The 55955-nt window shown below is 64.9% G+C and carries 53 protein-coding genes, 1 tRNA gene, 1 other RNA gene and 1 pseudogene (1 of these 56 running past the window's edge); 37 read left to right on the top strand and 19 right to left on the bottom strand.

Features of this window, described 5'->3' with window-relative positions; all coding sequences use genetic code 11:
* The 4 genes from ACZBJS_RS29920 to ACZBJS_RS29905 all read left to right on the top strand — a co-directional run.
* Nucleotides 1–767, top strand: the 3' portion of a protein-coding gene (locus ACZBJS_RS29920) for a sugar ABC transporter substrate-binding protein (protein ID WP_057018945.1). Its footprint begins 250 nt before the window's first position; only the last 767 of its 1017 coding nucleotides appear in the window; its start codon lies off the left edge, out of view; the stop codon is at nt 765–767.
* A 76-nt stretch (nt 768–843) separates the two neighbouring features.
* Entirely contained in the window at nt 844–2967 is a 2124-nt protein-coding gene (locus ACZBJS_RS29915; RefSeq protein ID WP_028335920.1) for an ABC transporter permease, read from the top strand.
* Entirely contained in the window at nt 2964–4064 is a 1101-nt protein-coding gene (locus tag ACZBJS_RS29910) for an SMP-30/gluconolactonase/LRE family protein (protein ID WP_316398016.1), read from the top strand. Before ACZBJS_RS29915 ends, ACZBJS_RS29910 begins: the two co-directional genes overlap by 4 nt.
* Complete coding sequence (locus tag ACZBJS_RS29905) at nt 4061–5557, top strand: sugar ABC transporter ATP-binding protein (protein ID WP_316398017.1); 1497 nt, start codon at nt 4061–4063, stop codon at nt 5555–5557. The genes ACZBJS_RS29910 and ACZBJS_RS29905 overlap by 4 nt, the downstream gene beginning before the upstream one ends.
* A 78-nt stretch (nt 5558–5635) precedes the next feature.
* Here the strand turns inward: ACZBJS_RS29905 and ACZBJS_RS29900 are convergent, their stop codons facing one another.
* Genes ACZBJS_RS29900 through ACZBJS_RS29890 form a run of 3 tightly spaced genes read right to left on the bottom strand, consistent with a single transcriptional unit; the run spans nt 5636 to nt 7144 of the window.
* On the bottom strand, nt 5636–6010 hold the full coding sequence (locus ACZBJS_RS29900) for a hypothetical protein (protein ID WP_057018949.1): 375 nt from the start codon (nt 6008–6010) through the stop codon (nt 5636–5638).
* Between the two features lie 50 nt (nt 6011–6060).
* Nucleotides 6061–6348 carry a DUF5658 family protein gene (locus ACZBJS_RS29895; RefSeq protein WP_225161514.1) on the bottom strand — a complete coding sequence of 96 codons (288 nt, stop codon included), beginning with the start codon at nt 6346–6348 and terminating at the stop codon, nt 6061–6063.
* A complete protein-coding gene (locus ACZBJS_RS29890) occupies nt 6335–7144 on the bottom strand; it encodes a sterol desaturase family protein (protein WP_057018950.1) in 810 nt (269 codons plus the stop codon). The genes ACZBJS_RS29895 and ACZBJS_RS29890 overlap by 14 nt, the downstream gene beginning before the upstream one ends.
* Before the next feature lie 229 nt (nt 7145–7373).
* On the opposite strand from ACZBJS_RS29890, the pseudogene ACZBJS_RS29885 reads away from it, so the two are divergent.
* Nucleotides 7374–7694 (top strand): annotated as a pseudogene (locus ACZBJS_RS29885) (recombinase family protein); the annotation flags it as partial.
* A 259-nt stretch (nt 7695–7953) separates the two neighbouring features.
* Complete coding sequence (locus ACZBJS_RS29880; RefSeq protein ID WP_316398018.1) at nt 7954–8472, top strand: methyltransferase family protein; 519 nt, start codon at nt 7954–7956, stop codon at nt 8470–8472.
* A gap of 48 nt (nt 8473–8520) precedes the next feature.
* On the opposite strand, the gene ACZBJS_RS29875 is transcribed toward ACZBJS_RS29880, so the two are convergent.
* Nucleotides 8521–8597, bottom strand: a tRNA-Arg gene (locus ACZBJS_RS29875).
* A 152-nt stretch (nt 8598–8749) separates the two neighbouring features.
* Nucleotides 8750–10228 carry a sensor histidine kinase gene (locus ACZBJS_RS29870; RefSeq protein WP_057018967.1) on the bottom strand — a complete coding sequence of 493 codons (1479 nt, stop codon included), beginning with the start codon at nt 10226–10228 and terminating at the stop codon, nt 8750–8752.
* A 365-nt stretch (nt 10229–10593) separates the two neighbouring features.
* Here ACZBJS_RS29870 and rpmH point away from each other — a divergent pair, with 365 nt between their 5' ends.
* The 11 genes from rpmH to dapE all read left to right on the top strand — a co-directional run bounded on the left by rpmH (nt 10594) and on the right by dapE (nt 20446).
* The gene (gene rpmH, locus ACZBJS_RS29865; RefSeq protein WP_008542748.1) at nt 10594–10728 is read left to right on the top strand and encodes a 50S ribosomal protein L34; all 135 of its coding nucleotides are present in this window, start codon (nt 10594–10596) and stop codon (nt 10726–10728) included.
* 32 nt (nt 10729–10760) lie between these two features.
* The gene (gene rnpA, locus ACZBJS_RS29860) at nt 10761–11171 is read left to right on the top strand and encodes a ribonuclease P protein component (protein ID WP_057018968.1); all 411 of its coding nucleotides are present in this window, start codon (nt 10761–10763) and stop codon (nt 11169–11171) included.
* Between the two features lie 3 nt (nt 11172–11174).
* Complete coding sequence (gene yidC, locus ACZBJS_RS29855; RefSeq protein ID WP_316398623.1) at nt 11175–13070, top strand: membrane protein insertase YidC; 1896 nt, start codon at nt 11175–11177, stop codon at nt 13068–13070.
* Nucleotides 13071–13243: 173 nt separating this feature from the next.
* Entirely contained in the window at nt 13244–13897 is a 654-nt protein-coding gene (yihA, locus tag ACZBJS_RS29850) for a ribosome biogenesis GTP-binding protein YihA/YsxC (protein ID WP_316398622.1), read from the top strand.
* Entirely contained in the window at nt 13894–14262 is a 369-nt protein-coding gene (locus ACZBJS_RS29845) for a DUF423 domain-containing protein (protein ID WP_253588651.1), read from the top strand. Before yihA ends, ACZBJS_RS29845 begins: the two co-directional genes overlap by 4 nt.
* Nucleotides 14263–14485: 223 nt before the next feature.
* Nucleotides 14486–15379, top strand: a complete 894-nt coding sequence (gene argB / locus ACZBJS_RS29840) for an acetylglutamate kinase (protein ID WP_016848093.1) — start codon at nt 14486–14488, stop codon at nt 15377–15379.
* A gap of 59 nt (nt 15380–15438) precedes the next feature.
* Nucleotides 15439–16425 carry a DUF1036 domain-containing protein gene (locus tag ACZBJS_RS29835; RefSeq protein WP_316398629.1) on the top strand — a complete coding sequence of 329 codons (987 nt, stop codon included), beginning with the start codon at nt 15439–15441 and terminating at the stop codon, nt 16423–16425.
* Between the two features lie 190 nt (nt 16426–16615).
* Complete coding sequence (locus tag ACZBJS_RS29830; protein ID WP_316398621.1) at nt 16616–17311, top strand: pyrimidine 5'-nucleotidase; 696 nt, start codon at nt 16616–16618, stop codon at nt 17309–17311.
* Between the two features lie 252 nt (nt 17312–17563).
* Nucleotides 17564–18409 carry a 2,3,4,5-tetrahydropyridine-2,6-dicarboxylate N-succinyltransferase gene (gene dapD / locus ACZBJS_RS29825; protein ID WP_316398620.1) on the top strand — a complete coding sequence of 282 codons (846 nt, stop codon included), beginning with the start codon at nt 17564–17566 and terminating at the stop codon, nt 18407–18409.
* 241 nt (nt 18410–18650) lie between these two features.
* Nucleotides 18651–19262 carry a DUF805 domain-containing protein gene (locus tag ACZBJS_RS29820; protein ID WP_076834921.1) on the top strand — a complete coding sequence of 204 codons (612 nt, stop codon included), beginning with the start codon at nt 18651–18653 and terminating at the stop codon, nt 19260–19262.
* A gap of 17 nt (nt 19263–19279) precedes the next feature.
* Nucleotides 19280–20446, top strand: a complete 1167-nt coding sequence (dapE, locus tag ACZBJS_RS29815) for a succinyl-diaminopimelate desuccinylase (RefSeq protein WP_316398619.1) — start codon at nt 19280–19282, stop codon at nt 20444–20446.
* Nucleotides 20447–20660: 214 nt separating this feature from the next.
* Here the strand turns inward: dapE and truA are convergent, their stop codons facing one another.
* From truA to def, 3 genes are all read right to left on the bottom strand, one after another.
* Nucleotides 20661–21398, bottom strand: a complete 738-nt coding sequence (gene truA / locus ACZBJS_RS29810) for a tRNA pseudouridine(38-40) synthase TruA (protein ID WP_076834919.1) — start codon at nt 21396–21398, stop codon at nt 20661–20663.
* Nucleotides 21398–22333: a methionyl-tRNA formyltransferase gene (fmt, locus tag ACZBJS_RS29805; RefSeq protein WP_057018976.1), complete on the bottom strand. Its 936-nt coding sequence runs from the start codon at nt 22331–22333 to the stop codon at nt 21398–21400. Before fmt ends, truA begins: the two co-directional genes overlap by 1 nt.
* 150 nt (nt 22334–22483) lie before the next feature.
* Complete coding sequence (def, locus tag ACZBJS_RS29800) at nt 22484–23011, bottom strand: peptide deformylase (RefSeq protein ID WP_038385628.1); 528 nt, start codon at nt 23009–23011, stop codon at nt 22484–22486.
* Nucleotides 23012–23181: 170 nt separating this feature from the next.
* Between def and ACZBJS_RS29795 the strand changes: the two genes are divergently transcribed.
* Together ACZBJS_RS29795 and ACZBJS_RS29790 are read left to right on the top strand one after the other, a co-directional pair.
* Entirely contained in the window at nt 23182–24399 is a 1218-nt protein-coding gene (locus tag ACZBJS_RS29795) for a DNA recombination protein RmuC (protein WP_316398618.1), read from the top strand.
* 187 nt (nt 24400–24586) lie between these two features.
* Entirely contained in the window at nt 24587–25957 is a 1371-nt protein-coding gene (locus tag ACZBJS_RS29790; RefSeq protein ID WP_316398617.1) for an AmpG family muropeptide MFS transporter, read from the top strand.
* A 126-nt stretch (nt 25958–26083) separates the two neighbouring features.
* Here the strand turns inward: ACZBJS_RS29790 and ACZBJS_RS29785 are convergent, their stop codons facing one another.
* The 5 genes from ACZBJS_RS29785 to ffs all read right to left on the bottom strand — a co-directional run bounded on the left by ACZBJS_RS29785 (nt 26084) and on the right by ffs (nt 29687).
* Nucleotides 26084–26527, bottom strand: coding sequence for a hypothetical protein (locus tag ACZBJS_RS29785; RefSeq protein ID WP_410469811.1), 444 nt, complete (start codon nt 26525–26527; stop codon nt 26084–26086).
* A 147-nt stretch (nt 26528–26674) separates the two neighbouring features.
* Nucleotides 26675–27280, bottom strand: a complete 606-nt coding sequence (recR, locus tag ACZBJS_RS29780; RefSeq protein ID WP_316398616.1) for a recombination mediator RecR — start codon at nt 27278–27280, stop codon at nt 26675–26677.
* Entirely contained in the window at nt 27281–27601 is a 321-nt protein-coding gene (locus ACZBJS_RS29775; protein WP_028335943.1) for a YbaB/EbfC family nucleoid-associated protein, read from the bottom strand.
* 23 nt (nt 27602–27624) lie between these two features.
* Entirely contained in the window at nt 27625–29478 is a 1854-nt protein-coding gene (locus ACZBJS_RS29770) for a DNA polymerase III subunit gamma/tau (RefSeq protein ID WP_316398613.1), read from the bottom strand.
* Nucleotides 29479–29590: 112 nt separating this feature from the next.
* Nucleotides 29591–29687: signal recognition particle sRNA small type (gene ffs, locus ACZBJS_RS29765), an RNA gene on the bottom strand.
* 111 nt (nt 29688–29798) lie between these two features.
* On the opposite strand from ffs, the gene ACZBJS_RS29760 reads away from it, so the two are divergent.
* From ACZBJS_RS29760 to ACZBJS_RS29735, 6 genes are all read left to right on the top strand, one after another.
* Nucleotides 29799–30218, top strand: coding sequence for an HIT domain-containing protein (locus tag ACZBJS_RS29760; RefSeq protein ID WP_253588645.1), 420 nt, complete (start codon nt 29799–29801; stop codon nt 30216–30218).
* Nucleotides 30219–30225: 7 nt separating this feature from the next.
* On the top strand, nt 30226–31176 hold the full coding sequence (nudC, locus tag ACZBJS_RS29755; RefSeq protein ID WP_316398612.1) for an NAD(+) diphosphatase: 951 nt from the start codon (nt 30226–30228) through the stop codon (nt 31174–31176).
* A 78-nt stretch (nt 31177–31254) separates the two neighbouring features.
* Nucleotides 31255–32202, top strand: coding sequence for a sugar kinase (locus ACZBJS_RS29750; protein ID WP_038385636.1), 948 nt, complete (start codon nt 31255–31257; stop codon nt 32200–32202).
* A 76-nt stretch (nt 32203–32278) separates the two neighbouring features.
* Entirely contained in the window at nt 32279–32779 is a 501-nt protein-coding gene (locus ACZBJS_RS29745) for an Lrp/AsnC family transcriptional regulator (RefSeq protein ID WP_016848075.1), read from the top strand.
* Nucleotides 32780–32946: 167 nt separating this feature from the next.
* The gene (locus tag ACZBJS_RS29740; RefSeq protein WP_316398611.1) at nt 32947–33252 is read left to right on the top strand and encodes a hypothetical protein; all 306 of its coding nucleotides are present in this window, start codon (nt 32947–32949) and stop codon (nt 33250–33252) included.
* Nucleotides 33233–34699 carry a methyl-accepting chemotaxis protein gene (locus tag ACZBJS_RS29735; protein WP_316398610.1) on the top strand — a complete coding sequence of 489 codons (1467 nt, stop codon included), beginning with the start codon at nt 33233–33235 and terminating at the stop codon, nt 34697–34699. Before ACZBJS_RS29740 ends, ACZBJS_RS29735 begins: the two co-directional genes overlap by 20 nt.
* A 120-nt stretch (nt 34700–34819) precedes the next feature.
* Here the strand turns inward: ACZBJS_RS29735 and ACZBJS_RS29730 are convergent, their stop codons facing one another.
* Complete coding sequence (locus ACZBJS_RS29730) at nt 34820–36319, bottom strand: phosphomannomutase/phosphoglucomutase (protein WP_316398609.1); 1500 nt, start codon at nt 36317–36319, stop codon at nt 34820–34822.
* A 444-nt stretch (nt 36320–36763) separates the two neighbouring features.
* Between ACZBJS_RS29730 and ACZBJS_RS29725 the strand changes: the two genes are divergently transcribed.
* Nucleotides 36764–37468, top strand: coding sequence for a hypothetical protein (locus ACZBJS_RS29725; RefSeq protein WP_316398608.1), 705 nt, complete (start codon nt 36764–36766; stop codon nt 37466–37468).
* 515 nt (nt 37469–37983) lie between these two features.
* Here ACZBJS_RS29725 and ACZBJS_RS29720 read toward each other — a convergent pair.
* The 3 genes from ACZBJS_RS29720 to hrpB all read right to left on the bottom strand — a co-directional run bounded on the left by ACZBJS_RS29720 (nt 37984) and on the right by hrpB (nt 42824).
* Nucleotides 37984–38484, bottom strand: coding sequence for a TIGR02281 family clan AA aspartic protease (locus ACZBJS_RS29720; protein WP_316398627.1), 501 nt, complete (start codon nt 38482–38484; stop codon nt 37984–37986).
* Between the two features lie 200 nt (nt 38485–38684).
* Nucleotides 38685–40136 carry an NCS1 family nucleobase:cation symporter-1 gene (locus ACZBJS_RS29715; RefSeq protein ID WP_316398607.1) on the bottom strand — a complete coding sequence of 484 codons (1452 nt, stop codon included), beginning with the start codon at nt 40134–40136 and terminating at the stop codon, nt 38685–38687.
* Between the two features lie 219 nt (nt 40137–40355).
* Nucleotides 40356–42824 (bottom strand): ATP-dependent helicase HrpB, encoded by a 2469-nt coding sequence (gene hrpB / locus ACZBJS_RS29710; protein ID WP_316398606.1) that lies wholly within the window; start codon nt 42822–42824, stop codon nt 40356–40358.
* Nucleotides 42825–43037: 213 nt separating this feature from the next.
* Between hrpB and ACZBJS_RS29705 the strand changes: the two genes are divergently transcribed.
* From ACZBJS_RS29705 to ACZBJS_RS29665, 9 genes are all read left to right on the top strand, one after another.
* Entirely contained in the window at nt 43038–44105 is a 1068-nt protein-coding gene (locus ACZBJS_RS29705; RefSeq protein WP_316398605.1) for an acyltransferase family protein, read from the top strand.
* A 246-nt stretch (nt 44106–44351) separates the two neighbouring features.
* On the top strand, nt 44352–44963 hold the full coding sequence (locus ACZBJS_RS29700) for a sigma-70 family RNA polymerase sigma factor (protein ID WP_057018990.1): 612 nt from the start codon (nt 44352–44354) through the stop codon (nt 44961–44963).
* Nucleotides 44964–45373: 410 nt separating this feature from the next.
* Nucleotides 45374–46129 carry a cytochrome c biogenesis CcdA family protein gene (locus ACZBJS_RS29695; RefSeq protein ID WP_316398626.1) on the top strand — a complete coding sequence of 252 codons (756 nt, stop codon included), beginning with the start codon at nt 45374–45376 and terminating at the stop codon, nt 46127–46129.
* Between the two features lie 17 nt (nt 46130–46146).
* Nucleotides 46147–46725: a thioredoxin family protein gene (locus tag ACZBJS_RS29690; RefSeq protein WP_316398604.1), complete on the top strand. Its 579-nt coding sequence runs from the start codon at nt 46147–46149 to the stop codon at nt 46723–46725.
* Nucleotides 46726–46915: 190 nt separating this feature from the next.
* On the top strand, nt 46916–48322 hold the full coding sequence (locus tag ACZBJS_RS29685) for a cytochrome ubiquinol oxidase subunit I (protein ID WP_057018992.1): 1407 nt from the start codon (nt 46916–46918) through the stop codon (nt 48320–48322).
* Nucleotides 48319–49320, top strand: a complete 1002-nt coding sequence (gene cydB, locus ACZBJS_RS29680; RefSeq protein WP_057018993.1) for a cytochrome d ubiquinol oxidase subunit II — start codon at nt 48319–48321, stop codon at nt 49318–49320. Before ACZBJS_RS29685 ends, cydB begins: the two co-directional genes overlap by 4 nt.
* The gene (locus ACZBJS_RS29675; protein WP_156436394.1) at nt 49320–49448 is read left to right on the top strand and encodes a DUF2474 domain-containing protein; all 129 of its coding nucleotides are present in this window, start codon (nt 49320–49322) and stop codon (nt 49446–49448) included. The genes cydB and ACZBJS_RS29675 overlap by 1 nt, the downstream gene beginning before the upstream one ends.
* A gap of 170 nt (nt 49449–49618) precedes the next feature.
* Nucleotides 49619–50212 (top strand): L,D-transpeptidase, encoded by a 594-nt coding sequence (locus ACZBJS_RS29670; protein WP_057018994.1) that lies wholly within the window; start codon nt 49619–49621, stop codon nt 50210–50212.
* 61 nt (nt 50213–50273) lie between these two features.
* A complete protein-coding gene (locus ACZBJS_RS29665; RefSeq protein WP_141339963.1) occupies nt 50274–51311 on the top strand; it encodes an amino acid ABC transporter substrate-binding protein in 1038 nt (345 codons plus the stop codon).
* A gap of 355 nt (nt 51312–51666) precedes the next feature.
* On the opposite strand, the gene ACZBJS_RS29660 is transcribed toward ACZBJS_RS29665, so the two are convergent.
* Complete coding sequence (locus ACZBJS_RS29660; RefSeq protein ID WP_316398603.1) at nt 51667–52806, bottom strand: acyl-CoA dehydrogenase family protein; 1140 nt, start codon at nt 52804–52806, stop codon at nt 51667–51669.
* Between the two features lie 151 nt (nt 52807–52957).
* A complete protein-coding gene (locus tag ACZBJS_RS29655) occupies nt 52958–54142 on the bottom strand; it encodes an acyl-CoA dehydrogenase family protein (RefSeq protein ID WP_229191734.1) in 1185 nt (394 codons plus the stop codon).
* A 168-nt stretch (nt 54143–54310) separates the two neighbouring features.
* On the opposite strand from ACZBJS_RS29655, the gene ACZBJS_RS29650 reads away from it, so the two are divergent.
* Together ACZBJS_RS29650 and ACZBJS_RS29645 are read left to right on the top strand one after the other, a co-directional pair.
* Entirely contained in the window at nt 54311–54856 is a 546-nt protein-coding gene (locus tag ACZBJS_RS29650; protein WP_028343517.1) for a carboxymuconolactone decarboxylase family protein, read from the top strand.
* A gap of 134 nt (nt 54857–54990) precedes the next feature.
* Nucleotides 54991–55485: a VOC family protein gene (locus tag ACZBJS_RS29645; protein ID WP_316398602.1), complete on the top strand. Its 495-nt coding sequence runs from the start codon at nt 54991–54993 to the stop codon at nt 55483–55485.
* The last annotated feature ends 470 nt before the right edge of the window (nt 55486–55955 follow it).

The following is a 55955-nucleotide window of genomic DNA, read 5'->3' as shown; positions in this document are numbered from 1 at the left end:
GGAACACCAATGCCGGCGCGCAGGCAGTGACCTCGCTGATCTCGGAGAAGCCCGCCGTGATGGTGATCCACAATCCGGACGTGCAGACCTACGCCAAGTTGCTGCAGCGCGCCGAGAACGAAGGCATCTACGTCATCCAGATCAACATGGGATCGGCCTATCGCTCGTCGGCCTTTGTCGGCGCCAACTGGATCGAGATCGGCGAGCGCGACACCGAAGCCGTGGTGAAGGCCTGCCAGGGCAAGTCGAACAAGATCGCCATCGTGCAGGGCGCGCTCTCGGCGGCCGCCAGCGCCTACACGCTCAAGGGCGTCGAGAACGTGCTCGCCAAGCATCCGGAGATCAAGGTGGTCTCGAGCCAGGCGGCCGACTGGGATGCCGCGAAGGCCAAGGCGATCACCCAGACGGTGCTGAAGCAGAATCCTGATCTTTGCGGCATCGTCGGCTTCTGGGACGGCATGGACATCGGCACCGCCGCTGCGGTGAAGGAAGCCGGCCTGACCGGCAAGGTGTTCGTCGCGACCTCTGGCGGCGGCGAGCGCAAGGGCGCCTGCGAGCTGGTGAAGTCCGGCGCGTTCGATCTCAACATGAGCTACGACGTGCCCACCCAGGCCGCGCAGATGGCCGGCACGATCAAATGGCTGCTGTCGTCGGGCGCCAAGGCCGGCTCGATCAAGGGGTCGGAATACACGACGCTGATTCCGATCACCAAAGAGAACGCGGACAGCCAGACCGCGTGCTGGAATCTCAGTGACCTGAAAAAATAGTCGAACCATTCCCGCTCGACGTCCCGGGCGATCTCACCCGGGACGTCGATTTTCCCAAATCGAACGCCTTGCTGGAATGCCGATGCGCGACACCCTGACGAGCCTGCGTTACCGCTACTGGCCGGATCATCTCCTCGGCGAGATCCTGTCCAAGCGTTGGACCGAGACCGCAATACCGGTGATCCTGCTTTTGATCGTCGGCTTCGCGCTCAGCCGTTCCATCGATCACTTCCTGTCGCCGTCGAGCCTTGCCGACACCGCGCGGCAGGCCGGCGAAATCGGCTTTATCGGCCTCGGCATGGCGCTGGTCGTCATCGTCGGCGGCATCGATCTGTCGGTCGGCTCGATCTTCGCGCTGACGGATTTCTGCGCGCTCTATCTGCTCGACGTGCTGAACTGGCCGGTGCCCGCGGTGGTCGTCGCCACCCTCGTCTGCGGTGCACTGCTCGGCGCCGTCAATGGCGTCCTGATCGGCTACTTAAGGCTGCGCGCCTTCATCACCACGCTGATCACCCTGATCATCTACCGCTCGGCGTTCGATCTGTTGATCCAACGCTACTCCAATTCGATCGCCGCGGCCTTCCCCGACATCCCGTCCTGGAATTTCATCGGCGGTGGCGACGTGTTCGGCATTCCGAGCGTCGCAATCGTCTACATCGCGATCGCCATCTTCGGCCATATCTTCATGACCCGGCTGCGCCCGGGCTGGCACATCACCGCGATCGGCGGCTCGCGCCGTTCCGCCTACAATTCCGGCATTCCGGTCCGCCGCACCATCGCGCTCTGCTATGTCGCAAGCGGCGTGCTGACAAGCATCGCCGCGCTGTTCTTCGCGGCCCGGCTCGGCACCGTCGGCGGCGATATCGGCGTCGGCCTCGAGGTGATCGTGCTGACCGCGACCGTGCTCGGCGGCATCACGCTCGGCGGCGGCAAGGGCTCGGTCGCAAAATCGCTTGTCGGCGTGCTGATCGTGCTCTTGATCACCAACGGCCTGACCACGCTCAATGCGCGTGGCGGCATCAACCGCATGGCGCTGGCGGGCATCCTGCTGGTCGCAGCGATGGTCGACATCCGCTGGCAGAAGAACCGCACCCGCATCATCAGCAAGGTCTATGTCGCGCCGACCTATCATGCGCTGCCGCCGCCGCCGGCCACCGAGATCGGCCAGGGCGGCCCGTTCGAGCAGAACGACAAGCTGCGCGACGTCGAATTGATCGGCCTCGGCCGCATCGAGGCGCCGGAGGACGTGATCCTCGATCGCAACAACAATCTCTACGCCGGCTCGCGCCATGGCGACATCATCCGCTTCCATGCGCCCGATTATCAGCGCATGGAGGTGTTCGCCCATATCGGCGGTCAGCCGCTCGGCATGGCGTTCGACCGGCAGGACAATCTCTATGTCTGCATCGGCGGCATGGGCCTTTACCGCATCACGCCCGACGGCACCGTGGAGAAGGCGACCGACGAGACCAACCGCAGCATGCATTCGGTGAACGACGACAGCCGGCTGCGGCTGGCCGACGACCTCGACATCACCGACGACGGCCTGATCTTCTTCTCGGAAGCCACCGTGCGCTACGAGATGGACGAATGGCCGATCGACGGCCTCGAGGCGCGCGGCAACGGCCGCATCATTTGCTACGACACCAAGACCGGCGCCACGCATACGGCGCTGCGCGGCCTCAAATTCCCCAACGGCATCTGCGTCGCCAGCGACGGCCAGTCGATCCTGTTCGCCGAGACCTTCGGCTGCTCGATCAAGCGGCTGTGGTTCGCGGGGCCGAAGAAGGGCCAGGTCGAGGTGGTGATGGACAATTTGCCGGGCTATCCCGACAACATCAATCTCGCCTCCGACGGCAATTACTGGCTGGCGCTGGTCGGCATGCGCAGCCCCTCGCTCGACCTTGCCTGGAAGATGCCGGGCTTCCGCCGCCGCATGGCCAAGCGCGTCCCGGTCGACGAATGGCTGTTCCCGAACATCAACACCGGCTGCGTCGTCAAGTTCAACGAGCAGGGCAAGATTCTCGAATCGTTCTGGGACCTGCGCGGCGAGAACCACCCGATGATCACCTCGATGCGCGAGCACCGCGGCTATCTCTATCTCGGCGGCATCATGAACAACCGGATTGGCCGCTACAAGCTGGAGAACGCGGACCCGAACTTCGTGCAGTATGACAAGCGCTGGGGGAAGCTGTCGTGATCGCGGCCGCCAGGGAATTCGCCAACCGCTTTCTCGGCCGCGGCGAGGCCACCATCACCGTACCTTCGTTCGACGGCGCGCTGAAGCCGAACCAGAAACTGGAATCTGCAACCACCTTGCTGGAATGCGAGGCGCTAGAGGATCTCGCAACCGACGGCCGAAACCTCTATGTCGCCGACGGCCGGCGTCTGCTGCGCCTCGACGGCGGCGGCGCGGCCGAGCTGCGCAGCTTCGAGCAGCCGATTTCGGCGCTCTGCGCGCTCACCACCGGCGGCGGCATCGCGGTCGCGCTCGGCGGCCGCGAGGTGCGGCTCTACGCCGACCCCTCGTCGGGCGAGCCGAGCGTGACGTTCAGCGACGCCGCCTTCAACGCGATCAACGCGCTGACGCAGGCCGGCGACGGCACCCTGATCGCAACCGACGGCTCGGCGACCTGCGGCATCGATGATTGGGCGCGCGACCTGATGGAGCTGAACCGAAGCGGCCGCGTGTTCCGGCTCGACCCCAGGACCAGATCAGTGCAGCTGCTGGCGTCGAAGCTCGGCTACGCCTTCGGCGCCTGCGCACGCGGCGACGGCGTGCTGGTCAGCGAGAGCTGGCGGCATCGCCTCGTCCTCGTCTCGAACGGACGGCCGCTGCAGGTCGTGCTCGGCCATTTGCCCGTCTATCCGTCGCGGCTGTCGAAGGCCGCGGGCGGCGGCTATTGGCTCACCGCATTCACCGCACGCACCCAGCTGATCGAGTTCGTGCTGCGCGAGCCGGCCTACCGGCGCCGCATGATGGCCGAGATCGACCCGGCCTATTGGGTGGCGCCGCGGCTGCGCTCGGGGTTCTCGTTCAAGGAACCGATGCAGGGCGCCCACATCAAGACGATGGGCGTCATCAAGCCGTGGGCGCCGCCGCGCTCCTACGGCCTCGTCATCCGGCTGAGCGAGGACGGCAAGCCAAAGTATTCGCTGCACAGCCGGGTCGACGGCATCAATCACGGCATCGTCGCGGCGCTCGAGCTGGGCGGTGACCTTGTGCTGATCGCCAAGGGACCGGGCCGCGTGCTGAAACTGCCCCTCGCCGGGCTCGCCGAGGAGACAGGCTCATGAGCGACACCGTGTTGTCCCTGCGCAAGGCCACCAAGCTTTACGCGGGCGTGCCCGCCATCGAGGGCGTCGACTTTGATCTGCGCCGCGGCGAGATTCACGCGCTGGTCGGCGAGAACGGCGCCGGCAAGTCGACGCTGACCAAGGTGATGGCCGGCGTCGTGACCTTGACGTCCGGCGGCATGAGTGTCGATGGCACGGAGGTCGCGCCGCGCACGCCGCTGGAGGCGCGCAATCTCGGCATCGCCATGGTGTTCCAGGAGAACAGCCTGGTGCCGACCATGACGGTCGCGCAAAACCTGTTTCTCGGGCAGGAGAAATTCTACAACCGGCTGCGCGGCATCTACATCGCCGCCCAGCAATTCCTGCAATCGCTGAATTTCGACGTGACGCCGACCGCCACCGTGAGCGGGCTCGGCGCCGCCAAGAAGCAGATGGTGGAGATCGCGCGCGCGGTTCTGCACAAGGCCAAGGTCATCATCTTCGACGAGCCGACCGCGTCGCTGACGCCGGAAGAGAAGAAATATTTCTTCGACCTGGTCCGTGACCTCAAGAAGCGCGGCGTCTCGATCATCTTCATCTCGCACGCGCTGGAAGAGGCGCTACTGCTCGCCGACCGCATCACCGTGCTGCGCGACGGCAAGCATGTCATCACCGACGACACGGCGAAATTCGATCGCGCGGCGATCGTGCAGGCGATGGTCGGCCGCGATCTCTCCAACACGCTGTATGGCGCGCGGAAGACCAGCGTCCGGCCGGCCGGTGCGCGCGTGCTCACGGTGCAGAACCTCAAGATGGCGCCGATGGTGAAGAACAATTCGCTGTCGGTGTTTGGCGGGCAGATCACCGGCGTGTTCGGCCTGGTCGGCGCGGGCCGCACCGAGACCTTCAAGATCGTCTCCGGCGTGTTGAAGCGCGACTTCTTCCACGGCGGCGAAATCATGCTGCACGACAAGCCGGTGCGCTACCGGGTTCCGGCGCCGGCGGTCAAGGCCGGCATCGCCTATGTGACCGAGGATCGCAAGGTCGAGGGCTTCTTCGAAACCGCCTCGATCGCCCGCAACATCTATCTCGGCCTGCTTTCGAAGTTTCCCGGGGGCCGCATGATGTTGTCGCGGCGCGAGACCAATTCGGTCGGCAAGACCTGGACTCAGCGCCTCAAGGTTCGCGCCATCGGCGACGAGGCCAAGGTGGTCGAGCTGTCAGGCGGCAACCAGCAGAAGGTGGTGATCGCCAAATCGCTGGTGCAGGAGCCCGAGCTGATCATCTTCGACGAACCGACCCGTGGTGTCGACGTCGGCGCCATCGTCGAGATCCACGAGCTGATCAACCAGCTCGCCGACGAAGGCAAGGCGGTGGTGGTGATCTCGTCCTATCTGCCCGAGATCATGGCGCTATCCGACCGCATCCTGGTCTCGCGCCAGGGCAAGGTGGTCGAGGAATTCTCCGCGCTCGAAGCCACCGAGGAGAAAATCATGTACGCGGCGATTCATTGATGCCTGAAACGCGATGCGATTTTGGTTGAAGCGTCAGGTGCGGCGCGGGAAGCCGCCTGCCGCGATCCTGGTCGAACGCTACTTCGGTCCGACGGTTCCGGTCACCTTCAGTCTCGCCGATCTCACCCAACCCGAGACGTCGTTGCCCGTCCCCGGATTGAGATACATCACCGACGACCAGCCATCCCTGGTTTGCGCATACGCGATCAGTGCGTCATTCGGAATGACGAACACGCCGCGGATCGGACAGTGCAGATTCGGTGCGGAGTAGAATTGCAGCCGTCCCGTGCCCGTCACCACATTGGCCAGCGGCGGCGACAGCATCGGGACGCGGCTGGTGCCGGTCTGCGGCTCCTTGCAGTTCGACGGCGTCTGCGCGTGCACGGTCGCCCCCGGAGCACCCAGGATCAGGGCACAGCAGACCATGCAGGCGACAACGAACCTGTCCGACATCGCTGATCCTCTTGACGTCGCCGATTGCGGCAACCGGCGAAGGGATTGATTCAGTTCGTGCCCGCGATGATGACGAGATTGTTCAGGACAGGCGTGGAGCAGAACGCGACGACGAGAGCGATGTTGTAAACGTTGTTGCTCCGCCAAAGCAGCCACGTGACCACGAACGTCAAGCCAAGCTTGGGCACCAGCCACCAGACGCCGAACCATGTCTGCGCCAGATGCATGAACGGGTTCAACTCACCCAATCCGAGACTCAGGATCACATTCGTCGACTCAAGGTCGGCGTAACCCAGCAGCAGCGCGAGGAGCACCAAAAGACCCTTAACCCAATTCATTCCGAGACTCCCGATGCCAGTAATGCCGAAGATGCCGGATTGGCCAGATCACACTATTGATGATGTCCACGCGCTCGGCAGGCACGAGGCCCGTTGCAGGATATTCGTCCGGCTTCGGTATCCAGGCCGTGCCGAACAGAATGTCGAGAAACGGAAAGCAGGCAGCGAAGTTTTTGTCCCTGTGCTCGGGAAGGACCGAATGATGGATCCGGTGCCATTGCGGATTGTTGATCCATGTCACATACCGACCGAGCGGAATGCGGACGTTGAGATGGGCACACGCATCGGGCATGAAGAAGATAAATCCCACCGCGATCACCATGTCCGGCGGGATGCGGAACAGGATCGCCATGATCGGAAGAAAGGCGTCGGACAACACCCGCTCCAGCCAGAAATGCCGGCCGCCGGTAATGAACGTGACGCCGTTCGCGCTGTGATGGAAGGAGTGCATCGCCCATAGAAAGGGGATCGCATGTTGGAGGCGATGATACGTGTACTTGTAGAGATCGAATGCAACCACGATGATTGCGAGTGACACGTACCACCAGTAACCGTCGGTCGGCAGCTTGATCCAACCGAGACCGGTATAGCTCGCAATCTTGCCCGCGGTGATCGCCGCGATCGGAGCGAGCATGGACGACAACCCGAGGCTCACGATCACCGCGAGCCAATCATCACGAAACTCGGCGTAGGGAACGTCCGCAATCGGCCATCTTTTTTCCAGGATGCGGCTGGTGTAGACGATGCCCAGAAACACGGCCGCATAAAATACGGCGTTTGCGATGTCACTCTGCATGAGGGATGACTCGCCGGTTCAAAAGGACAGACAATAAGAATAAAAACATTTCTGTGCCTATAGGCTAAAAAAGCTTATTTTTTCTCAACGCTCCGGCGGGGGCAAGCAGGGTTTTTACGGGGCGGCCCTCGTCTTCGGCCCGATTCTGGCCCGCGCGGGCGCATTTTTCCGGGCCGGTCTCCGATCCGGTGCGGCGATAGCCCGCTGAAGCGAACCCCGCGCCCGCCCGCAGGACATTGTGCGCACCGTGAAGGCGCGTGGTGCATCCCTGAGGGGCTATACAGAGCAACCCATCGACACCAGCACAGCAGCGGGCAAGCGCTTCCTGGACATGCTCGGTGTGTTCACCGAGTTCGAGACCAACCTCCGCAAAGAGCGGCAGCTTGAGAGTATCGCGGAGGCCAAGGCACGCGGGGTCTACCAAGACCACAAAGCGTCCATCGACACCGCCAAAGTGAAGGCGCTTAAGGCTGAAGGCATGGGAGCGTCCGCTATCGCGAAGGCGCTCAAGATTGGCCGCGCGTCGGTTTACCGGGCTCTTGAGGATTGAGGAGGGAAGCCAATGACACCCACAGCGCCCTCCAACTGTGACCACGGGCTGTGTGAGTGCAGTGGAACGCAATCGATCCAGAAGTGTCTGGGGATGCTCTACTGAAGACGAGCACGCATCAGCTGCCCGAACCAATGGGAGCTTGCGTGAATGGCGCGCCGTGGCCGATGAAGATGGGCACTACGTGTTCGCCGTGGCGCTATGATGCAACGGTTCAATTTTGCCGACCGCCTTGCGACAGGACGGAAAGGAGGTGCCCATGCCGAAAACGATCGCGGTATTGGGCTCTGCCCTCTTCTTTGCGGTTGCGCCCAGCTCGGTGGCGGGGCTCGTTCCCTGGTGGATTACGCGTTGGGAGTTTCGGCCGCCCTTCTTCGATCTCGACGCGACGCGCGCCGTCGGGATCCTGTTGATCGTCGCCGGTCTACCCGGGCTTGTCGACTCGTTTGCACGCTTTGCGCTGCAAGGATTGGGCACGCCGGCGCCGGTCGCACCGACGCAGAACCTCGTGGTGACGGGTCTCTATCGCTATGTGCGCAATCCTATTTACGTTGCCCTTGTCGCCGTCATTCTGGGCCAAGCGGTCTTGTTCGGCGACCAGCGCCTTCTTGGGTACGGTGCGTTGGTGTGGCTCGCCTTCCACGCGTTTGTCGTGGGGTACGAGGAGCCGGCGCTCGTTCGTATGTTCGGAACGGAGTACGAGGATTTCCGGGCCAATGTCCCGCGCTGGATTCCGCGGCTCACGGCCTGGCGAGCCGCACTCCGGAATCATTCGTGACGCGGGCGCCACCGCGGGAAGGGCGTGGTACCGCGCCCTGTCGTAAAATGGCGCGCCCGGAACGATTCGAACGTCCGACCCTCAGATTCGTAGTCTGATGCTCTATCCAGCTGAGCTACGGGCGCATTTTCGCGGGTGGGCTTGAGCCCGCATGGTCCCGGGAGGCCCGGAACGTCGCGAAAGAGCGCTCTAGCTACAGGCTCCGGGTCCGGTTGGCAAGGTCTGGAAACGCCAATTTCGGCCGCAGTTTTGGCCGCCCCGGAATACCGGAACGGCCTCAGGCCCTCGCCCGCTCGCTGCGGACCGACAGCAGTTCCACCGGACGATCCGGGATCGAAATCCGGAAGGTGGCGCCGATCGTGCCCTCGACCAGGTGGATGTGGCCGCCGTGGGCCCGGATCAGCTCGGCGGCAATGGCAAGGCCGAGTCCGCTGCCGCCGGGGCGGCCGGAGGTCTGGAATGCCTCGAACAGATGCTCGCGCGCCTTGGTCGGGACGCCCGGACCGGTGTCGGAGACCTCGATGATCGCAACCGTCCCCTCGCGGCGGCCGGTGATGCGGATCTGCTGCGCGCCGCCGTCACCTGCGGGCCGGGTTTCCAGCGCCTGCGCCGCGTTGCGCACCAGATTGAGCAGCACGCGGAACAGCTGGTCCGGGTCGGCGTCGATGGTCAGGCCGCGCTCGATCGCGCTGATCCAGGTGATCGAGACATCGGTGGCAAGCCCGGCCGACTCCCGCACCTCGGCAACCGCGGGCTCCACCATGATGACGCGGCGATCAGGCGCCGCCTCCTGCGCGCGGCCATAAGACAGTGTCGACTGGCAGAAGGCGATGGCGCGCTCCAGCGAGCGCAACAATTTCGGCGCAAAGCGTTGCACCCGCGGGTCGGGCACGCTGGCGAGCTGGTCCGACAGCAATTGCGAGGACGCCAGCAGATTGCGCAGATCATGGTTGATCTTGGAGACGGCGAGCCCGAGCGCGGCAAGCCGGCTCTTCTGATGCAGCATCGAGACGAGGTCGCGCTGCATGTCGGACAGCTCGCGCTCGGCAACGCCGATCTCGTCGCCGCGCTGGCTCGGCACGATGATTCGCGCCGAACTCTCCGGATTCTCATGGAAGCCGACCAGGCTCGCGGTCAGCCGCCGCATCGGGCGCACGAACAGATAATGCAGCGCCAGATAGACCAGACCGGCGGTCAGGCCGGCGATCAACAATGCAACGACCAAAACGTTGCGCGAGAAGCGGTACATCGCCTGCCGCAGCGGCTTCTCGTCGATCACGACCTCGATGAATTGCGCCTGGCCCGGCGCGGGTCCGACCACGCGGATGGTCTGGTCACCGTGCTCCAGCATGATCTCGAAGGCATCGACGATCGCCGACCATACCGTCATGGTCCGCATGTCGACGTCATGGTCGATCGCCGCCGGCAAATCGGCGCTGGCGAGCAGCCGGCGCTGCTGTCCCAATTTGATGGCGACGGCACGGGCGCCGATGCTGGTCAGGATCTGTCGCGCCAGCGAATCCGGCACCAGGCCGGACGGGGCGGCATCGAGCACCAGCGCCGCGGTATTGGCGGCGGCCAGGCGGTCATTGAGCCGGTTCATCCGGAAGTTGGCGATGGCCGGGACGTAGATCAGGAGCCCGGCGATCATCACCAGGGGAATCGTCAGCAGCAAAAGCTTGCCCGACAGCCCGAGCCGGGGGGACGGCTTGGGCCGCTGCTTCTGCGCGGTCGCCTGATCGTCAGTTAGAGCCACAAGATAAGGCCTTGTTTGGCTTAGGGGTCAGAAGATGCGGCCCCGCCCCCAAGCCGGTCAAATTACGGATCGCTAATGTGGACGGTTCCCCGAACGCCCCAAAGCGTCTCCATACCGTCAAATACCTCGCGAAATCAGATATATTCGCCCCAATTACGACGTTTCGAAGAACCCTTTTTGCGACGGCCTGTGACATTGACGAAAACAGGGCGCTCCCTTATAAGCCGCGCCAACTGTCCGCGATGGCCCGGTTCTTGACCCGGGGGCGGCTCTTTGGGGCCGTCAACGGCTCGTTTGGGCCCGCCAGCATCACCGGACTCCATCTCAATACAACGGCAAATTGCCCGGTCAGCGGAGAATTACCCGTGAAGCGGACTTATCAACCCAGCAAACTGGTGCGCAAGCGCCGTCACGGCTTCCGCGCCCGTCTCGCCACGGCCGGCGGCCGCAAGGTCCTCGCTGCGCGCCGCGCGCGTGGCCGCAAGCGCCTGAGCGCCTGAGCCCGGACGTCTCCTCTCCGGAGATACCCATTATGGATCGGCTGAGGCAGCGGGCGGATTTCCTCGCCGTTGCCAATGGCGCACGGGCGAATACCACAGCTTTTGTGCTGCAGGGCCGCCGCCGCGACGATCAGGGCCCGATCCGCGTCGGCTATACCGTCACCAAGAAGAACGGCACCGCGACCGAGCGCAACCGCATCCGCCGCCGGCTTCGCGAAGTGATGAGACAGGTCGACGCCGTATTCATGCGGCCGCACCATGATTATGTGCTAGTGGGCCGTCGTGACGCGCTGACCCGCGACTTTGCGACCATGCTTGACGACCTGCGGTCGGCGCTGCGCCGCCTCGACCGGCCTGCGCCCAACACGGGTAATAACAAGACGGGTACCAACAAGGCGGGTAACAAGAGCGCGCCCAATCCGAATGGAATGACGAGACCCTAAGAGATGTCCGACAACCGCAACACGATCCTTGCCGTCATTCTGTCCGGCCTCGTCCTGATCGCCTGGCAATATTTCTACAATGTGCCGCAGATGGAGAAGCAGCGCGAGGCGCAGCGCCAGGCGGAGTTGCAGAAGCCGGCGCCGCAGGCGACTCCGGGTGCTGCTCCCGGCACCGCTCCGGGTACCTCGGCGACTCCCTCTCCGGCTCCCGGCGCGCCTGCTGCTGACGCTCCGGTCGCGAGCCGCGAGACGGTGCTTGCCTCCGGCCCGCGCATCAAGATCGAGACCCCGCGCGTCACCGGCAGCATCGCGCTGAAGGGCGCCCGGATCGACGACCTGGCGCTGGTTCAGTTCCGCGAGACGGTCGATCCCAAATCGCCGGCCGTCGTGCTGCTTTCCCCGTCGGGCACGGCCGAGCCTTATTACGCCGAGTTCCTGTGGCTGACCGCCAACGGCTCATCGGTGAAGACGCCGAACGCCGAAACCGTCTGGCAGCAGGAGGGATCGAACAGCCTGTCGCCGAGCACCCCGGTGATTCTGAAATACGAGAACGGCCAGGGCCTGACCTTCCGCCGCACCATCTCGATCGACGATCGCTACCTCTTCAGCATCAGGGACGAGGTCATCAATCAAGGCAGCGCGCCGGTGACGCTGTATCCGTTCGGTCTGATCTCGCGCGGCGGCAAGCCGCCGGTCTCCGGCTACGCGATTCTGCATGAAGGCCCGATCGGCTATCTCGGCGAACACGGCCTGCAGGAATTCAGCTACAAGAACATCGACGAGGCCAAGACCTCAACCGGCGGAAATTCGCGCGGCATCGTGTTCACGAAGGTCACCGACGGCTGGCTCGGCATCACCGACAAATACTGGGCCACGGCACTACTGCCGGAGACCACCGCAACGCTCGAAAGCGCCCGCTTCACGACCGGCGACAAGCGCTACCAGACCGACTACATGCTCGGCGCACAGACCATTCCGATCGGCGGCACCGGCGTTGCCAACGGGCGGCTGTTCGCCGGCGCGAAGGAGGCCGCCACGGTCGGCCTCAACTTCCCGCTGGTCGGCTTCGGCGGCTACAACAAGCAGCTCGGCCTCAACCATTTCGATCTCCTGATCGACTGGGGCCATTTCTACTTCATCACCAAGCCGATGTTCCTGGCGCTCGACTGGTTCTATCGCCTGGTCGGCAATTTCGGCATCGCAATCCTCTTGGTGACCGTGATCGTGAAGCTGTTGTTCTTCCCGCTCGCCAACAAGTCCTACGCCTCGATGGCGAAGATGAAGTCCGTGCAGCCGCAGCTGCAGGCGCTGAAGGAACGTTATCCTGATGACCGCGTGAAGCAGCAGCAGGAGATGATGGAGATCTACAAGAAGGAGAAGATCAACCCGATCGCGGGCTGTCTTCCCGTCGCCTTGCAGATCCCGGTGTTCTTCTCGCTCTACAAGGTGCTGTTCATCACCATCGAAATGCGGCACGCGCCGTTCTTCGGCTGGATCAAGGACCTCTCGGCGCCTGATCCGACCAATCTGTTCACGCTGTTCGGCCTGATTCCGTTCGATCCGATCGCGCTGCTCGGACCGCATTTCGGCGCCTATCTGGTGATGGGTATCTGGCCGATCATCATGGGCATCACGATGTGGGTCCAGATGAAGCTCAATCCGGCGCCGCCGGATCCGACCCAGAAGATGATCTTCGACTGGATGCCGCTGATCTTCACCTTCATGCTGGCCGGCTTCCCGGCGGGTCTCGTGATCTACTGGGCCTGGAACAACCTGCTGTCGGTGCTGCAGCAGAGCTACATCATGCGGCGCAACGGCGTGAAGGTGGAGCTGTTCGACAATCTGAAGTCGACGTTTCAAAAAAAAAGCGTGACGACTGAGACAAAGAAGGCGACGTAGCTTCCAGCAACGGCGCTTCGTCACCACGTCATGCCCGGCCTTGTGCCGGGCATCGACATATTGGAGGACGGCCAGAACCGAGGCTCTGGACGTTGACCTGGATGGCCGGGTCGTCCTACGCCAAGGACCCGCCTTGGGCCTTTGTCTGGCCGCGACGAGATGGAATCCTTCGCATGAGCACCGAAGCCGATGCGGCGCTAATTGAGCAAGGCCGGAAACTGTTCGCCGGCGACTGGCGCTTCATCTGGGCCTCGCCCTCGATCGAGACGCTGCCGCCGATGGCCGGCCTCGAGGTCGCCTTTGCCGGCCGCTCCAATGTCGGCAAGTCGACCCTGATCAACGCGCTGACCGGCCGCAGCAACCTGGCTCGCACCTCGCACACGCCCGGGCGCACCCAGGAGCTGATCTTCTTCGAGGGGCCGGAGAAGGCGGGCTTCCGCCTGGTCGACATGCCCGGCTACGGCTACGCCTCGGCACCCAAGACCAAGGTGGCGTCGTGGACGGCGCTGATCCACAAATTCCTGCTCGGGCGCGCGACACTGGCGCGGGTCTACGTGCTGATCGACGCGCGCCACGGCATCAAGGACGTCGATCTCGACGTGCTGAAGACGCTGGACAAGTCCGCGGTGAGCTATCAGGTCGTGCTGACCAAGGCCGATCAGGTGAAGGCCGGCGAACTCAAGACCGTCATCGCCGACACGTCAGCAACGCTCGCAAAACATCCCGCCGCCTTCCCCGAAGTGCTGGTGACCTCGTCGCGCACCGGCGACGGCATGCCGGAGCTGCGTGCCGCCATGGTGCGCCTGATCGAGGAACGGCGCCGATGAGCGGCGCATCCCGCTTCCTGATCGGCCTTGCCGCCATCATGGGCGCTTGCGGCGTGGTGCTGGCGGCGGCTGCAGCCCATCTGCCTGACGCCACGCGGCTGGCGGCGGCATCCTCGATGCTGCTGTTCCATGCACCCGCCGTCGTCGCGACCATCGCGGTCGCGGATCGCGCGATCATCCATGCGAAGCTCGCAGTCGTGGCGGCGGCCGGCTTCGTCATCGCGGCGTCATTGTTCGCGGGCGACCTCGTGCTGCGCCAATATGCCGGCCATGGATTGTTTCCGATGGCTGCGCCGACCGGCGGAACGCTCTTGATCCTGAGCTGGCTGGTACTGGCGGTCGCGGCGGTGTGGCCGAAGCGGTGATGACCGCCATACTTCCTTCTCCCCTTGTGGGAGAAGGTGGCGCGGATGCAATCCGCGCCGGATGAGGGGTCTCTATCCGCGGAGACAGACCCTCACCCGGCTTCGATGCCGTCGCATCGAAGCCACCCTCTCCCACAAAGGGAGAGGGTCAAGACCGCTTTGCGCCCTGCCCGCCAATCAGATAGAACCGCGCCACCCCTCCGCTGACGACGAGACCAGCCCCATGACCGACCAGCACATCAGCCCGCTCGATCAGGCCCGCATCCTGTCCGAGGCGCTGCCGCACATGCAGGAATATGACGAGGAAACCATCGTCATCAAATATGGCGGCCATGCCATGGGCGCCGAGGACACCGCGAAGGCGTTCGCGCGCGACATCGTGCTGCTCGAGCAGACCGCGATCAATCCGGTGGTCGTGCATGGCGGTGGGCCGCAGATCGCGACCATGCTGAAGCGCCTCGGCATCCAGTCGGAATTCGCCGCGGGCCTGCGCATCACCGACGCCGCGACCATCGAGATCGTCGAGATGGTACTGGCGGGCTCGGTCAACAAGCAGATCGTCGGCTACATCAACGAGGCGGGCGGCAAGGCCGTAGGCCTCTCCGGCAAGGACGGCAACATGGTGAAGGCGTCGAAGACGACGCGCACCATGGTCGATCCGGATTCCAACATCGAGAAGGCCATCGATCTCGGCTTCGTCGGCGATCCCGAAAAGGTCGACCTCACGCTGCTCAATCAGCTGATCGGCTATGAGCTGATCCCGGTGCTGGCGCCGCTGGCGACCTCGCAGGACGGCCAGACCCTGAACATCAACGCCGACACCTTCGCCGGCGCAATCGCGGGCGCGCTGAAGGCCAAGCGCCTGCTGCTGCTGACCGACGTGCCGGGCGTGCTCGACAAGTCCAAGAAGCTGATTCCGGACCTGTCGATCAAGGAAGCCCGCAAGCTGATCGCCGACGGCACGATTTCCGGCGGCATGATCCCGAAGGTCGAGACCTGCATTTACGCGCTCGAACAGGGCGTGCAGGGCGTCGTGATCATCGACGGCAAGACGCAGCACGCGGTGCTGCTCGAGCTCTTCACCAACCAGGGCACCGGCACGCTGATCCACAAGTAATGGCAGACGCGGGACACACGGCGAGGATTCCTCGCCGGTCGCTGCCGGCGCGGCTCGCGATGGCGCTGCCCGCCGCGCTGGTGTCGTTCCTGTTCTCGTCGGCGCCGGCGCATGCCGATCTCAAGCTCTGCAACCGCATGAGCTATGTGATCGAGGCCGCGATCGGCATCGACGACAAGGCCGCGACCGCGACACGCGGCTGGTTCCGCATCGATCCCGCGACCTGCCGGGTCGTGGTGCAGGGCGCGCTCACCGCCGACCGCGTGCTGCTCAATGCGCGGGCGCTCGGCGTCTACGGCGCCTCGCCGATCCCGCAGAACGGCACCGACACGCTCTGCGTGGCGCAGGACAATTTCGTGATCGCCGCCGCGCGACAATGCCGTTCCGGCCAGATGCCCGCGCAATTCACCCAGATCACGCCGACCAAGACCGACGACGGCCATCTGGTCGCCTATCTCGCCGAAGACAGCGAATATGACGACGAGCAGGCGCGCCTCGCCGGCATCCAGCGCCTCTTGGTGATCGCGGGCTACGATGCCGCGCCGATCGACGGCGTCGACGGGCCGAAGACCCAGAGTGCGCTGGCGGCATTCCTCAGGAGTCGCGGGCTCGCCAGCGACATCGTGCAGTCGCCGAATTTCTTCGCCACCATGATCGATGCCGTGCAGAAGCCGTCGCCATCGGGGCTGACCTGGTGCAACGACACGCCGCACAAGGTGATGGCCGCGGTTGCAACCGACGACGGCAAGGTGGTGACCAGCCGCGGCTGGTATCGCATCGACCCCGGCAAGTGCCTGCATCCGGACGTGTCAGGCACGCCGAAGCAGATCTATTCGTTTGCTGAAGCGGTCGACAACGACAACCGGGCCATCCGCATCAAGGACAAGCCGCTGAACTGGGGCGGCGGGGTCCAGCTCTGCACCCGCGAAAGCAAGTTCGAGATCAACGAACAGGGCGACTGCAGCACCCGCGGCCTCGCCGCACTCGGCTTCACCACCGTCGACATGACCAGCGGCGGCAAGACGCTGCGCTTTGCGATGCCGTGATGAAGATAATGAGGCCGCAAACATCGATGTCGTCCTGGCGAAGGCCAGGACCCATTACCACAAGACTGCGTTTGGCGAAGAACGACGAGCACCGTGCCACATTGATAGATTCCGCGGTATGGGTCCTGGCTTTCGCCAGGACGACGGCGGAGGGCGGAACGACGTTCACGCTGACAAGTGGAGAGCCACAATGAATACTCCCCGCAGCTTCAGCCATGTCGAGACCTGGGTGTTCGACCTCGACAACACGCTGTACCCGCATCACGTCAACCTGTGGCAGCAGGTCGATGCGCGGATCGGCGAGTTCGTCAGCAACTGGCTGAAGATCTCTGCCGAGGAAGCACGGCGGCTGCAGAAGGACTACTACCTGCGCTACGGCACCACGATGCGCGGTATGATGACCGAGCACAGCGTGCAGGCCGACGACTATCTCGCCTATGTGCACAAGATCGACCACTCGCCGCTGCAGCCGAATCCGGCGATGGGAGCCGCGATCGCAAAACTGCCGGGGCGCAAGCTGATCCTGACCAACGGCTCGGTCGACCATGTCGATGCGGTGCTGGGCCGGCTCGGCATCGGCAACCATTTCGACGGCGTGTTCGACATCATCGCCGCCGATCTCGAGCCGAAGCCGGCACCGCAGACCTACCAGAAGTTCCTCAGGCTCCACGACGTCGATCCGGCGAAGGCTGCGATGTTCGAGGACCTCGCGCGCAACCTCGTGGTGCCGCATGAGCTCGGCATGACCACCGTGCTGGTCGTGCCCGACGGCAGCCAGGAGGTGGTGCGCGAGACCTGGGAGCTCGAAGGCCGCGACGCCGACCATGTCGACCATGTCACTGATGATCTCACCGGCTTCCTGCAGCGGCTGAACGGAAAGCCCTGACCTCTCCCCACGTCGTCCCGGCGAAAGCCGGACCCATAACCACCAATCTCTGTGTGGCTACGCGCCGTGGCACCAGCGTGCCGCAACACGGGCATTTGTGGTTATGGGTCCCGGCTCGCGCTTCGCTTGGCCGGGACGACGGAAGAGAGACCACTCGGCGACGGAGGAGTTTGCCTTGACTCCGCGGCCCCAAATTCCGAAAAAGCCCCGCAAAATCCCGTCATAATCCCCGATACGCCAAGGATTGTCCCGATGTCGCTGTCCGCCCTCGAAACCACCGTCAACACCGCGTTCGACGCCCGCGAAGGCATTTCGACCTCGACCAAGGGCGAGGTCCGCGAGGCGGTCGACCACGCGCTGGAGCTGCTCGACAAGGGCGAGGCCCGTGTCGCCGAGCGCGAAACGAGCGGCAAGTGGAAGGTCAATCAGTGGCTGAAGAAGGCCGTGCTGCTGTCGTTCCGCCTCAACGACATGGGTCAGATCGCGGGTGGCCCGGGCAAGGCATCGTGGTGGGACAAGGTGCCGTCGAAGTTCGAGGGCTGGGGCGAGAACCGTTTCCGCGACGCCGGCTTCCGCGCCGTGCCGGGCGCGATCGTGCGCCGCTCGGCCTTCATCGCCCGCAACGTCGTGCTGATGCCCTCCTTCGTCAATCTCGGCGCCTATGTCGATGAAGCCACCATGATCGACAGCTGGTCGACGGTCGGCTCCTGCGCCCAGATCGGCAAGCGCGTGCACATCTCCGGCGGCGTCGGCATCGGCGGCGTGCTCGAGCCGCTGCAGGCCGAGCCCGTGATCGTCGAGGACGACTGCTTCATCGGCGCGCGCTCGGAGGTCGCCGAGGGCGTGATCGTGCGCAAGGGCGCGGTGCTGTCGATGGGCGTGTTCCTCGGCGCCTCGACCAAGATCGTCGACCGCGAGACCGGCGAAATCTTCGTCGGCGAGGTCCCGGAATATGCCGTCGTGGTGCCCGGCACCCTGCCGGCCAAGCCGCTGAAGAACGGCCAGCCGGGACCTGCCACCGCCTGCGCCGTGATCGTCAAGCGGGTCGACGAGCGCACCCGCGCCAAGACCAGCATCAACGAGCTGCTGCGGGATTGATCGCTTTTTCGCCGCGAGATCAGTCCATCACCGTCACCCTGAGGAGCCTGCGAAGCAGGCGTCTCGAAGGGTCGACGGCCACCAGCGGGGCCGTGCATCCTTCGAGGCTCGCCCAGCGGCGCAATTGCGCCGCAAGGCTCGCACCTCAGGACGACGGGTCTGGACTGATCGAACCAATTTCGATCCGACGCCGACATATCTCCGGGCCGCGAAGAATTGCCGCAGCCCGGAGCTTATTTTCATGGACTGGGCCAATTACCTGTTCGGCTTCAAGGGCCGCGTCAACCGGGCCAAATTCTGGCTCGCAGGGCTGATCATCGTCTGCTGGATGATGTTCCTGGCTTTACTGGCGGTCTCGGCCGGCCTCGGCGGCAAGAACGGGTTCAGCTTCAATGTCGACGACATCTTCCGGGCCTTCGACCCCGACAGCTACAAATCGCTGAGCTGGGCCGGATTGCCGGCATTGCTGGTCAAGGCCTGCGGAACGTTCTTGTTCGTTTGGGTCTATGTCGCGGTCTCGATCAAGCGCCTGCACGACCGCGACAAGAGCGGCTGGTGGATGGTCCCGTTCTTCGCGATCCCGGGTCTCATGAGCCAGTTCTCGGACCGGCTCTCCGATGAATCCTATTGGGTGACGGCCGCGGGCCTGATCGTCTTCGTGCTTTACGTCTGGGGCTTCGTCGAGCTCGCCTTTCTGCGCGGCACCAGCTACCCCAATCGCTACGGCCCCAATCCGCTTGGGAAAACCCATGTGCGGCAAGGCCGCGACAGCGGGTCGCGCTCCGCGCGCGGCTGGGATCAGCAGAGCGAGATCGATATCGTGCCGCACAAAGCTGGTCCACCCGCCGTGTGACGTGTTAAGCGAGGCGCATGAGTGATGCCGTCTCGATTACCCGCGATCTCGTTCGCTGCCCCTCCGTCACCCCGGCCGACGCCGGCGCGCTTGGCGTGCTCGAAAACCTGCTGAAAGCCGCAGGCTTCGAAGTCCACCGCGTGACGTTCTCCGAGCCCGGCACCGCCGATATCGACAACCTCTATGCGCGCATCGGCACCTCGGCGCCGCATATCACCTTCGCTGGCCACACCGACGTGGTGCCGCCCGGCGATGAAGCGGCGTGGACGCTCGGCGCGTTCTCCGGCGAGGTGAAGGACGGTTATCTCTATGGCCGCGGCGCCGTCGACATGAAGGGCGGCATCGCCTGCAGCGTCGCCGCGGTGCTGCAATATCTGCAGGACCGTGGCGGCAAGCCACAAGAGAATGGCAACGGCTCGATCTCCTTCCTGATCACCGGCGACGAGGAAGACGTCTCGATCAACGGCACCGTCAAGCTGTTGAAATGGTGCGCTGAGCGTGGCGAGACATTCGATCATTGCGTGCTCGGCGAGCCCTCGAATGTCGAAGTGCTGGGCGACATGATCAAGATCGGCCGGCGCGGCTCGCAGTCCGGCACGCTGGTGGTCGACGGCGTGCAGGGCCATGTCGCCTATCCGCACCGCGCCTCCAACCCGGTGCCTGATATCTCGCGGCTGATCGTGGCGCTGAGTGACGAGCCGCTCGATCACGGCAGCGCGCAGTTCCAGGCCAGCAACCTCGAATTCACCACCGTCGATGTCGGCAACACCGCGAGCAACGTGATCCCCGGCCAGGCACGGGCGAAATTCAACATCCGCTACAACGACAACCACACCCAGGAGAGCCTGCGGCAGATGGTCGATGAGCGGCTGGCGAAAGCCTGCGGCAACCGGATCCGCGCCCATATCGATTGGCAACCGTCGAACTCGAACGTGTTCGTCACCCAGCCCGGCCCGTTCACCGACCTCGCGGTCGCCGCGATCGAGGAGATCACCGGCCGCAGGCCGGAGCTATCGACCTCCGGCGGCACCTCGGACGCGCGCTTCATCTCGAGCTATTGCCCGGTGATCGAGTTCGGCCTGGTCGGTCAGACCATGCACCAGGTCGACGAGCGCACGCCGGTGGCCGATCTGGAGAAGCTGACGCGGATCTATCGGGGCGTGTTGGAGCGGTATTTCGGGTAGGCCAGCCGCCCGGCTGGACAAAAACATCGAAAACAACCCCATGCACAGTAGGGATTGGGGCCGCTAGTATCCACTCGCACTAGATCTAGTATCCACTCGCACCAGATACAGCCTGTAGGATGGGTAGAGCGCAGCGAAACGCATTACCTCGAATCGCGGCGCACATGATGGGTTTCGCCTCGCTCTACCCATCCTACAAGATCATTCACACCGCCTAGTAATCCACCCGCATCAGGTAGAGCCCGTCCGGCGGCGCCACGGGGCCGCAGGCGGCGCGGTTGCGGGCGGCGAGCGCACCGGCAAGATCGTCGGCGCTCCAGCGACCCTCGCCGACCCAGACCAGCGAGCCCACCATCGAACGCACCTGGCTGTGCAGGAACGAGCGCGCCGACGTCACGATGTTGACGGCGGCGCCGTCACGGGTGACATCGAGCTGATCGAGCGTCTTCTCCGGCGATTTGGCCTGGCACTCGGTGTCGCGGAAGGTGGTGAAGTCGTGCTTGCCGAGCAGGCGCTGCGCGGCGGCGTGCATCGCGTCAGCATCGAGCGCGCGCGGCACGCGCCAGACGCGGCCGATGTCGAGCGCGAGGTTCGCGCGCGTGTTGGTGATGCGATAGAGATAGTGCCGCCTGGTCGCGGAGAACCGCGCCTCGAAATCGTCGGGCACGATGTCAGCCGCGAGCACGCCGATCGGATTGGGCCGCAGATGCGCATTCAGCCCGTCGCGAAAGCGGCCGGGCGGAAAATGCTTGGCGATGTCGCAATGCGCGACCTGGCCGCGCGCATGCACTCCGGCATCGGTACGCCCTGCGCCATGGACGCGCACGTCCTCGCCGCAGATCGCCTTGACCGCCGCCTCCAGCGCGCCCTGCACGGTCGGCGCGGTGTCCTGGATCTGCCAGCCGGAGAACGGCGTGCCGTCATACTCGATGGTGAGCTTGTAGCGGGGCATCAGCCGAGCCGCGCAGGCGGCTTCAGCGGCGTGCCGCGCAAGAAGTCCGCCGCCTTCATCGGCGCCTTGCCGGCGCGCTGCAGTTCGAGGATCCGGATCGCGCCGTCGCCGCAGGCGATCGCGAAATTGTCGTCGAGCACATCGCCCGGTGCGCCCGAGCCTTTCGCCTGCTCGCAGCGCAGGATCTTCAGCCGCACCGGCTCGCCTTCGCCGGTGAGCTCGCACCAGGCGCCGGGAAACGGCGAGAGCCCGTGAATGTGCCGCAGCACCGCATGCGCCGGCTGCTTCCAGTCGATCCGCGCCTCGGCCTTCTCGATCTTGGCCGCATAGGTGACGCCGTCCGCGCTCTGCTTCGTCAGCTGCAAGCCGCCGCGCCCGAGCGCCGCCATCGCGCGCACCATCAGGTCGGCACCGAGCGGCGCCAGCGCGTCGTGCAGATCGGATGCCGTCATGCTGTCCGATATCGGCAACCGCTCGGCCATCGCGACGTCCCCGGTGTCGAGGCCGACATCCATCTTCATCACCATCACGCCGCTCGCGGCATCGCCAGCCATGATGGCACGGTTGATCGGCGCGGCGCCGCGCCAGCGCGGCAGCAGCGAGGCATGCAGGTTGAAGCAGCCGAGCCTGGGCGCGTCGAGAATGGCCTGCGGCAGGATCATGCCATAGGCGACGACGACGGCGGCGTCTGCGTCATGCGCGCGAAACTCCTCGAGTGCTTCCGGCGTTTTGAGGGTCTTCGGCGTCAGCACGGGAATGCCGAGGCGGCGCGCCTCCTGCTCGACCGGCGTCGGCTGCAGCTGCAGGCCGCGTCGCCCGCCCGGCTTCGGCCCGCGGGTGTAGACCGCCACGACCTCATGGCCATGGGCCACGAGCTCCAGCAGCGTCGGCACCGCGAAATCGGGCGTGCCCATGAAGATCAGGCGGAGAGGCATTAGACAGGCTCGGTAGCAGTTGGAGTGCTTAAGCGCGAAGCGCGTCTTCGCACAAGAAGCCCCGGGCATCCACGTTTTCGGCGACAGCGAAGCAAGACGTGGATGGCCGGGTCAAGCCCGGCCATGACGCGTCCGGGAAAGCGACCGCGCCTACTCCGCCGCGCGCTTGGCGGCCTTCTCGAATTTCTTGAACACGCGGTCGCGCTTCAGTTTCGACAGATAATCCACGAACAGCACGCCGTTGAGATGATCGATTTCGTGCTGGATGCAGGTGGCGTAGAGCCCTTCCGCATCCTCCTCATGCACCGTGCCGTCGAGATCGGTGAATCGCACGCGCACCCGCGCCGGCCGCTCGACCTCCTCGTAATATTCGGGTATCGACAGGCAGCCCTCTTCGTACACCGACAGTTCTTCCGAACGCGCAATGATCTCCGGATTGATGAAGACGCGCGGCTTCGCCGTGGTCTCGCCGTTCTCGTCGCGCTTGGCGAGATCCATGGTGATCAGCCGCAGCGGCTGCGCGACCTGAATCGCCGCGAGCCCAATGCCGGGCGCGTCATACATGGTCTCGAGCATGTCGTCGGCCAGCTTGCGGATCTCCGGCGTCACCTTCTCGATCGGTTTCGACACCAGCCGCAACTGCTTGTCCGGCAGGATGATAATTTCTCTTAATGCCATGGCGGCGATTTAAGCTGCTGACTTCATGGGGTCAATGCGCTCAGGAACCCGTTAGGACAACGTTAACCACGTTTCTTCACTCCGCATTAACCCGGAAAATCAGGGATGCATTTGCCATAACCGTTCCCTCTTCGTTCGCGCCGGGCCGCGAATCGGCTACAACTGCCGGCATGAACGAGATTCTCCTCACGATTGGCGACCTTCCCGTCCGTGTCTCCGACGCCTTGATCGGCCTTGGGGCGCTGGCGCTGATCCTGCTGTTCGCCATTGCGGTGGTGATCGCACGCGCCAGCCGGCGCGGCGCGGAACTCGCAATGGCCCAGGCCATCCGCGCCGAAGAGCTGGAGGAGCGCCTCGCCGACATGCTGCGGGCCCAGAGCGAATCCTCCGGGCGGGTCGATGCCAAGGTTGATACTATGGCGCAGGCGCTGGCCGGCCGCCAGGCCGAGATGGCCCGGGCCGTCAACGAGCGGCTCGATTCGGTGACCCACCGGGTCGGCCAGTCGATGGAGCAATCGACCCGCAACACGATGGATTCGCTGCGCGTGCTGCATGAGCGGCTCGGCATCATCGACCACGCGCACAAGAACCTCAACGAGCTCACCACCCAGGTGACGACGCTGCGCGACGTGCTCGCCAACAAGCAATCGCGCGGCGCCTTCGGCCAGGCGCGGATGGAGGCGATCGTCCAGGACGGCATGCCGAAGGGCTCGTTCGAGTTCCAGTACACGCTGACGTCGGGCAAGCGGCCGGACTGCGTGGTGTTTCTGCCCGACCAGCGCCCGCTCTGCATCGACGCGAAATTCCCGCTCGAGGCCATGACCGCGCTGCACGATGCGCGCAGCGACGAGGAGCGCAAATTCGCCAGCCAGCGGCTGCGCGCCGACGTGCTGAAGCATGTCAGCGACATCGCGGAGAAGTACCTGATCCCTGGCGAGACCCAGGACACCGCGCTGATGTTCGTGCCGTCGGAATCGGTCTATGCCGAGATCCATGACGGCTTCGACGACGTGATCCAGAAGGCCTATCGCGCGCGCGTCGTGCTGGTATCGCCCTCGCTCTTGATGCTGGCGATCCAGGTGATGCAGCAGATCCTGAAGGACGCCCGCATCCGCGACGCCGCCGACCAGATCCGCAACGAGGTGATGCATCTCGGCGACGACCTCGGCCGCCTGCGCGATCGCGTGCTCAAGCTGCAGACCCATTTCGGCCAGGTGAACGAGGACGTCAGGCAGATCCTGATCTCCGCCGACAAGATCGAGAAACGCGCCGGCCGGATCGAGGAACTCGACTTCAGCAAGTCCGAGACCCCGATCGAGGTCCCCCGCTTCGTCAAGCCCGCCCCCGACCTGTTCCCCGCCCCGCGCAAGCTGCAGGCAGGGGAGTAGCCACCTCGCCCCGCTTGCGGGGAGAGGTCGAAATTCGCGCATCGCGCGAATTTCGGGTGAGGGGGAGCTTCCGCACATTGCACCCGTCATAATTCGCTGAGAAAGCCCCTCACCCCAACCCTCTCCCCGCGAAAGAGCGGGGAGAGGGAGCCAAGGCAGCTGCGGTCGAATCTGCTAACAGAGGGACATGACCGCGCCCGAAGTGACCGCGACCCAATCGGAAAAGAATCCCCCCGCCGCCACCTCCTGGCGCGACAGTTTTGCGGTGTATCTGCAGCCGCGGGTGCTGATCGTGCTGCTGCTGGGCTTCTCCTCGGGGCTGCCGCTGGCACTGTCGGGCTCGACGCTGCAGGTCTGGATGAAGGAGGCCGGGGTCGATCTCGGCACCATCGGGCTGCTGGCGCTGATCGGCACGCCCTACACGCTGAAATTCCTCTGGGCGCCGCTGGTCGACGCGCTGCATGTTCCGCTGTTCACGCAGATGTTCGGCCGCCGCCGCGGCTGGCTGCTGTTCTCGCAGCTGCTGCTGATCGCGGCGATCCTGGTGCTGGCGTTGGCCGATCCGGCGCGATCGCCGTGGTTCGCGGCCTTCGCCGCGCTGCTGGTCGCAACCGCATCGTCGACGCAGGACATCGTGGTCGATGCCTTCCGCGTCGAAAGCCTGCCTGAAAGCGAGCAGGCCGCCGGCATGGCGTCCTATGTCGCGGCCTACCGCGTCGGCATGCTGGTCTCGACCGCAGGCGCGCTGTTCATCGTCAGCGGCTTCGAGTCCGCTGGCCTCGTGCGCCTGTCGGCCTGGATGTGGGGCTATGTGGTGATGGCCGCGCTGGTCGTGATCGGCATCGTCACCGCGCTTGCGGCGACCGAGCCGACGCAATCGAAGGGCGCGGAGGCGGCGACGCATGCGCAGAACCCGGCCGAACGCGTGCTACATGCCGCGCTCGGCGCGTTCTCCGAGTTCCTCAGCCGCAAGGACGCCTTCGCGGCGCTCGCCTTTGTGGTGCTGTTCAAGTTCACCGACGCGTTTTCAGGCACCATGACCGCGCCGTTCGTGATCGACATCGGCTTTTCCAAGGTCGATTACGCGGCGATCGTGAAAGGCGTCGGCCTTGCCGCGACCCTGATCGGCGGCTTTGCCGGCGGCTTCGTGGCGCGGCGCTATTCGCTCGCGACTAGCCTCTGGATCGGCGGCGTGCTGCAGGCGGTCGCCAATCTCTCATTCTCCTGGCTCGCCCATGTCGGCGTCGATCAATGGGCGCTCGCGCTTGCGATCACCGCGGAGAATTTCACCAGCGCGATCGGCACCGTGATCTTCGTCGCCTATTTGTCGGCGCTGTGCCGCAATCCGCTGCACACCGCGACCCAGTACGCGCTGCTCACGGCGCTCGCCGCGGTCGGCCGCACCTATCTGTCGTCAGGCGCCGGTTATGTCGCCAAGGCCGTCGGCTGGCAGATGTTCTTCGTGATCTGCGTGCTGGTCGCGATCCCGAGCCTGATCCTGCTCGCCTGGCTGCAGCGGCGCGGGCATTTCGACGAGCTGGGGCCGGTCAGGGTCTAGCTCCCCTGTCATCACCCGGCTTGACCGGGAGATCCAGTATTCCAGAGGCGTTCGTGATTCGGTGGAGAAGCCGCGGCGTACTGGATCGCCCGGTCTAGCCGGGCGATGGCACCGAAGTTGGGGTGACTACTTCGCCACCACGCTCCACTTGGTGACGATGGCTTCGCTCATCTCGCCGGCATCCTTGGCGCAGGCGACTTCGTCGACCTTCACCGAGATTTCCTTGCCGGAGAGGCTTTTGAGCTGCGCGGCCTGGGCGTCGTCGGTCGGAATCAGCTGGAAGGTTTCCGGCCCGGTCTCGAGATTGCACAGACCGTTCGGCGGCGGCAGCCGGCGCGGCTCGCTGGTGATCTGGTAGGTCGCGACGCGCTTGCCGCGGTTCTTGGCGTCACGCACCTTCATGACGCCGAGCTCTCCCGACAGCACGTCGCCGGCGTGGATCATCTTGCCGGGCTTCTGCGGGGCGTCGGCCTGCTGCGCGAGCGCGCAAGGCGCGGCGAACGTTGCCGTCAGAAGCGCAAAGCCCAAACGTACGCCGAACAAGCGTACGCCGAATCGGTGTGCCGTCATTGTCAGTGGTTCCGTATCTTGATTCGTCAGAGCGTGAATGACCGTCCCCGAATCGGCATCCACCCTACCATTTTGTTTCGGTGCGATCTTTTCGGATTGTGACCGATCGCTTGGCGCCTGACGCGCGCTCGGCGCCAGCATCGCGCGCTAGAACAGCGTCCGCTGCCGCATGGCTGCAGATAGCGTACCTTCATCGAGGTAATCAAGCTCTCCGCCGACCGGCACGCCATGCGCCAGCCGCGTCACCCGCACATTGGCCTCCGACAACAGGTCGGTGATGTAATGCGCGGTGGTCTGGCCATCGACGGTCGCATTGAGCGCCAAAATGATCTCGCTGACCTCGGGCGCATGCGCACGCGCCACCAGCTGATCGATGGTGAGATCCTGTGGACCGACGCCGTCGAGCGGCGACAGCGTCGCGCCGAGCACGTGATAGCGGCCATTGGTCGCATTGGCGCGTTCCAGCGCCCAGAGGTCGGCGACGTCCGCGACCACGACGATGATCGAGGGATCGCGGCGCGGATCCGTGCACACGGTGCAGGGGTTTTGTGTATCGATGTTTCCGCAGGTCTTGCAGACCTGGATCTTGTCGATCGCGACCTGCAGCGTCGCGGTCAGCGGCGTCATCAGGGCTTCGCGCTTCTTGATCAGATGCAGCGCCGCGCGCCGCGCCGAACGGGGCCCGAGCCCGGGCAGCCGCGCTAGCAACTGGATCAGGCGTTCAATCTCGGGGCCGGCAACGCTTGCAGCCATTTAAGTCGGACCAAATCCCGGCGGCAGGCCGAGCCCGCCGGTGAGCGCCATCATCTTCTCCTGCATCGCGGTCTCGGCCTTGCGGCGTGCATCGCCATGCGCGGTGACCAGGAGATCCTCGAGCACCTCGCGTTCCTCCGGCTTCATCAGCGACGGATCGATCTTGATGCCCTTCACTTCCATCTTGGCGGTCATGCGCACCGTGACCAGGCCGCCGCCGGAGATGCCTTCGACCTCGACATTGCCGAGCTGTTCCTGCATCTCCTGCATCTTGGATTGCAGCTGCGCTGCCTGCTTCATCATGCCGAGAAAATCAGCCATGCGTGCGTCCCTATAGCCAAATATCAATCGTCGTCGCTGTCGGAAGTTTCAATCGGGTCTTCGCCTGACGCATCCGAAACCGGAACCTCGGCGGCAAGGCGGCGAACCTCGACCACCTTGGTGCCGGGGAAGCGCGCCAGCACCTCCTGCACGCGCGGATCGGCCTCGGCGGCGCGCTGGTGCTCGCTGCGCGCCAGTTCGTTCTGCGAGCGCACCGTGGGCTGGCCGGCCTCGTTGGAGATGATCACGGTCCAGCGCCGCCCGGTCCATAGTTCGAGCTTGCGCGACAGATCGGTGACCAGCGCGCGCTGCGCCTTCGGCTCGAGGGCGATCTCGAGTTGGCCGTCCTCGATGCGCACCAGCCGCACATCGGCTTCCAGCGCACTCTTCATCATGATGTCGCGCTTCTCGCCGGCGAGCGCGATCAGTTGCGGAAAGCTTGATATCCGCAGCGCCGGCGCGGCATCGGCGACCGGCGCTGCCATCTGCGGACGCGCGGCGAGATCGCCGCGCGGCGCGGCCTGCGGCGTGCGCACCGGCGCCGACGGCATGGCCGACATCGCCGAGCTCGGTGCGCCGCGTGACGGTGACGACGCGGCGGAACCCGACGCCGCGGGCGCCGCGCCGCCGCCATTCTGCTCGATCATCCGGATCACCTCGTCCGGCGTCGGCAGATCGGCGACATAGGCGATCCGCACCAGCACCATCTCGGCCGCGGCGGCCGGGCGCGTCGCGGTCTGCACCTCGGCGATGCCCTTGAGCAGCATCTGCCACATCCGCGACAGCACCCGCATCGACAGCTTGGCGGCGAACTCGCGCGCCCGCACCCGCTCGGTCTCGCCGAACGCAACATTGTCGGCCGTCCCCGGCACGAACTTCACGCGGGTGACGAAATTGACGAACTCGGCAAGGTCAGACAGCACCACGACCGGATCGGCGCCGACGTCATATTGCGCGCGGAATTCGGCGAAGGCGGCGGCGATATCGCCGCGCGCCAGCTGTTCGAACAGATCGATCACGCGGGTGCGGTCGGCGAGGCCGAGCATCTGCCTGACCGCGTCGGCCTTCACGTCGCCCGCGGCATGCGCGATCGCCTGGTCGAACAGCGACAGCGAATCGCGCACCGATCCCTCGGCCGCCCGCGCGATGATGCCGAGCGCCTCGGGCTCGACCTCGACACCTTCCTTGGCCGCGATGTTGCCGAGATGCTTCATCAGCACGTCGGCTTCGACGCGGCGCAGGTCGAAGCGCTGGCAGCGCGACAGCACCGTAATCGGAACCTTGCGGATTTCGGTGGTGGCGAACACGAACTTGGCGTGCTCCGGCGGCTCCTCCAGCGTCTTCAGGAAGGCGTTGAAGGCCGCCGTCGACAGCATGTGGACTTCGTCGATGATGTAGACCTTGTAGCGTGCGCTGGCCGGCGCGTAGCGCACGCTGTCATTGATCTGGCGGACATCGTCGACGCCGGTGTGGGAGGCGGCGTCCATCTCCAGCACGTCCATGTGCCGGCTTTCCATGATCGCCTGGCAGTGGATGCCAAGGTCCGGCATGTGGATGGTCGGCCCCTGCACCGAGCCGTCCGGCTTGGCGTAGTTCAAGGCGCGGGCGAGGATGCGCGCGGTGGTGGTCTTGCCGACCCCGCGGACGCCGGTGAGGATCCAGGCCTGCGGAATTCGCCCGGTCTCGAACGCGTTCGAGACGGTGCGCACCATGGCCTCCTGGCCGATCAGGTCCTCGAAGCTGGTGGGGCGGTATTTGCGGGCAAGAACGCGGTAGGGTTTTGCGGCGTCCGGCGCGCCACCGAGATCGAAACCGCCGTCAAGGGTGCCTTTGCCTGCGCCGTCGGACGGATGGGAGGGGTCGCCAGCGTCATTCATGCATCGATCCGCAACTTGGGAATTGTCTCTTCAGCCGGCGTGCGGATAGGAGCCAAAATCGAGCGCCGGGCGCGGAGACCGCCATTCCAGCGCGATTCGCTCGGAAAAACAGGTAGGAGACTGACGAGCGACCCGATCCGGACCTCGTTAGGGCTGCTTCCTTCCGGACCTGACCCGGTTGGCGAGTGGCTCGTCCACCGCCAATCTCCCGGTCCCTATTTGGGGCCAAAACCGCCGGAAAGCAAGCGGCCTGACCCGGCTTTGTAAGGCTGGCTTTGCGGGGCTTGTCTGGGAACACGGAAAGGCATTATTTGCCCCCCATGCCCGCCTCCAATTGGTCGCTGCATTCGCAGCTCAAGAAAGACACCATCGACATCGGCGACCTGCCGCTGTGCAAGGTGCTCGTCATCAAGGATGCGCATTATCCGTGGCTGCTGCTGGTGCCGCGGCGCGACGGCGCGGTCGAGATCATCGACCTCGACGAGGTCGCGCAAGCGCAGCTGATGACGGAAATCACCCGCGTCTCGCGGGCCCTGAAAGAGGTCACCAAGTGCGACAAGCTGAATGTCGCCGCGCTCGGCAACCTCGTCCCGCAGCTGCACGTCCACATCATCGCGCGCCGCACCAGCGACGCTGCATGGCCGCGTCCCGTTTGGGGCGTGATGCCGCCGCTGGCGCATGACGCCGAGGAAGTGCAGAATTTCATCAGCGCGCTTCGCCGCAAGATCTGGTTGGGTTGAACATTCAATGTCTGCATTCGATTCATTTCCGCTCGGCCAGCCGGCCTTCGTCACCCACGTGCTGGACCGCGCCGCGCATCTGCGCACCAACGACGAGAAGCTGTTCGCGCTGGAAGGCCACCGCGAGGCTAGAGCCTATGTGATCTATCGCGACTCGCTGGTCGTGAAGCAGGAGGACGGCAGCGCCCGCGCGCTGCTGTCGCTGGAGGAAGCCCGCAGCTACGGCGCCAATCCCGGCACGATCTTCCTGGGGCTGCGCAACGCCGCGCCGATCTTCGGCATGGGGATCGCGCCGCAGGCGGCCGAGAAGCTGGTCGGACGCGCCGACGTCGCGATCACCGAATTGCGCGGCATGGCGATGCAGGGCGTGGTGCCGCCCGAGCAGCTCTCGGCCATCGCGATGGCGAAATCGATGGTGACCTGGCATCAGCGCCACGGCTTCTGTCCGAACTGCGGCACCCGCACCGCGATGAAGGACGGCGGCTGGAAGCGCGAATGCCCGAGCTGCAAGGCCGAGCACTTTCCGCGCACCGACCCGGTGGTGATCATGCTGGTCACGTATGGCGACAAGGTGCTGCTGGGACGGCAGAAGCAGTTCATGCCCGGCATGTATTCCTGCCTCGCCGGGTTCGTGGAGGCCGCCGAGACCATCGAGGACGCCGTGCGGCGCGAGATTTTCGAGGAGTCCGGCATCCGCTGCACCGACGTCAATTACTACATGACGCAGCCCTGGCCCTATCCGTCATCGCTGATGATCGGCTGCACCGCGCGCGCGACCAACGAGGACATCGTGGTCGACCGCACCGAGCTGGAAGATGCGCGCTGGTTCGACCATGCCGAGGCGTCGCTGATGCTGAAGCGCCAGCATCCCGAAGGGCTCGCCGGCCCGCATCCGTTCGCGATTGCCCATCATCTGCTCGGCCGCTGGGTGCATCACCAGAACCCGTTGGACAAATAGCGGGAACCGGACATCGTTCTGCCGATTAAAGCTGGACACAGTTCTGGCAGTAACGGAACCATTGCGACGGATCCCCGCATGAATTTTCAGAACGGCGCCCCGAAAGTCCCGCCCCGCATCCTCTGCATCGGCCTGCCGGTGCGCGACCTGACCTTTCGCGTCAGCGTTCCGGCGCGCGGCTCCAAGGAGAACGCGACGCATTTCGACGAGATCTGCGGCGGCAATGCGCTGAACGCCGCCATCGGCATCGTCCGCTTGGGCGGGCGCGCTTCGATCTGCGGACCGATGGGCGATTCGCAGGAGACCTCGAGCCGCTACATCTTCGACAAGCTCGCCCAGGAAGGCATCGAGACCAATCATCTGATCCACATGCCGAACCTCGTCACCCCGATCTCGGCGATCATGATCGACGACAGCGGCGAGCGCACCATCGTCACCTTCCGCGATCCGGAGCTCTGGAAGGTCAAGCTGCCGCCGACCGAACTCTTGCTGGAGGATTGCGCGGCGATCCTGACCGAGAGCCGCTGCGCGCCGTTCTGCACCGAGCTTTGCGCCGAGGCGGTCAAGCGCGGTATCCCCGTGGTGGTCGACGTCGACCGCGCGATGTCGATGCGGGAGGGGCTGCTCACCGCCTCCTCCCACCTGGTGTTCTCCAGCGAGCCGCTGCAGGAGACCGCCGACGTCACCGACGACGGCCAGGCGCTGCACAAGCTCGCCAAGCTCACCCCCTCCTTCCTGGCCGGCACCCGCGGGCCGATGGGCACGATCTGGCTCAACGAGAACGGCGAGCTCGAGGAAACCCCGGCCTTCCCGGTCCATACCGTCGACACGCTCGGGGCCGGCGACGTGTTCCACGGGGCCTTCGCCCTCGCCATCACCGAGAAACAGCCGCTACGGGACGCGCTCCGCTTCGCCTCGGCCGCTGCAGCGCTGAAATGCACCCGCTTCGGGGGTGCTTATGCCGCACCGCAACGTACTGAAGTTGAAGAGTTTTTGGGTCAGCACGCCGACGCCAAGCCAGCCTGAGCCGCCACGAATCGCTTGATTTGGAAGATTCTTCTCTATATGAGGGATATTGAACCTCCATATGGAACTTTCTTCTATGACCGATGTCGCCATTCAGCTTCATGACAACAGCCGCCGCCTCGATGCGATCGATCGCAAGATTCTAACCGTGCTGCAGGAGGATGCGTCGCTCTCCGTCGCCGAGATCGGCGACCGGGTCGGCCTGTCGTCGACGCCGTGCTGGAAGCGCATCCAGCGGCTGGAGGCCGACGGCGTGATCCTGCGCCGCGTGGCGCTGGTCGACCAGAACAAGATCGGCCTCGGGATTTCGGTGTTCGTCTCGGTCGAGAGCGCCGACCATTCGGAAGCCTGGCTGCGCAAATTCGCCGACGCCGTCAGCGCCATGCCCGAGGTGATGGAGTTCTACCGGATGGCCGGCGACGTCGACTACATGCTGCGCGTCGTGGTCGCGGACATGCAGGCCTACGACGTCTTCTACAAGAAGCTGATCAGTGCCGTGCCGCTGAAGAACGTCACCTCGCGCTTCGCGATGGAGAAGATCAAGTCGGTGACGGCGCTGCCGGTGCCCGCGGCGTAAGCGCCGCCGCACAACCCCACACGAGACGTCGATACGCTCCCAGGTAGTTCGCCTGTTCGGCATTTACCTGAAGTTAGCGCCGGCAGCGGTATCCTGCTGCGATGGAGCCGGGGGAGATCATCCCAGCGAGACGACGGCCTGCTTGGCTGGGCGCGGCCGCATTGCTGATGGCGAGCTGGATCGCGGTCGCAACGCTGTCGCTAAAGGTGCGTGCGGGCAGCGACGTGGTGGCCGTGGCCTTTCCGCCATGGTGGCGCGCCGAGCGCGCGCTGCTGGCCGCCGCAGCCGCCAATGCGTCGATCGTTCGGATGACCGCGATCCCGGCCCTGCTGGTGGTGCGGCCTGACCGCAATGGAGGGCTGGGCCGGCTGTACGAGGCCGGCGCCTTGCTGACCATGGATCCGCAGGCGATCGCCGGCTGCTTCGGGGCGGATGACGATCTGGGGGTTGGGGATGACCTTCGAAGGCGATGAAATGGCCGCGCTGCGCGAGACGACGAGCAAGATCCTGCTCGTGGTGCTGTGGCTGCACGTTCCGATCGCGATCATCGTCGGCATCACGCTGCACACCGACTGGCTGATGCCGGCTGGCTTCATGGTCGCGATGGCGCTGGCCGCGACATTGTCGTGGCGCGTATCGGGGAATGGCGTTTCAACCCGCCTGATCGTTGCCGTGGCCCTGATGGCCGGCGTGTCGATGCTGGTCTACCAGTTCGCCGGCCACCGCTGGCAGGTCGACATGCACATGTATTTCTTCGCCGCGCTGGCGTGCCTCGTCGCCTATTGTGACTATCGGCCGATCGTCGCCGGCACTTTGGCGGTTGCCCTGCACCACCTGACGCTGAATTTCATCCTGCCGGCCGCGATCTATCCCGGCGGCGCCGATTTCGGTCGCGTCGTTCTCCACGCCGTGATCCTGCTGATCGAGGCCGGCGTGCTGATCTGGCTCGCGCACACGCTTGCCGAACTGTTCAGGACGTCGGCGCTGAAGGCGGCGGAGGCCGAGGCCGCCGGTGCCGCCGAGGCGCGCGCCAACGCCGAGCGCATCGAGGCCGAACGCGCCAAGCACGATCGCGATGCCGCGCGGCGCGAGCTCGCCGCCGGCTTCGAGCGCAAGATCGGCGAGGTCGTCGAGGCCGTCGCGGTGGCGGCCGGCGCGATGCAGGACCTGTCGGCAACGATGAACGGCAGCAACGCGGAAACCATCCGCCAGGCCACCGCCGCCGCCTCCGCATCGACGCTGGCCTCGAGCAATGTGGAAACCGTCGCGTCCGCGACCGAGGAGCTGACGGCCTCGATCAGCAACATCGCCGAGCAGGTGACGCGCTCGGCGCGGATCGCCGCCAAGGCCGCCGACGAGGCACGCCGCACCAACAGCGTCGTCGAAGGCCTTGCCGCCGGCACGCAGAAGATCGGCGAGGTGGTGACGTTGATCCAGAGCATCGCCAGCCAGACCAATCTGCTCGCCCTGAACGCCACCATCGAAGCGGCGCGCGCCGGCGAGCATGGCCGCGGTTTCGCCGTGGTCGCAAGCGAGGTCAAGGCACTGGCCAACCAGACCGCCAAGGCGACCGAGGAGATCTCGGCCCAGATCCAGGATATCCAGAGCGCGACCGGCGCGGCCGTCAGCGCGATCGGGACCATCGGGTCCACGATCGCGGAGATCGACCACGTCTCCGGCGAGATCGCGGCCGCCGTCGATCAGCAGGGCGCGGCGACCCGCGAGATCTCCAGCAATCTGCAGCAGGCCGCCGATCGCACGCGGGATGTCAACAAGGGCATCCTGAACGTCAACCGCGCCTCCGAACAGGCCGGCAGCGCGACCGCACAACTGCTCGATGCGGCCAACGGCCTGTCGTCGCAATCGGAGTGGCTGAAGACCGAGCTGGACCGCTTCCTGGCCTCGCTGCGGGCGGCGTGAAGCTGCGGACACCGACCGTCGCACGCTGGCTTGACCCGCGTGCCCATCGATTTTCAAGAAAGCTTTTCCGAGATGGATTGCCGGGTCAAGCCCGGCAATGACGACCCAGGAGCACCCAGCTCAAATCTTCTGATTATACTCGCCGACCTCGGGATGCGTGCGCAGCACGGCATCCATCGCCTCGAACATGTCGTGCATGCGCCGCTCGCTGACCGGGCTTTCCACCACGACCACGAGCTCCGGCTTGTTCGAGGACGCGCGCACCAGGCCCCAGCTGCCGTCGTCGACCGTGACGCGCACGCCATTGACGGTGACGAGGTCGCGGATGTTCTGGCCCGCGACCTTCCCGCCCTGCTGCTGCAACGCCTCGAAGTGCTTCACGACAGCGTCGACGACGCCGTACTTCGCCTCGTCGGCGCAATGCGGCGACATCGTCGGCGACGACCAGGTCTTCGGCAGCGCGTCCTTCAGGTCGGCCATCGACTTGCCGGGGGCGCGGTCGAGCATTTCGCAGATCGCGATCGCCGACACCAGGCCGTCGTCATAACCGCGGCCGAACGGCTTGTTGAAGAAGAAGTGGCCCGACTTCTCGAAGCCGGCGAGCGCGCCCAGCTCATTGGTGCGCCGCTTCATGTAGGAATGGCCGGTCTTCCAGTAGACCGTCTTCGCGCCCTGCTTCCGCAAGACGGGATCGGTCACGAACAGCCCGGTCGACTTCACGTCGACGACGAACTGCGCGTTGGCGTTGATCGCCGACATGTCGCGCGCCAGCATGACGCCGACCTTGTCGGCAAAGATCTCCTCGCCGGTGTTGTCGACCACGCCGCAGCGGTCGCCGTCGCCGTCGAAGCCGAGGCCGACATCGGCCTTGTGCGCCAGCACCGCATCGCGGATCGCGTGCAGCATCTCCATGTCTTCGGGGTTCGGATTGTATTTCGGGAAGGTGTGATCGAGCTCGGTGTCGAGCGGGATCACATCGCAACCGATCGCCTCCAGCACCTGCGGCGCGAACGCGCCCGCGGTGCCGTTGCCGCAGGCCGCGACGACCTTCAGCCTGCGCTTCAGCTTCGGCCGGCTGGTGAGGTCGGCGATGTAGCGCGCCGGATAATTCTCGTGGAATTGATAGGAGCCGCCGGCCGTGTTGTTGAATTCGGCGTTGAGCACGATTGCCTTCAGCCGCGACATCTCGTCAGGACCGAAGGTGAGCGGACGGTTGGCGCCCATCTTGACGCCGGTCCAGCCATTGTCGTTGTGCGAGGCGGTGACCATGGCGACGCAGGGCACGTCGAGATCGAACTGCGCGAAATAGGCCATCGGCGTCACCGCGAGCCCGATGTCATGCACCTTGCAGCCCGCCGCCATCAGCCCCGAGATCAGCGCGTATTTGATCGAGGCGGAATAGCCGCGGAAATCGTGACCGGTGACGATCTCCTGGCGGATGCCGAGCTCCGCGATCAGCGCGCCGAGCCCCATGCCCAGCGCCTGCACGCCCATCAGGTTGATTTCCTTGTTGAACAGCCAGCGCGCGTCGTACTCGCGAAACCCGGTCGGCTTCACCATCGGCTCGGATTCGAAGGCATAGGTGTTCGGAACCAGCGCGGATTTCGGCTTGGGAAACATGGTTCGGCCTTATGGTCGTATGCAGAAAAACATCGTCGCAGCCTTTAGCGAATGCGCGGGCCGGGCGAAAGCAGAGACTGGGGCTGGTGGCTAATAATTGCGCCAGATTTGGCGTCGGCCAATACTTGCACGCCGGCGCAATACGCCGCGCTGTTGCGCCCTACGCGCTGCTTGACCGCTAATCGCTCCGACCCAGCAGCGCGCCGAAATCGGCCACCGCAGCGAGCCGAACTGGCTGACGGCCAAGGCCGCCCCCGCCGACAGGCGGGCGTCCGGCGAAGACGATTTGCAAGCCGAACCGGAAGCGACACTTCCGCGCCATTGCGCAAGCCATCCTTCGAGCACTTGGCTTCAAACATCTAAAGCCAACCCAGCCCTCTCCGCGAGGTGCGGTCACGCGCGGGCTCCCCCGAAGGTGTCCGCAATATCTGTAGGTGATTGATGATGCCTGATTACTCTCTGGTGCCGGTGGACCATCAGCCGGATTTCGATGACTACTCGCTCGTTCCCGTTGACCACGACCCGTTCGCCGCGGATGGCGTAACTCAACAGGCGCAGATTCAGCAGCCGCCGACATCGACTCAACTAACGCAGCCACAGCCGCAAACCCAGCCGCAACAGCCTGCGACAGCAGCCGGTCAGCCCGGCGTCAACGGGCCGGCGACTGGCAACAGCCCCAGCGGATCGGGTGGCGTCGCTGGCATCAAGCGCTTTGGCGGCGCCGAAGGTGGCGACTTTCCGAGCCGCAATGCGGGGATCGGTTTCGAGAGCGCGGAGCGCGCATGGGACGCTGCCCGTAAGGAAATGATAGACCTTGGTGCCCAATATTACCCGGAAGAGACCAAGAGCAGGGGTTTTATCACGGAACTGGGCGTGGAAATTCATAAGCGCGGCGGACTATATTACTACGATCAGATAGCGCGCGGATTCCAAGACGGAGCGCTGGGCGGTGGTGTGGGGTTTGGCGACAGCGGTGCGGTGGCACGTCGGCACATGCACTGGGATGATCAGCACGAGATTGATGGAGATCTAGACAATGCGAAGGCTTATTCGCAGAAAACTCCGGATTATCGAGCGTGGGTTGGATCTTGGGATGGGAGCTATCTGTATTGGCTTCACGGCAAGCCAATCGGGGTCGAGAATGCCTGATTGGAATCGATACAAATATTGAGTCATGCCGATGAAAATGTTCGTGCTCGCCGGAGCCTTATGCCTTCTGCTCGCCAATTCAACGGTATGCAAGGCAAACTCGGGCCCCTGGTGTAAGCTGGATGTCGTGACTTTGGCTTTCAAAAATCAACAAAGCGGGATCTTGCGAAGATCGAACTTCGCACCCTCAAGGCAGTTTGCGACCGAAACCCGGAAAAGAAAGGGTTTGGGGTAGGCTTGGAACGGTCGATGCGCATTGAACACAATGGGCAATGGATTGATGTGCCGAAAGATGTCGACGACCCGCCCGGCTATATCAGAGAGTGCAGTAGGGATTTACAGTGAGGACGCCGGGAGATCGGCGCGACGCTCTGCGAAAGCGCCTAAGGTCTGACGTTGCCCGCGAACGTCTGGCGCAAATGCCGCGCCGTCGCGAGGATCGACTCGATTGCCCTCTCATTCCCAAAATGTGAACAAGCAGCGCCCTGAATTCCCTCGCAGTGCGAAAGTGCGGCCTATTGCTCCAGCAACAATTTACCGTTGGCATATTCGAAGCGCTTCAGCTTCGACAGGAAGGACAGGCCGAGCAGGTTTTCCGACAGCGCCTCGTCGGGCAGCACCAGGGCATCGACGTCGCGCACGGTGAGGCCGCCGATCTCGATCATGGCGATGCGGGCGCGCGCGGCCTTGATGGTGCCGTTGGCAGTGGTGACGCGCGAGGTGTAATCGCCCGGCACCGGACGCAGGCCGAAGCGTGCCGCGGACGTTTCGTTCAGGGCTACCACCGAGGCGCCAGTGTCGACCATGAAGTTGATGCGCTGGCCGTCGATCCGGCCGTCGGTCGCGAAATGACCGCGAGGATCGGGCGCAATACTGAGCGTGCGGGCGCTGGCCTGCGCCACCGTGACGGCTGGGGCCATGATCTGCTTTGTGGTGGTCGCGGCGGCGGGCGACATCTTGCTGGCCATCTGAGCCATGAAGGTGCCCAGCCCGATCAGGATGGCCGCGAAAATCATCAGGTTACGCATGACACCATACTCGGAAAACCGAACACGCAATTTCACCACGCCGCCCGCCCCGCCGCGAGCGAGGGCGGCGGCACGAGCCTGCCATTTTGGCGAAAAGGATGAGCGAAGGGTTAATGCGAGCCCCAAGGGGCGGCCGAATGACGTCGGTCGCCCGCGAGGGCCGCAATTTCCGGCCCTCAGGCCGTCTCTCAGGCCGTCCTGGCGACCGGGCTCGGCATCGCAACGCGCAGCGCGTAATAGACCGCGCCCGCGATCCCGACACCGAAGAACCAGCCATAGACCGCCCACCACGCCGGCAGGATCGAGGTGAAGTTCGGCAGCACCGACGAGAACAGCGCGCCGATGCCGGCGGCGATCAGCGCGCTGACGTTCCAGCCGTTCTGAAAGCGATATTCGCCGTTCTCCTGATACAGCGCCGGCACGTTCACGCGGCCTTTGGCGATCAGGTAATAGTCGACCATCATGACGCCGAAGATCGGTCCCATCGTCGCGCCGATCAGCCCGACGAACGAGGCGGCGCTGCCCTCCCAGGGCGCGAACGGATACAGCGCCAGCGCGATCAGCGCCGCGATGTAGCCGCCCTTCTTGAAGTCGATATGCCGCGGAAACACGTTCGAGAAATCGAACGCCGGCGAGACGAAATTGGCGACGACGTTGATGCCGAGCGTCGCCACCGCGAAGGTGACCGCCGCGAGCAGCGCCAGGAACCAGCTGTCGAACTTCGCCGAAATCTGGTCGGGATGCAGCAGCACCTCGTGATAGACGTTGAACGCCGCGATCGTGGTGACGCCGGCGACCAGCGAGAACAGGACCAGGTTGACCGGCAGGCCCCAGATGTTGCCCTTGCGCAGCGCGGCTGCATCGGGCGCATAGCGCGAGAAGTCGCAGAAGTTGAGATAGAGCGCGGCGAAATAGGTGATCCAGGTCGCGGCGACGGCGCACAGCGCCGGGAACGAGCCGGGCACGCCGGGTACGCCAGCCTCCTTGGTCTTCTCCAGCAGCACGTCCTGCGGGATCGGCGCGGTGAGCGAGATCCCGCCGGCCGCGATGCACAGATAGATCGCAAGGATCAGCATCATCAACCACACCGCAGGTCCCGCCCAGTCCTGGAAGCGCCGCACCGTTTCCATGCCGCGCTGGATGATCAGGAGCTGCAGCGCCCAGATCACGACGAAGCAGATCACCTCGAGCGTGGAATGGCCGAGCATATGGCTGGACTGGTGGAACGCCTTGAAGCTGTCGATGCGCGTCAGCAGCGCAACGATCGCGCCCGAGGCCGCCGCAGTCTGCGCGCCGTACCAGAAGCAGGCGACGATCGCGCGCACCAGCGCCGGAATGTTGGCGCCCCAGACCCCGAACGAGGCCCGCGCCAGCACCGGATAGGGCACGCCGGTTCTCACGCCGGCATTGCCGATCAGGCTCATCAGCACGAAGATCACCAGCGACCCGACGCCGATCGCGAGGATGAAATTGACGAAGCTGCCGCAGAGCAGGAACAGGCTGGCGGCGAGATAATAGCCCCACAGGCTGTGCACATCCGAGGTCCAGACGTTGAAGATGCTGAAGGCACCCCAGTTGCGTTCCTTGGCCGGCGCCAGGTCTTCGTTGTACAGCGACGGCGATGCGTTCTTGATCTCCACGGTGACCTCCCCAAACTGCGAGCCCGTGATCCCATCCCAGCGTGCAAATCTAACCACCGTTTGCGGACGCTCGCCAGCGTTACGTCCCGGATGGTGCGGGTCTATGCCCGTCATTGCGAGCGAAGCGAAGCAATCCATCGTGCGGCATGCGCGGAACGATGGATTGCTTCGTCGCTATCGCTCCTCGCAATGACGGCGATGCATGAGATTCGCGACCCGTCACGTGCCGCGCGGTTTCACGCGCCTGGTCGGCATCGCGCTGGCGGGATCTTCCGGCCAGGGATGGCGCGGATAGCGGCCGCGCAGGTCGGAACGCACCGCAGCGTAACTGCCGCGCCAGAAGCCGGGCAGATCGCGCGTCACCTGCACCGGCCGCTGTGCCGGCGACAGCAGTTCCAGCACCAGCGGCACCGCGCCCTTGGCGATCGAGGGATGGGTGTTGAGCCCGAACAGCTCCTGCAGCCGCACCGCGATGGTCGGGCCCTGCTCGGCCTCGTAATCGATCGCGAGCTGCGTTCCGGTCGGCGCCTCGAAATGCGTCGGCGCCTCGCGATCGAGCCGCGCGCGCAATTCCCACGGCAGCAACGCCATCAGCGCGTCCGACAGGTCGCCGGCGGACAGGTCCTTCAGCGCGGTCTTGTCGTAGAGCGCCGGCACCAGCCAGTCGTCGGCACGCGCGGCGAGCGCGGTGTCGGACAGATCGGGCCAGCTCTCGTCCTCGGCCTTGCGCAGGAACACGACACGGTCGCGCCATTGCTTGGAGTGCTTCGACCACGGCAACCGGTCGAGCCCGGCCGCGATGAGCCCGTCGGCGAAGACGCGCGCGGTCTCGGCCGAGGGCGACAGCGACATCGGTGCTTCCGACAGCGTGATCGCGTGCAGCGAACGCCGGCGCCGCGCGCGCAGCGCCATCGCGCCGCGGTCGAACGTCACCTCTTCCACGTTCTCGATCTGGTCGGCGAAACGCTGCTCGATCTCCTCCTGGGTGATCGGCGCCGCCAGCAGGATGCGGCCGCTCGCGGCCGTGCCGGTCAGTTCGGCGACCGCGATATAAGGCAGCCGCGCCAGCGCCGCGGTCTGCTCGACGGCGGCGCCGCGGCCGTTGGCCAGCACGAAGCTGCCATTGCCGCGGTTCCGGGCGACCCGATCCGGGAATGCGAAGGCCAGCATGACGCCGGTGGAGAGATCCTTCGCTTCGCCGACAGCCGACTTCACCTGCGCGGCCCAGCGCGCCGCCATGCTGCGGGCGCTCGATGCGCGCTGCGAACGGTCGCGGCGGAACTGGTCGAGCCTGACGTCGAGATCGACACTGTCGCCGCCGAGCCCGCGCTCGGTCAGAACCGCGGCGATCTCGGCCGCCTCCTCGCCCATACCGAAGCGGGCGGAATCCACGATCATGCGCGCCAGCCGCGGCGGCAGCGCCAGCGCGCGCAGGCTCTGCCCTTCCTCTGTAATGCGGCCATCACCGTCGAGCGCCCCGAGCTCCGACAGCAGCGATCTGGCTTCCTTCAGCGCCGGTCCCGGCGGTGGATCGAGGAAGGCAAGGCCCGCGGGATCGCTGACGCCCCATTGCGCGAGGTCGAGCACCAGCGAGGACAGATCGGCGGAGAGGATTTCGGGCGCGGTGTAGGCCGGCAGCGACGCGGTCTGCGGCTCGTCCCAGAGCCGGTAGCAGACGCCGGGCTCGATGCGGCCGGCGCGGCCGCGCCGCTGATCCACCGCGGCGCGCGACGCCCGCACGGTCTCGAGCCGCGTCAATGCAATGTCTGGCTCGTAGCGCGGCACCCGCGCAAGGCCAGAGTCCACCACAATGCGGACGCCCTCGATGGTCAGCGAGGTCTCGGCGATCGAGGTCGCCAGCACCACCTTGCGGGTGCCCTTCGGCGCCGGCGCGATGGCGCGATCCTGCACGCTGGCATCGAGCGCGCCGAACAGCGGCACGATCTCGACAGAGGCGTCGTGCACACGCTCAGTGAGGAAGGTCTGGGTGCGGCGGATCTCGGCGGCGCCCGGCAGGAAGGCAAGCACCGAGCCGGCATCGGCACGCAGCGCGGTCGCGATCGTCTCGGCCATCTGCCGCTCCAGCGGCGCGTTGACCTTGCGGCCGACGTAACGGGTCTCGACCGGAAAGGCGCGCCCCTCGCTTTCGACCACCGGCGCGTCGCCGAGCAGTTTTCCGACGCGTGCACCGTCGAGCGTTGCCGACATCACGAGGATCCGCAGATCCTCGCGCAGGCCGGTCTGCGCGTCGCGCGCCAGCGCCAGCCCGAGATCGGCATCGAGCGAGCGCTCATGGAATTCGTCGAACAGCACCGCGGCGATGCCGTTGAGCTCGGGATCGTCGAGGATCCGGCGCGAGAAGATGCCTTCGGTGACGACCTCGATCCGCGTCGCGCGCGACACTTTCGAGCCGAAGCGCACGCGATAGCCGACGGTCTCGCCGGCACGCTCGCCGAGCGTCTTCGCCATCCGCTCCGCGCTGGCGCGCGCGGCGATGCGGCGCGGCTCCAGCACGATGATCTTCTTGCCCCTCGCCCAGGGTGCATCGAGCAACGCCAACGGCACGCGCGTGGTCTTGCCGGCACCCGGCGGCGCCACCAGCACCGCGGCGTTGTGGCCCACGAGCGTGCGATCGAGCTCATCGAGCACGGCGTCGATCGGCAGCGGACTATCGAATTGGCGCGGCAAGGATTCTCATCATCGCAGCGGCGCTCGGGCCGGGCTGCGTCCCATGGTTAACAAACGGTCTCTTCTCTTGGATTCCACGGCCTCTTAGACCATTCGCCGGCTACGGGAAACCCGCGGAAAGGTCCGGTTTGGTGGCACACCATTTGTATCAATAAAGGAGAAAGCAACCGATCGGGCCGATGGTAGGCCCGATCACGCCGGAACGAGACAAAGATGACCACGAACGGCACAGCCGCTGCGACAGATCGTTCCGCCCCAGGCGCGAGCGGACGCGTCGACTGGGTCGACTACGCCAAGGGCATCTGCATCATCATGGTCGTGATGATGCATTCGGTGCTGGGGGTCGAGAAGGCCGCCGACCAGACCGGCTTCATGCACTACGTCGTGATGTTCGCGAAGCCGTTCCGGATGCCGGACTTCTTCCTGATCTCGGGCCTGTTCCTGTCGGTCGTGATCGATCGCGACTGGCGCACCTATCTCGACCGCAAGGTGATGCACTTCGCCTATTTCTACGTGCTCTGGGTGACGATCCAGTTCGGCTTCAAGGCGCCGTCGCTGGCCGCCGAGACCGGTTGGGCCCAGGTTGGACTGCAATACCTCGAATCCTTCATCGAGCCGTTCGGCACGCTGTGGTTCATCTATCTGCTGCCGATCTTCTTCGTCGTCACCAAGCTCGCGCGCAACGTCCACCCGCTCGTGATCTGGCTGATCGCGGCAGCGCTGGAGACCGCGCATGTCGCGACCGGCTGGACCGTGATCGACGAGTTCTGCTCCCGCTTCGTCTACTTCTACACCGGCTATGTCCTCGCCGATTACGTGTTCGCGCTCTCGGACCGCGCGCGGGCACGGCCTGCGCTTGCCCTGCTCGGGCTTGGGCTCTGGGCGCTGATCAATGGCGGCCTGGTTGCGCTCGAGGTGAGCGAATGGCCGGTCGTCTCGCTGGCACTCGGCTTTGCCGGCGCCTGCGCGATCATCGTGACCGGCACGCTGCTGGCGCGCGCGCACTGGCTTGGCTTCCTGCGCTTCTGCGGCGAGCATTCGATCGTGATCTATCTCGCCTTCTTCCTGCCGATGGCGGCGTCACGCACCCTTCTGCTGCGCTTCGGCGTCATCCACGACATCGGCCTGATCTCGCTGATCGTGACCGCGGTCGGCGTCGCCGGCTCGCTCGTGATCTGGCGGCTGGCGCTGGCGGCGCGGGCCAATTTCCTGTTCGAACGGCCCGATGCGTTCTGGATTGCCCCGAAAAAGGCGGCGCCCTCGCTGCAGGCGGCCGAATAAGCCCCGACAGTGCCAGAAGTCATAACAGCCGGATTCGTTCCGACGGCAGGAATCCGGCCGTTCGAATTTTCCTCGCATTGAAATTATTGGCTTTTTGGTCCCGAATGTTTCGTCGTCGGGCCGGCGACGAAACAATTCTCCCGTTCACGAAACCATTTTCCGCTTTTCGCGCAGACATCCGGAAACGGGCCGTAACTAACAATTCTCCCAACGAACCGCCGCCCAACGGCGAACTGGGAGCCTGTCATGCCGAACGTCATCGCCATCAACTCTGCAGCCACGAAGCATATCGACGCTGCTCGCGCGACCTCGGATGAAACGCTGCTCGCGCGTATCGCCAAGAATAACCGCACCTCGATGCACACGCTCTATTCCCGTCATAACGTCCGGGTTTACCGCTTCGTGCTCCGCATGGTGCGCGACACCACGATGGCCGAGGACCTGGTGAGCCAGGTGTTCCTGGACGTCTGGCGCACCGCGGCCCAATTCGAGGGCCGCTCGCAGGTCTCGACCTGGCTGCTCTCGATCGCCCGCTTCAAGGCGCTGACCGCGCTGCGCCAGCGCAAGCATGAGGACATCGACCAGGACGACGTGCTGGAGATCGCCGACGGCGCCGACACGCCGGAAACCTCGCTCGATCGCGCCACCACCAGCGAGATCCTCCGCGCCTGCGTGGCCAAGCTGTCGCCGGCTCACCGCGAGATCATCAATCTGGTCTACTACCATGAGAAGTCGGTCGAGGAGGCCGGGCAGATCATCGGGATCCCGCAGAGCACGGTGAAGACCCGCATGTTCTATGCCCGCAAGCAGCTCGCCGACCTCCTGCGGGGTGCCGGCGTGGATAGCGTCGCCGCATAAAAGACTGCAAATTCAATATCTTAAAGGGAAATCACGCGACCCGGGCAATTGTCCAAGAAGCCGAAAAATTCAGGCGACGAAACAATTGAAACAATCGACGACATCACCCGGAAAAACGCGACCTCTATACCTATATCCAACGACGCAACCCCAACCCCAATTCACTGAACCGGTTTCGATACCTCTTCGTTCTAACCTCCCAAGTAGCCTCCAACGACCCGGCCGGGATGCCCCCAGCCGGGTCGCTCTGTATTTGGCGCGACGTCGTGAAGCCGAGTGCGCCTCGCCTCACACAGACGTGACGCGGCCCGCGACCGGTCCGCCGTAACGGCCAAACCGTCCTTGCGAAGAACATCAGGCGTACCCGGCACGGCCCTCTGGCGCGCCGGGACTCTGATGGACGGATGACGATGCTCAGCCTTGCCCTTGCCCTGCTTGCCGGTGTCGCCACCGTCGCCGCCCCTTGCACCCTGCCGATGCTGCCGATCCTGCTCGGGGTATCGATAGGCCAGACCGGCAAGGCGCGGCCCGCGATGATCGCGCTCGGTTTCGTGATGTCATTCTCTGCGGTGGCATTGCTGCTGAGCGCGATCACGCGCGCCTTCGATTTCGATCCGAACGTGCTGCGGACCGGCGCGGCCGTGCTGCTCGCGGGCTTCGGCCTCCTGATGATCTGGCCGGCGCCGTTCGAATGGCTGTCGATCCGGCTCACCGGCGCTACCAAAGCGTTTTCGAGCGAAGTGGATACCGGTTCGCGTCAAGAAAGCGCGTCTAAACAAGGGGGCAGCCTCGGTCAGGCCGCGCCGTCGCACAGCCTGTTCGGTGGCTTCGTGCTCGGCTCTACGCTCGGCCTGGTGTGGACGCCGTGCGCCGGCCCCGTGCTCGGCTCGATCCTGACCATCGTCGCGACCTCGAAGGACACCGCGTGGGCGAGCCTGCAGCTCGTCACCTACGCGATCGGCGCCGCGATCCCGATGCTTGCGATTGCCTATGGCGGACAGGCCGTCACCACGCGCGCTCGCAGCATGGCGCGGATCGCGCCGCGCCTGCAGCAGGGCTTCGGCGTCGTGATCGTCGCATTCGCCGCGCTGTCCTACCTGCAATACGACACGCTGATCGTGGCGTGGCTGACCCAGTTCTATCCCAACGGCCAGATCGGCCTGTAAGCCCAAAGGAGATATCGATGTCCCTGCGCTTGATTGCCGTATCCGCTCTGGTTACGGGCCTTGGCCTCGGCGGCGCCGTCATTCCCGGCCTCTGCACCGAGTCAGACGCGCCGGCACAGCCGGTGCCGCCGGCGATCGCCATGACAACCGGACAGAGCCAGACCGCGCCCGAAATCGTCGGCATCAGCAACTGGTTCAATTCGCAGCCACTGAAGCTCGCCGACCTGCGCGGCAAGGTCGTGCTGGTGGATTTCTGGACCTATGGCTGCGTCAACTGCGTCAACACGCTGCCGCACGTCACCCAGCTCTATTCGAAGTACCGGGATCGCGGCCTCGTCGTGATCGGGGTCCACACGCCGGAATTCCCGTTCGAGCATTCGGCCTCCAACGTGCAGGCGGCGCTGAAGCGGCACGGCATCCTCTATCCGGTGGCGCAGGACAACAATTCGCAGACCTGGAACGCCTACCGCAACCAGTATTGGCCGGCGCAATACGTGATCGACCAGAACGGCAAGATCGTGTTCCAGCACGCCGGCGAGGGACAGTACGACGAGATCGACCGCACCGTCGCGCGGCTGCTCAACGCCAACAGCTAAAGCCTGATGAAATCAGGTTGAGCTGGAACGGCGTCGAAAGCTCACCTCTCCCCGACGGGGAGAGGTGAACCGGGACCGCACCAAGCCGATCCAGCCAAAACTCAACCCGCTCCAGTCGGACAATCCGCCCTCTTTGTCGTCACAGCTGACGTGGTAAGGTCCACGCCAGGTCGACGACGGATGGTGCGTAATGTTCGAAGGCTGGGATGCGGTCGTACTCGCCCGCGCGCAATTCGCTTTCACGATGTCGTTCCACATCGTGTTTCCCGCATTCTCGATCGGGCTTGCGAGCTATCTCGCGGTGCTGGAAGCGCTGTGGCTTGCCACCAGGCGCGAGGTCTACATCAACCTGTTCAATTACTGGCTGAAGATCTTCGCGGTCGCGTTCGGCATGGGCGTGGTCTCGGGCATCGTGATGTCCTACCAGTTCGGCACCAACTGGTCGTCCTTTGCCGACAAGACCGGGCCGGTGATCGGCCCGATGATGGCCTATGAGGTGCTGACCGCATTCTTCCTGGAAGCCGGCTTCCTCGGCGTGATGCTGTTCGGGCTCGAGCGCGTCGGCCCCAGGCTGCACTTCGTGGCGACGTTGATGGTCGCGATCGGCACGCTGATCTCGGCGTTCTGGATTCTGTCGGCCAATTCCTGGATGCAGACGCCGACCGGCCACGCCGTCAACGCCGACGGCCAGTTCGTCGCCGCCGACTGGCTCAAGGTGATCTTCAATCCGTCGTTCCCCTATCGCCTCGTGCACATGGTGCTGGCGGCGTACCTTACCACCTCGCTCGTGGTCGGCGCGGTCGGCGCCTGGCATCTGCTGCGCGACCAGCATCTGGCGGGAGCGCGCGTGATGTTCTCGATGGCGATGTGGATGGCCACCCTCGTGGCGCCGATCCAGATCCTCGCCGGCGACCAGCACGGCCTCAACACGCTGGAGCACCAGCCCGCCAAGGTGATGGCGATGGAAGGGCATTACCAGAGCCACAAGGACGGCGCGCCGCTGATCCTGTTCGGCTGGCCCGACCAGCGTGAAGCGAAGGTCAAGTATGCGATCGAGGTGCCGAAACTGTCGTCGCTGATCCTGAAGCATTCGCTCGACGCGCCGCTGGCCGGCCTCGACACCGTGCCGCGCGAGAACTGGCCGCCGGTGCCAATCACCTTCTGGTCGTTCCGCATCATGGTCGGCCTCGGCTTCCTGATCATGGGGCTCGGCCTGCTCAGCCTTTTGATGCGCTGGCGGGGGATGATGTACCAGTCGTCGCTGCTGCATCGCTTCGCCGTGCTGATGGGCCCCGCCGGCTTCATCGCGGTGCTCGCGGGCTGGATCACCACGGAGACCGGGCGGCAACCGTTCACGGTCTACGGGCTGCTGCGGACCGCCGATTCGGCGTCGCCGCTGGCGGCGCCCGCGGTGGGCTCGTCGCTGATCGCCTTCATCATCGTCTATTTCGCCGTGTTCACCGCGGGCGTGATCTACATCCTGCGGCTGATGGCGCAGCCGCCGCATCCCGGCGAGCAAGGCCCGACGAAGGATCTTCCGGCCCGCGCGGCCGGCATCACGCCGGCGGCGGGCGCAGCCGTGGAGGGCGCGCGATGATCGATCTCGCCACGATCTGGGCCTTCATCATCGCCTTTGCCGTGTTCGTCTATGTCGTGATGGACGGCTTCGATCTCGGCCTCGGCATCCTGTTTCCGCTGTTTCCGCAAAAGACCGACCGCGACGTCATCATGAACACGGTGGCGCCGGTGTGGGACGGCAACGAGACCTGGCTGGTGCTCGGCGGCGGCGGCATGATGGCGGCGTTTCCGCTGGCCTATGCGGTGCTGATGCCGGCGCTCTACACGCCGATGATCGCGATGCTGCTCGGCCTCGTGTTCCGCGGCGTCGCCTTCGAATTCCGCTGGCGGACCCAGAAGGCGCGCAACAAATGGGATATCGCTTTCGCCGGCGGCTCGCTGCTTGCGACACTGGCGCAGGGGATCGCGCTCGGCGCCATCCTGCAGGGCATCCATGTCGAGGGCCGCCAATACGCCGGCGGCTGGTGGGATTGGCTGACGCCGTTCAGCGTCCTGACCGGCGTCGCGCTGGTGATCGGCTACGCGCTGCTCGGCGCGACCTGGCTGGTGATGAAGACCGAGGGCGAGCTGCGCGACCGCGCCTATCATCTGAGCTGGATGTTGTTGGTCGCGATGCTGGGCGCAATCGGCGCCGTCAGCATCGCGACGCCTTTCCTCAGCGTGCAGTACACCCAGCGCTGGTTCGCCTGGCCCAACATCATCCTCACCGCGCCGGTGCCGATCGCGGTCGCCGCCGTCACCGCACTGCTGCTGCGCGCGCTGAGCAACAAGAACGACCACCAGCCGTTCTTCCTGACGCTCGGGCTGTTCGCGCTGTCCTATGCCGGACTCGGCATCAGCATGTATCCGTACATCGTGCCGCAGAGCATCACGATCTGGCAGGCGGCGGCACCGACCAACAGCCAGGTCTTCATGCTGGTCGGCGTCTCGATCCTGGTGCCGCTGATCCTCGGCTACACCGCCTGGGCCTATTGGGTGTTCCGCGGCAAGGTGCGCCCCGGCCACGGATACCACTGATGCCCGAGGGCTCGAATCAGCGGCCGCTCGGCCAGCGCCTGCTGTGGTTCGCAGCGCTGTGGCTCGGCGGCGTCGGCACCGTGGCGCTGATCTCGTTCGCCTTGCGACTCTGGATCGCGCCGAAATGAGGCGGCCCGCGCAACGTGCCGCGACAATCAATGACAAAAAACAGAAGCATTACAGGGATATACCTGTGGTGCGGCCCTAAGCTTGCCATCAAGCTGCCGCTGAGATTTGATGCTGCCTGATTTGCGGGTGGAGCAACCATTTGGCCGCGTGCCAACGAGGAGAGCTTTCAATGACGAAGTTTCGTCACCTGGTCTGGATGTTGATCGCGACGGGCGCGCTCGTGCTGTCGACGTCGCAGGGTTTCGCCCAAAACCGCCCGGACGCCGACGAGCCCGGCCTTGTTGCTGACGACGGCTACGAGCTCGACCCGGAATGGCAGAAGCAGGTCGTATATTACCGGACCAGTGAGGCGCCGGGCACCATCATCGTCGCGACCGCCGAGCGCCATCTTTATTTGGTGCAGGGTAATGGCCGCGCGCTCCGCTACGGTATCGGCGTCGGCCGCGAAGGCTTTCAATGGCAGGGCCTGGTGAGCATCACCCGCAAGGCCGAGTGGCCGGACTGGGTGCCGCCGCCGGAAATGATCGCGCGCCAGCCCTATCTGCCGCGCTTCATGGCGGGCGGCCCGGGCAATCCGCTCGGCGCACGCGCGATGTATCTCGGCACCACGGTCTACCGCATCCACGGCACCAACCGGCCCGACACCATCGGCACCGCCGTTTCCTCCGGCTGCTTCCGCCTGGTCAACAACGACGTCGCCGATCTCTACAACCGCGTTCCGGTCGGCACCAAGGTGATCATCCGGCAGAAGCCCGAACTCTGATCTCTACCCGCCTTCGATATCCGCCCCGCCTTTCCCCCCGATCCTTCGCGAGAGAGAACCCATGCGTACATTTCGAGGCGGCCTGACGATCGGGCTCGCGATCGCCGCACTGGTTGCGGCCGCCGCCATCACCTATGAGCGTTACGACACCCGCACGCTGAAGCGCACCGTCCGTCGCGGCGACGTGCTGTGCGGCGTCAACAAGGGCCTGCCGGGCTTCTCGATCCCGGACGACAAGGGTAACTGGACCGGCTTCGACGTCGACTTCTGCCGCGCGGTCGCGTCGGCGATCTTCGACGACCCGTCGAAGGCGAAGTTCGTTCCGCTCGACGCCAGCGAGCGTTTCAAGGAGCTGCAGAACCGCAAGGTCGACATCCTCTCGCGCAACTCCACCTGGAGCATGTCGCGCGAGACCAATTACGACCTTTATTTCCCCGCGGTCGCCTATTATGACGGCCAGGGCTTCATGCTGCCACGCTCGCGCAACATCGATTCCGCGCTCGACCTGAACGGCAGCAAGGTCTGCGTGCAGGCCAACACCACGACGCAGCTCAATCTCGCCGACTATTTCCGTGCCAACAACATGAAGTACACGGAGATGAAGTTCGACAAGCTGGACGACGTCGTGAACGCCTACAACTCCGGCCAGTGCGATACGCTAACATCGGACGCCTCGCAGCTCTATGCGCTGCGGCTCAACCTCGCCAAGCCGAGCGACCACACGATCCTCGCCGACATCATCTCCAAGGAGCCGCTGGCGCCGGTGGTGCGCTTGCGCGACGACGACTGGATGATGATCGTGAAGTGGACGCTGTACGCCATGATCAACGCCGAAGAGCTCGGCATCACCTCGAAGAACATCGACGAGGCGCTGAAGTCGAAGAAGCCGGAGGTGATGCGGCTGGTCGGCACCGAGGGCAGCTATGGCGAGGATCTCGGTCTGACCAAGGACTGGGCGGTGCGCATCATCCGCCATGTCGGCAATTACGGCGAGGTCTACGACCGCAACGTCGGCGCCGACTCCAAGCTGAAGATCCCGCGCGGCATGAACCAGCTCTGGAACGCCGGCGGCGTCCAGTACGCGCCGCCGATCCGGTAGACTCTCCATCGTCATTGCGAGGAGGTCGCGACAAAATTGCAAAGCAATTTTGCGCTGAAGCGACGAAGCAATCCATTTCGCCACAAGTGGAGAGATGGATTGCTTCGCTTCGCTCGCAATGACGAGCCTATGCCAAGCCGCCCTCACCGCTGTCATCACCCGCGCGAAAGCGGGTGATCCAGTACGCCGCGGCTTCTCGGCTCAAGCGCCGACGTCTCTGGAATACTGGAACGCCCGGTCCCGTCTACGCCAAGGCTTCGACGAGGCTTTCGCTTTCAGGCGCGCCGAAGCTTGAGCGAAGGCGGCGAGCCGGGCGATGACAGCGTGTTGCGTAGCGACAATGACGCGGCGAAGATCAATACCCCTTGCCGCTCGCCAGCTGGTCGGTGTGGAAGTTGCTGTCGCCGAACAGCTCCTGGCAGACGCGGGCGCGCTTCATGAAGAAGCCGATGTCGAACTGGTCGGTCATGCCCATGCCGCCATGCATCTGCACGCCCTCCTGCACGGCCAGCGTCGCAGTGGTGCCGGCGCGGGCCTTTGCCACCGCGACCGCGGTGGCCGCCTTGTCGATGTCCGTGTCGAGCGCCTGCAGCGCCTTCAACACGGCGGCGCGCGTAATCTCGATATCGATGTAGAGCTGCGCGGCACGGTGCTGCAGCGCCTGGAATTCGCCGATCGCTTTGCCGAACTGCTTGCGCTCCTTCAGATAGGCCACGGTGCGGCCGAACACCTCGTCGGAGAGGCCGACCATTTCGGACGCCACCGCGCCGCGGCCGATATTGAGCACGCCCTCGAGCAGCCCAAAGCCCTGATCGACTTCGCCGAGCACGCTGTCGGCGTTGACCTCGACATTGTCGAACACGATGCGCGCCGCGTTGTGCGAATCGACCATCGCGGTGCGCTCGACCGCGAGCCCCTTCGCCTTTGGATCGACCAGGAACAGCGTCAGCCCGTTCCTGTCGCCGGCGCTGCCCGCGCTGCGCGCGGCGACAATCAGGAGGTCGGCGGTGTGGCCGTCGACTACGAAGGCCTTGTCGCCCGACAGCTTGAAGCCGTTGCCGGAGCGCGTGGCCTGCAACTTGGTCTGCAACGGGCGATGCTTGGCGCCCTCATCGATCGCGAGCGCCGCCAGCAGCGAGCCGTCGGCGATCTTCGGCAGATGCTGCGCCTTCTGCGCCTCGCTGCCGCCGCGCGACAGCGCCGAGGCGGCGAGCACCGAGGTCGCGAGGAACGGCGACGGCATCAAGGTGCGGCCGATCTCCTCCATGACGATGCCGGCCTCGACGCAGCCGAGCCCGCTGCCGCCGAACTGGTCCGGCACCAGCAGGCCGGAGAAGCCCATCTCCGCAAATGTCTTCCAGAGATCGCGCGAGAAGCCGGTGGCATCCTTGGCATCGCGCAAGGACCGCAGATGCGCCACCGGCGCCTTGTCGCTGATGAGGCCGCGCGCACTGTCGCGCAGCATGGATTGTTCTTCGGTGAGGACGAGGGCCATAGGAAATCCGATCTAACGTTCTAAGCAACGGTCTGAGTTCGTCATTCCGGGGCGATGCGACAGCATCGAACCCGGAATCTCGAGGTTCGCGATGCGCAATCGCGCATCAGGGTTCGCCGCTTCGCGACGCCCCGGAACGACGGTGCAGCGATCACGCGCCCGGCAAATCGAGGATGCGCTTGGCGACGATGCCGAGCATCACCTCCGAGGTGCCGCCCTCGATCGAATTGGCCTTGGTGCGCAGCCAGGCGCGCGGGCGGGCGCCGCCTTTGGAGCGGTCGCTCTCCCATTCCAGCGCATCGATGCCGCCGGCCGACATCAGGATCTCATAGCGGCGCTTGTTGAGCTCGGTGCCGTAATATTTCATCGCCGAGGAGAACGCCGGATGCGATTGCCCGGCCTTGGCGAGATCGACCGCGCGCTCGGCGGCGGCAGCGAGCGCGGCCTCGTCGACCTCGAAGCTCGCGATCTGGCTGCGCAGCTGCGCGTCATCGAGCTTGCCCTGCGCGTCCGCACCGACCGAGTCGGCGGCGATCTGGCCGAGCGGACGACCGACGCCGCGCTCGCCCATGCCGGAGATCATCGCGCGCTCGTGCTGCAGCAGATATTTCGCGACATCCCAGCCGCGATTGACTGATCCGACGACATGCGACTTCGGCACGCGAACATTGTCAAAGAAGGTTTCGCAGAACGGCGAATAGCCCGAGATCAGGAGGATCGGCTTGGTCGACACGCCCTTCGAGGTCATGTCGAACAGGATGAAGCTGATGCCGTCATGCTTCTTCGCCGCGGGATCGGTGCGCACCAGGCAGAAGATCCAGTCGGCGTAGTTGGCGTAGGACGTCCAGATCTTCTGGCCGTTGATGATGTAATCGTCGCCGTCGCCGACCGCGCGGGTCTGCAGCGAGGCGAGGTCGGAGCCGGCATTCGGCTCGGAATAGCCCTGGCACCAGCGGATCAGGCCCGCGGTGATCTTCGGCAGATGCTCCTTCTTCTGCTCCTCGGTGCCGTATTTCAGCAGCGCCGGTCCCAGCATGGAGATGCCGAACGAGGTCAGCGGCTGACGCGCGCCGATCGCAGCCATCTCCTGGCGCACGATCTTGGCCTCCTCGCCGTCGAGGCCTCCGCCGCCATATTCCTTCGGCCAATGCGGCACGGTCCAGCCCTTGTCGCGCATCCGCTCGAACCAGACGCGCTGCGCCTCGGACGAGAATTTCGTGTTGCGGCCACCCCAGAAGGTGTCGCCATCCGAGGTCATCGGCTTGCGCATCTCCGGCGGGCAATTCTGCTCCAGCCAGGCGCGGGTCTCCGCGCGGAATTTCTCGAGGTCAGCCATGGTGCGTTTCCAGTCAAATTCGACGAATTGGATTCGACCTTAGACCTACGCAGCCGCCGAATTCAATATGCCTCGCGGCCGCGCCATGCTCTGGCGTCGCTACTCACCTCGCGCGATCGGGTGTATCGCCGAGATGGGGTAACGCTTGAAAAACAAAAGGAAACGGACATGCGGCTGAAGCTGCTTTCGCCTAGCGAAATGAACGCCGCCCAGAAAGAAACCTACGACGAGTCGATCGCCGGCAAGCGCGGTGCGCCACCCGCGCCGATGATGGCCTGGCTGAACAGCCCGGAGATGGCACGGCATGCCACGCGGCTCGGCGAGGTGCTGCGCTTCGACACGATCTTTCCCCCAAAGCTGTCGGAGATCGCGATCCTCGTCACCGCGCGGCACTGGACCGCGCATTACGAGTGGTATGCCCACAAGCGCCTGGCGCTGAAGGGCGGCCTCGACCCGAAGATCATCGAGGACATTCGCGTGCGCCGGACGCCAAGCTTCGACGATCCCAAGGCCAGGGTGATCTACGACGTCGCCAAGGCGCTGCACGAAGGTCACGGCCTGCCGAAGGCACTGTATGACGAGGCGGTCGAGGTGCTGAGCCAGCGCGGCCTGGTCGAGGTGATCGGCCTCTGCGGCTACTACACGATGGTGTCGATGACGCTGAACACGTTCGAGTTCCAGCTGCCCGGCGGCGAGTTGTCGGAGCTCTGCTAGGCCCGGCGACCGTGGCGCCTTTCGGAAACGCTGCGTTTCCGGATCGATCGCTCCGGCGTCGGCAAATCCAGACTATATCAGGCGGCGAAACCTCGCCCCTGATAGCGGGGCATTGACGTCAACGGAGTCCGCTCATGCCAGAGAATCCCCCCATCATCGCGGGCACCCGGATCGGGCATGTTCACCTCAAGGTGGCCGATCTCGACCGGGCGCTCGGCTTCTATTGCGGTGTGCTCGGCTTCGAGTTGCAGCAGCGCATGGGCACGGACGCGGCCTTCATCTCGGCCGGGGGTTATCACCACCACATCGGCCTCAACACCTGGGAGAGCAAGGGCGGCCATCCGCCGCCGCCGGGCACCACGGGCCTGTTCCACACCGCCATCCTCTATCCCACCCGCCCGGCGCTCGCCGACGCGCTGCACCGGGTGCTGTCGGCCGGCATCGAGCTCGACGGCGCCAGCGACCACGGCGTCAGCCAGGCGCTGTACCTGCGCGATCCCGACGAGAACGGCGTCGAGCTCTATTGGGATCGCCCCGAGGCCGAATGGCCGCGCAGCGCGGACGGCAAACTCGCGATGTTCACGCGACGGCTGGACCTGGACGACCTGCTGAAACAGCGTGCGACGTAATTCCGCAAGGCGATAATTTCGTAGCCCGGATGAAGCGCAGCGAAATCCGGGGTTCGCTCCATGAGGCAATACTGCTCCCGGATTACGCTTCGCTCCATCCGGGCTACGAGTGCTTTCCCCTTCCCCCTGAAAGGGGGAAGGTCGGGATGGGGGTTAGCCGCGGGCTCTGCTGCAAGTGGAGAGAGCAGATCCCCACCCGCTTTGCTCTGCGAGCAAAGCGACCTCCCCTTTCCAAGGGGAGGTGAAGAGGTAGCTCGGATGGAGCCAACGGGTCGCGCGAACGCGCGCCCGATGACAGGCTCCGCGAAATCCGGGGTTGGCACCGTGGGGTGATACTGTTCCCGGACTACGCTTTGCTTCATCCGGGCTTCTGTAACGGGCCTTGGTTAGTCAATCCCTTTTCGCGTCATCCACTCGCCGGGCACTTGCTTCTGTACGGGATCGGCGCGAAGGCCGTCGCCTGATGGGGT

Source organism: Bradyrhizobium sp. KZN70725 (genome assembly GCF_055264925.1).
This window is presented reverse-complemented; position numbering and strand designations above follow the sequence as displayed.

What these genes read in the sequence shown, in the direction of transcription:
- ACZBJS_RS29915 (WP_028335920.1), top strand. Translation starts at nt 844, where the DNA reads ATGCCGATGCGCGACACCCTGACGAGCCTGCGTTACCGCTACTGGCCG.
- ACZBJS_RS29905 (WP_316398017.1), top strand. Translation starts at nt 4,061, where the DNA reads ATGAGCGACACCGTGTTGTCCCTGCGCAAGGCCACCAAGCTTTACGCG.
- ACZBJS_RS29900 (WP_057018949.1), bottom strand. Translation starts at nt 6,010, where the DNA reads ATGTCGGACAGGTTCGTTGTCGCCTGCATGGTCTGCTGTGCCCTGATC.
- ACZBJS_RS29895 (WP_225161514.1), bottom strand. Translation starts at nt 6,348, where the DNA reads ATGAATTGGGTTAAGGGTCTTTTGGTGCTCCTCGCGCTGCTGCTGGGT.
- ACZBJS_RS29890 (WP_057018950.1), bottom strand. Translation starts at nt 7,144, where the DNA reads ATGCAGAGTGACATCGCAAACGCCGTATTTTATGCGGCCGTGTTTCTG.
- ACZBJS_RS29880 (WP_316398018.1), top strand. Translation starts at nt 7,954, where the DNA reads ATGCCGAAAACGATCGCGGTATTGGGCTCTGCCCTCTTCTTTGCGGTT.
- rnpA (WP_057018968.1), top strand. Translation starts at nt 10,761, where the DNA reads ATGGATCGGCTGAGGCAGCGGGCGGATTTCCTCGCCGTTGCCAATGGC.
- yidC (WP_316398623.1), top strand. Translation starts at nt 11,175, where the DNA reads ATGTCCGACAACCGCAACACGATCCTTGCCGTCATTCTGTCCGGCCTC.
- yihA (WP_316398622.1), top strand. Translation starts at nt 13,244, where the DNA reads ATGAGCACCGAAGCCGATGCGGCGCTAATTGAGCAAGGCCGGAAACTG.
- ACZBJS_RS29845 (WP_253588651.1), top strand. Translation starts at nt 13,894, where the DNA reads ATGAGCGGCGCATCCCGCTTCCTGATCGGCCTTGCCGCCATCATGGGC.
- argB (WP_016848093.1), top strand. Translation starts at nt 14,486, where the DNA reads ATGACCGACCAGCACATCAGCCCGCTCGATCAGGCCCGCATCCTGTCC.
- ACZBJS_RS29835 (WP_316398629.1), top strand. Translation starts at nt 15,439, where the DNA reads ATGGCGCTGCCCGCCGCGCTGGTGTCGTTCCTGTTCTCGTCGGCGCCG.
- ACZBJS_RS29830 (WP_316398621.1), top strand. Translation starts at nt 16,616, where the DNA reads ATGAATACTCCCCGCAGCTTCAGCCATGTCGAGACCTGGGTGTTCGAC.
- dapD (WP_316398620.1), top strand. Translation starts at nt 17,564, where the DNA reads ATGTCGCTGTCCGCCCTCGAAACCACCGTCAACACCGCGTTCGACGCC.
- ACZBJS_RS29820 (WP_076834921.1), top strand. Translation starts at nt 18,651, where the DNA reads ATGGACTGGGCCAATTACCTGTTCGGCTTCAAGGGCCGCGTCAACCGG.
- dapE (WP_316398619.1), top strand. Translation starts at nt 19,280, where the DNA reads ATGAGTGATGCCGTCTCGATTACCCGCGATCTCGTTCGCTGCCCCTCC.
- truA (WP_076834919.1), bottom strand. Translation starts at nt 21,398, where the DNA reads ATGCCCCGCTACAAGCTCACCATCGAGTATGACGGCACGCCGTTCTCC.
- fmt (WP_057018976.1), bottom strand. Translation starts at nt 22,333, where the DNA reads ATGCCTCTCCGCCTGATCTTCATGGGCACGCCCGATTTCGCGGTGCCG.
- def (WP_038385628.1), bottom strand. Translation starts at nt 23,011, where the DNA reads ATGGCATTAAGAGAAATTATCATCCTGCCGGACAAGCAGTTGCGGCTG.
- ACZBJS_RS29795 (WP_316398618.1), top strand. Translation starts at nt 23,182, where the DNA reads ATGAACGAGATTCTCCTCACGATTGGCGACCTTCCCGTCCGTGTCTCC.
- ACZBJS_RS29790 (WP_316398617.1), top strand. Translation starts at nt 24,587, where the DNA reads ATGACCGCGCCCGAAGTGACCGCGACCCAATCGGAAAAGAATCCCCCC.
- ACZBJS_RS29785 (WP_410469811.1), bottom strand. Translation starts at nt 26,527, where the DNA reads ATGACGGCACACCGATTCGGCGTACGCTTGTTCGGCGTACGTTTGGGC.
- recR (WP_316398616.1), bottom strand. Translation starts at nt 27,280, where the DNA reads ATGGCTGCAAGCGTTGCCGGCCCCGAGATTGAACGCCTGATCCAGTTG.
- ACZBJS_RS29775 (WP_028335943.1), bottom strand. Translation starts at nt 27,601, where the DNA reads ATGGCTGATTTTCTCGGCATGATGAAGCAGGCAGCGCAGCTGCAATCC.
- ACZBJS_RS29770 (WP_316398613.1), bottom strand. Translation starts at nt 29,478, where the DNA reads ATGAATGACGCTGGCGACCCCTCCCATCCGTCCGACGGCGCAGGCAAA.
- ACZBJS_RS29760 (WP_253588645.1), top strand. Translation starts at nt 29,799, where the DNA reads ATGCCCGCCTCCAATTGGTCGCTGCATTCGCAGCTCAAGAAAGACACC.
- nudC (WP_316398612.1), top strand. Translation starts at nt 30,226, where the DNA reads ATGTCTGCATTCGATTCATTTCCGCTCGGCCAGCCGGCCTTCGTCACC.
- ACZBJS_RS29750 (WP_038385636.1), top strand. Translation starts at nt 31,255, where the DNA reads ATGAATTTTCAGAACGGCGCCCCGAAAGTCCCGCCCCGCATCCTCTGC.
- ACZBJS_RS29745 (WP_016848075.1), top strand. Translation starts at nt 32,279, where the DNA reads ATGACCGATGTCGCCATTCAGCTTCATGACAACAGCCGCCGCCTCGAT.
- ACZBJS_RS29740 (WP_316398611.1), top strand. Translation starts at nt 32,947, where the DNA reads ATGGCGAGCTGGATCGCGGTCGCAACGCTGTCGCTAAAGGTGCGTGCG.
- ACZBJS_RS29735 (WP_316398610.1), top strand. Translation starts at nt 33,233, where the DNA reads ATGACCTTCGAAGGCGATGAAATGGCCGCGCTGCGCGAGACGACGAGC.
- ACZBJS_RS29730 (WP_316398609.1), bottom strand. Translation starts at nt 36,319, where the DNA reads ATGTTTCCCAAGCCGAAATCCGCGCTGGTTCCGAACACCTATGCCTTC.
- ACZBJS_RS29725 (WP_316398608.1), top strand. Translation starts at nt 36,764, where the DNA reads ATGCCTGATTACTCTCTGGTGCCGGTGGACCATCAGCCGGATTTCGAT.
- ACZBJS_RS29720 (WP_316398627.1), bottom strand. Translation starts at nt 38,484, where the DNA reads ATGATTTTCGCGGCCATCCTGATCGGGCTGGGCACCTTCATGGCTCAG.
- ACZBJS_RS29705 (WP_316398605.1), top strand. Translation starts at nt 43,038, where the DNA reads ATGACCACGAACGGCACAGCCGCTGCGACAGATCGTTCCGCCCCAGGC.
- ACZBJS_RS29700 (WP_057018990.1), top strand. Translation starts at nt 44,352, where the DNA reads ATGCCGAACGTCATCGCCATCAACTCTGCAGCCACGAAGCATATCGAC.
- ACZBJS_RS29695 (WP_316398626.1), top strand. Translation starts at nt 45,374, where the DNA reads ATGCTCAGCCTTGCCCTTGCCCTGCTTGCCGGTGTCGCCACCGTCGCC.
- ACZBJS_RS29690 (WP_316398604.1), top strand. Translation starts at nt 46,147, where the DNA reads ATGTCCCTGCGCTTGATTGCCGTATCCGCTCTGGTTACGGGCCTTGGC.
- ACZBJS_RS29685 (WP_057018992.1), top strand. Translation starts at nt 46,916, where the DNA reads ATGTTCGAAGGCTGGGATGCGGTCGTACTCGCCCGCGCGCAATTCGCT.
- cydB (WP_057018993.1), top strand. Translation starts at nt 48,319, where the DNA reads ATGATCGATCTCGCCACGATCTGGGCCTTCATCATCGCCTTTGCCGTG.
- ACZBJS_RS29675 (WP_156436394.1), top strand. Translation starts at nt 49,320, where the DNA reads ATGCCCGAGGGCTCGAATCAGCGGCCGCTCGGCCAGCGCCTGCTGTGG.
- ACZBJS_RS29670 (WP_057018994.1), top strand. Translation starts at nt 49,619, where the DNA reads ATGACGAAGTTTCGTCACCTGGTCTGGATGTTGATCGCGACGGGCGCG.
- ACZBJS_RS29665 (WP_141339963.1), top strand. Translation starts at nt 50,274, where the DNA reads ATGCGTACATTTCGAGGCGGCCTGACGATCGGGCTCGCGATCGCCGCA.
- ACZBJS_RS29660 (WP_316398603.1), bottom strand. Translation starts at nt 52,806, where the DNA reads ATGGCCCTCGTCCTCACCGAAGAACAATCCATGCTGCGCGACAGTGCG.
- ACZBJS_RS29655 (WP_229191734.1), bottom strand. Translation starts at nt 54,142, where the DNA reads ATGGCTGACCTCGAGAAATTCCGCGCGGAGACCCGCGCCTGGCTGGAG.
- ACZBJS_RS29650 (WP_028343517.1), top strand. Translation starts at nt 54,311, where the DNA reads ATGCGGCTGAAGCTGCTTTCGCCTAGCGAAATGAACGCCGCCCAGAAA.
- ACZBJS_RS29645 (WP_316398602.1), top strand. Translation starts at nt 54,991, where the DNA reads ATGCCAGAGAATCCCCCCATCATCGCGGGCACCCGGATCGGGCATGTT.